Raw genomic sequence first — 57,466 nt, forward strand, 5'->3', positions numbered from 1 at the left:
CGATGTAACAGTCAACATCAATGCTGAATGTTACATCGCTTTCGCGAGCAAGCCCGCTCCCACAAGGTTTCTCGGGTGTATCTGGAACCCGGTGTTACAGGTCGCCGTAACCCAGCGAACGCAAGGCGCGTTCATCGTCGGACCAGCCGCCTTTCACTTTCACCCAGAGGTTGAGCATGATCTTGGAGTCGAACAGCAACTCCATGTCCTTGCGTGCCTCGGTGCCGATGCGCTTGATCCGCTCACCCTTGTCGCCAATGATGATTTTCTTCTGGCCGTCGCGTTCAACGAGGATCAAGGCATGGATGTGCAGGGTTTTGCCCTGTTGCTTGAACTCTTCGATTTCGACGGTGATCTGGTACGGCAGCTCGGCGCCCATCTGGCGCATGATTTTCTCGCGTACCAGTTCAGCGGCGAGGAAGCGGCTGCTGCGGTCGGTGATCTGGTCTTCCGGGAAGAAGTGATCGTTTTCCGGCAGGTAACCGGCAATCACACGCTCCAGCGTTTCGAGGTTATGACCGTGCTGCGCCGAGATCGGCATGATCTGCGCGTTCGGCAACTGTTCCTGCAACCAGGTCAAGTGCGGCATCAGTTCGGCTTTGTCTTCGATGCGGTCAGTCTTGTTCAGCGCCACGATCAGCGGACCGGTCACGTATTGAACGCGCTCGAGGACCATCTGGTCTTCGTCGGTCCACTTGGTGCGGTCAACCACGAAGATCACTACGTCGACGTCTTTCAACGCTGCCGAAGCGGTCTTGTTCATGTAGCGGTTCAGGGCTTTCTCGCCCCCTTTGTGCATGCCGGGGGTGTCGACGTAGATCGCCTGCACGGCGCCCTCGGTCTTGATGCCGAGCATGTTGTGGCGAGTGGTCTGAGGCTTGCGCGAGGTGATCGCCAGCTTCTGACCGAGGATGTGGTTCAGCAGCGTGGACTTGCCCACGTTGGGACGGCCGACGATGGCGACATAGCCACAGCGAGTTGCAGTTGAATCAGTCATGGCCATTCTCCACGCCCAGAGCAATCAGTGCTGCAGCGGCCGCTACCTGTTCGGCAATACGACGGCTCACACCCTGACCTCGGCTTTTTTCATTCAGTAAGGTGATTTCACATTCGACGAAGAACGTCCGGCAATGCGGCTCACCCTGGATATCCACCACTTCGTAACGCGGCAGTTCGCAACCACGGGACTGCAAGAACTCTTGCAGACGGGTTTTAGGATCTTTGTTGGTGTCGACCAGCGTCAGGCCTTCGAACTCCCCGGCCAGCCAGGCCAGCACGCGTTCGCGTGCCATGTCCATGCCGGCATCCAGGTAGATCGCACCAATCAGCGCTTCAAGGGCGTCGGCCAGAATCGACTCGCGACGGAACCCGCCGCTTTTCAACTCACCGGAACCCAGGCGCAGGTATTCGCCCAGATCGAAACCGCGAGCCAGTACGGCCAGGGTCTCGCCTTTCACCAGGCGTGCGCGCAAGCGCGACAATTGACCTTCGCGGGCCAGCGGGAAGCGATCGAACAACGCCTCGCCAGCGACGAAGTTAAGGATGGCATCACCGAGGAACTCCAGGCGTTCGTTGTTACGCCCGGCAAAGCTGCGGTGAGTCAGGGCCAGGACCATCAGTTCCTGATCCTTGAAGGTGTAGCCGAGCTGACGCTCTAGACGGCTTAAGGAGACGCTCACGGTGTACCCACGCTGAGTTCGTGGCTGGATTCCACCGCCATCGCCGTGGTGCGGCGCAGGCTTGGGACAATTAACGCTGTGTTCAAAAATTACGTCCTGAATATCATTGTTTTCATGCGTCTGGCGCCGATTGTGCCGACTCCAGAAATGCATTCGGCGCTGTGTTCAACAGCGCCGTGTGTGATTACTTGATCAGGCCAACCCGCGAGAAATTCGGCAGGTGACTGAGTTTGGGTTCCGGCCAGCTCATCCAGACTGCAAAGGCCTTGCCGACGATATTCTTGTCGGGAACCATGCCCAGCAGATCCTTGGGAATGCTCGGATCATCCCAGTAGCGACTGTCGTTCGAGTTGTCGCGGTTGTCGCCCATCATGAAGTAGTGCCCGGCAGGCACGGTCCATGTATGGTCCGGCGATGCACGATAGCGGCTCATTTCCTTGCGGATCAGGTGCTCGGCGACGCCGAGTTTTTCCTTGTAGAGCTCAGCGCTGCCCAACGTGCCCGGCTCGGAGCCGACCAGTTGTTCGGCAATCGACTCACCGTTGACGAACAGACGCTTGTCGGCGGTGTAACGAATCTGGTCACCCGGCAGGCCCACCACACGTTTAATGTAGTTGACGTTCGGATCGCTCGGGTAGCGGAACACCATCACATCGCCGCGCTGTGGATCACCGACTTCGATGACTTTCTTGTCGATCACCGGCAAGCGGATCCCGTAAGAAAACTTGTTCACCAGAATGAAGTCGCCAACATCCAGTGTAGGTTTCATCGAGCCCGAAGGAATCTGGAACGGTTCCACCAGGAACGAACGCAGCACCAGCACGATGAACAACACCGGGAAGAACGACTTGCCGTATTCGACCAGCAGCGGCTCTTTGTTCAGTTTCTCGAGCACCACCATGTCAGCCTGGCTGACGCTACCCTGGTAAGAGTTAATGGCAGCCCGGCGCCGTGGCGCCAGGAACAGCAGATCGAGCAACGCCAACAGGCCGCAGACGAACACGGCGATGACCAGCAACAGCGGGAAATTTAGTGACATAGGACCTAACTATCCAACCTGAGCACTGCAAGGAAGGCTTCTTGTGGAATTTCCACGTTACCGACTTGCTTCATGCGTTTTTTACCGGCCTTTTGCTTTTCCAGCAGCTTTTTCTTACGGCTAACGTCACCGCCGTAGCATTTGGCCAATACGTTCTTTCTGAGTGCCTTGACGGAAGTCCGCGCAATGATCTGCCCGCCAATGGCGGCCTGGATCGCGACGTCGAACATCTGACGTGGAATCAGTTCTTTCATCTTCTCGGTCAGCTGGCGACCTTTGTAGTGCGCGTTATCCTTGTGCACGATCAACGCCAGGGCGTCGACCTTGTCACCGTTGATCAGCACATCCAGTTTCACCAGATTAGCCGATTGATAACGATCGAAATGGTAATCCAGCGAAGCATAGCCACGGCTGGTGGATTTCAGACGGTCGAAGAAGTCCAGGACCACTTCGTTCATCGGCAAATCGTAGGTCACTTGAACCTGGGTACCGAGGAACAGCATGTCGTGTTGCACGCCACGCTTCTCGATACACAGGGTAATGACGTTACCGAGGTGCTCTTGCGGCACAAGAATATTGGCCCGCACGATCGGCTCGCGCATGTCTTCGATCGAGGACAGGTCTGGCAGCTTCGACGGGTTGTCGACGTAAATCGTTTCACCGGTTTTCAGCAGCAGCTCGAAAATCACCGTCGGCGCCGTGGTGATCAGGTCCAGGTCGTACTCGCGCTCCAGGCGCTCCTGGATGATTTCCATGTGCAGCATGCCGAGGAACCCGCAACGGAAGCCGAAGCCCAGGGCGTCGGAGCTTTCCGGGGTGTATTGCAGGGACGAGTCGTTGAGCGTGAGCTTTTGCAGGGCTTCACGGAAATCTTCGAAGTCGTCGGAGCTGACCGGGAACAGGCCGGCGTATACCTGCGGCTGAATGCGTTTGAAGCCTGGCAGCACGTCGACGTCCGGCGTGGAGCTCAAGGTCAGGGTGTCACCGACCGGTGCACCGTGAATGTCCTTGATGCCGGCGATGATGAAGCCCACTTCGCCGGCCTTCAGGTCAACGGTAGCGGTGTGTTTCGGGTTGAAGACACCGACGCTGTCCACGAGGTGGATCTTGCCGGTGGACTTGACCAGGATCTTGTCGCCCTTCTTCACACGACCGTGGCGCACGCGAACCAGGGAAACAACGCCCAGGTAGTTGTCGAACCAGGAGTCGATGATCAGCGCTTGCAGCGGATCTTCATAGTTGCCGGTCGGCGCAGGAATGGTCTTGACCAGACGCTCCAGCACTTCGTCGACGCCCAGACCGGTCTTGGCACTGCACTCGACCGCGTCGGTGGCATCGATGCCGATGATTTTTTCGATTTCTTCTTTCACGCGGTCCGGATCGGCCTGAGGCAGGTCGATCTTGTTCAGGACCGGCATCACTTCCAGGCCCTGCTCAATCGCGGTGTAGCAGTTGGCTACCGACTGCGCTTCAACGCCCTGACCGGCATCGACCACCAGCAACGCGCCTTCACAGGCCGCCAGCGACCGGCTGACTTCATAGGTGAAGTCGACGTGGCCCGGGGTGTCAATGAAGTTCAGCTGGTACTTGATGCCATCGCGAGCGGTGTAATACAGGGTGACGCTGTGGGCCTTGATGGTGATCCCGCGTTCACGCTCCAGGTCCATGGAGTCCAGAACCTGGGCTTCCATTTCGCGCTCGGCAAGGCCGCCACACATCTGGATGAAGCGATCGGCCAGAGTCGACTTGCCATGGTCAATGTGGGCGATGATGGAGAAATTGCGGATATGACTCAAATCACTCACGGATCAACACTCAAAAAGGCTGCAGGCATAGCCCGCCGAAAAATAGCCGGGAATTGTACCTGATCCACGGCGCAAGCGTCACGTTCGCAGGTCAGACGGCGCCTACAAAAACGCCCCGGTCTTGCGACAGGGGCGTTTTGAGTGACCTGCAACGTCAGGAGAAACCCTGAATCAACCGGCCCGGCGCAACAACCAGACCCCGGCCAAGGCACAAACACCCGCCGGAATAAGCACCGCAAACAGTGGCGAGAAGCCGAAGACCAGGCTCGAAGGACCGAGCAAATCCTGAACGATACGGAAGGTGAAGCCCACCAGCACGCCAGTGAACACCCGCTGACCGAGGGTCACCGAGCGCAACGGACCGAAGATGAAGGAAATCGCCATCAGCACCAGCGCGGCGGTGACCAGCGGTTGCAACACCTTGACCCAAAATGCCAGCCAGTAACGACCATTGCTCAAACCCTGCTCAGCCAGGTAGTGGATGTACCCCCACAGACCACTGATCGACAGCGAATCGGGCGACATCACCACGGTATCCAGCAGTTGCGGGCTCAGCGCCACGTTCCAGCGCTCGACCGGAGCGGTCACCACTTCGGTGTTCTTGTCATGGAATAACGTGGTCGTGACATCGCTGAGCTGCCAGTGATCCTTGTCGAATTCGGCGCGCTTGGCGAAGCTCGAGGACAGCATGTGGCGCTGATCGTCGAAGCGATAACGGGTCACGCCATACAGCAAACCGTTTGGCTGCACGGAGTTGACGTGAATGAACTCGTCCCCCTGACGGTGCCACAGGCCATGCTTGGCGCTTTGCGCGTCGCCGCTGCCCTGGGCCAGGGAGCGATTGGCCTGAGCGGTGACTTCGGTGGCCGGCGCAACGTATTCGCCGATCAGCACACCCACCACCATCAGGATCAGCATTGGCTTCATGACCGCCCAGACGATGCGCCCGATCGACACGCCCGCAGCACGCATGATGGTCAGCTCGCTGTGACTGGCGAGACTGCCGAGGCCGATCAGGCAACCGATCAGTGCAGCCATCGGCAACATGTCGTAAAGACGACGCGGCGCGGTCAGCAGGACATAACTCAACACGTCGACCAAGGTGTAGGTATCGCTGACCTCACTCATTTCATCGATGAACGCGAACAGCGTCGCCAGACCGAGAATGATCCCCAGTACCGCCAGAATTGCCACGAACACGCTGCTACCAATGTAGCGATCGAGCTTATCCACGAGCCACCTCCAGCGCGCTGCGACGACTCGCCAGCCTCAACTGCAAGGTTTCCCAATAGAGCAAGCCCAGGCCGATGGCCAGGAAGATTGCATGCACCCACCACAACCCCAGAGCTGGCGGGATTTTGCCCTTTTCAAGGGCGCCGCGAGCGGCAATCAGGATGGACAGGTAAGCCATATATAGAAGAATCGCCGGCAGCAGCTTGAGGAAACGGCCCTGACGCGGATTGACCCGCGACAACGGCACCGCCATCAAGGTCACGATGAAGACCAGCAACGGCAAGGACAAACGCCATTGCAGCTCGGTATGCAAACGGATGTCATCGCTGCTGATCAGGGAACTGGTGGGCATCGCGTCACGGTCAGTCACTTCGTCGCTGACATCCGGCTTGGGCAGCAAGACGCCGTACTCCTCGTACTTGATCGCCCGATAGTCGGCCTGACCCGGATTGCCGTCATAGCGATAGCCATTGTCGAGAATCAGGTAACGGTTACCGTCGGGCCGAATTTCCTGACGGCCCTTCTCGGCCACCAGCACGGAAATCCCGCGATCCTTGTTATCGGAATTGACGTTTTTCTGCGAAATGAATACGCCGCCGAGGTTGATGCGATCATCCGACAGCGTTTCGGTGTAGGTCACCCGCGTCCCGTCACGCAGCGCCTGGAAGCGACCCGGCTCGAGGGTGTCGAACTCGGTCAGGGCATCCTGCTTGTTCAACAGCAACTGGAACTGATTGGCGCCTTGCGGTGCCAGGCTCAGGCTCAGCCATGCCACTACCAGTGCGACCAGGGTGGCTGGGAAAAGGGTCATGGCAAACAAACGCTGCTGGCTCATGCCGGTGGCCGACAGCACCGTCATTTCGCTTTCAAGGTACAGGCGACCGTAGGCCAGCAGGATTCCGAGAAACAGGCCCAAAGGCAAAATCAGCTGCAGGAAACCCGGCAGGCGAAAGCCCATGATCAGGAATAGCGAGCCCGGGTCCAGGAGGCCAGAGGCCGCCTGGGCGAGGTACTTGATGAAGCGACCGCTCATGATGATGACCAGCAGCACAGCGCTGACGGCGCTCAAGGTCAACAGGACTTCGCGGGATAGGTAACGGAAGACGATCAAACCAGACACTCCAGGGTTGTCAGGCTAAGGCGGCCAAACAAGCAAACGTATCAGACGGCCCGCAGGGCAGAGCTGCCGAAAAAGTTGGCGCATTATCCTGTGATTGGGTGCGCCTGTCACTGCGCATGCTCAAGCAGGCGGGTAAAGCGCTGAAGATCGTACAACCGAGGGTTGTCAGGCTCGGGGCACGAGGTTCAAACTGCGGCCTTTGTCGCGGGCCGTGACCTGCGTCTTTCAATTTATAAGCAAGCTCGAATGCATGCCGTCGAGCTCTTGCGTGTTGACCATTAATTCAGGGACCCGGACATGGAACTGGTTGTAAAAAGCGTTAGCCCAGAAACGTTGAAAACCGCCACTCTGGTGGTCGCCGTCGGCGAAGGCCGCAAGCTCGGCGCCGTTGCCAAACAACTCGACGAACTGAGCGGTGGCGCCATCAGCGCTGTGCTCAAGCGCGGCGACCTGGCTGGCAAAGTCGGTCAGAGTCTGTTGCTGCACAGCCTGCCGAACCTCAAGGCCGAACGCGTGCTGCTGGTGGGCGTGGGCAAAGACGAAGAGCTGGGCGACCGCCCGTTCCGCAAGATCATTGCCGGCATCCTCAACACCCTTAAAGGCCTGGGCGGCAGCGATGCGGTGCTGGCCTTGGACGAAGTCGTGGTCAAAGGCCGTGACAGCTACGGCAAAACTCGCCTGCTGGCCGAAACCCTGGTGGACGGCGAATACACGTTCGATCAGTTCAAGAGCCAGAAAGCCGAACCTCGCATCCTGAAGAAAGTCACCCTGGTGACCATCAAGGCTGCACAGGCTGAAGTCGAGCGCGCCGTGGCCCACGCCACTGCCATCGCCAACGGCATGGCGTTCACCCGCGACCTGGGTAACCTGCCGCCGAACATCTGCCACCCGACCTTCCTCGGTGAGCAAGCGAAGAACCTGGGCAAAGAATTCAAGAGCCTGAAAGTCGAAGTCCTTGATGAGAAGAAGATCAAGGACCTGGGCATGGGCTCGTTCTACGCCGTGGGCCAGGGCAGCGCCCAGCCACCGCGCCTGATCGTCATGCAATACAACGGCGGCAAGAAATCCGAGAAGCCGTATGCGCTGGTCGGCAAAGGCATCACCTTTGACACTGGCGGCATCAGCCTGAAACCGGGCGCCGGCATGGATGAAATGAAGTACGACATGGGCGGCGCTGCCAGCGTATTCGGTACGCTGCGTGCCGTGCTCGAGCTGAAACTGCCGATCAACCTGGTGTGCATCCTGGCCTGCGCCGAGAACATGCCGAGCGGCAATGCTTCGCGTCCTGGCGACATCGTCACCACCATGAGCGGCCAGACCGTGGAAATCCTCAACACCGACGCCGAAGGCCGTCTGGTGCTGTGCGACGCCCTGACCTACTCCGAGCGCTTCAAGCCGCAAGCAGTGATCGACATCGCGACCCTGACCGGCGCTTGCGTCGTTGCCCTGGGTTCCCACACGTCGGGCCTGTTGGGCAACAACGACGAACTGATCGGCCAACTCCTGAGCGCTGGCCAATCGGCTGACGATCGCGCCTGGCAACTGCCGCTGTTCGATGAGTACCAGGAACAGCTGGACAGCCCGTTCGCCGACATCGCCAACATTGGCGGCCCGAAAGCCGGCACCATCACCGCGGCCTGCTTCCTGTCGCGCTTCACCAAGAACCTCAACTGGGCGCACCTGGACATCGCCGGCACGGCCTGGACCAGCGGCGGCAAGGACAAGGGCGCCACTGGCCGTCCGGTTCCATTGCTGACCCAATACCTGCTGGACCGCGCCAAAGCCTGAAACCGATGACCTTGGGCCGCGTTGCTTTCGGGTGACGCCGCCCTTGGCTCAGGAACCGCAATGACCAAAGTCGACTTCTATATCCTGCCCAGCGCCGATCCTTCGGCGCGGCTGGACTTTGCCTGCAAGCTCACCGAAAAAGCCTGGCGCATGGGTCACCGCATCTATCTGCATTGCAGCGATGCTGTCCAGCGCGACGATCTCGATGCGCGTTTGTGGGCCTTCAAGGGCGAAAGCTTTGTGCCCCACGGCCCCGCCGAAAATGAGCCGGACGGTTTGATTGTGTTGGGCCTTGGCGATGACTGCGGTCCGCATCAGGACCTGCTGGTCAATCTCGCCCTGAAAGTCCCGGCATTCGCCAACAAATTCGCCCGAGTGGCGGAAGTGGTGGTGGAAGATCCGACGATACGTACGGCTGCGCGGGAGAGTTTCCGTTTCTACCGCGAACAGGGCTATCCTTTGCAAGATCACCGTTTACAGCGACTCTGAGCATTCCGATGGACACTCCAAAACCGCTGCAAAAGTCCGCGCACCTGCTGGACGACCTCGAGTCGATCCGTCAATTGCTCGGCGACGACAACCTGCAACCGCCCTTGCTCACCGACACGGTCGAGGAAGGTGACCAGGAACAGATTCCGATGCTGTTCGATACCGTCGGCGCCAGCCCGCCGATTCTCGAACCGACGCCACCCGCCCCAGCAGCCCCTGCCGCCCAACCGGCACCCGCCGCCAGCAAGAGCGCCGACGAGCTGCTGCACCTGGAAGACGAACTGCGCGCCGCCGCGCAATTGATCATGCAAGACGTGATCGACGACTTCGCCCCGCACATCGAAACCGAAATCAAACGCCGCCTCAGCGCGCGGATGGAACGCCTCCTTAGCCAATACGAATAACCCCCATCCCCTCTGTGGCGAGGGGATTTATCCCCGTTCGGCTGCGAAGCAGTCGTAAATCCTGTGAACGCGTTTTGCCCATTGAAACGCTGGGGTCGCTTCGCGACCCAACGGGGATAAATCCCCTCGCCACAACCTGCACCCGCTCGCCCTACGCCCCATGCCCCGCTATACTTGCCGGCTTTTCCTGAATAAATGCCAATAGGGTCCCGCCGCGCATGGATAAGACCTACCAGCCGCACGCCATTGAAACTTCCTGGTACAACACCTGGGAGTCAGAGAATTACTTCGCCCCGCAAGGCGCGGGCGAGTCCTACACCATCATGATCCCGCCGCCGAACGTCACCGGCAGCCTGCACATGGGTCACGGCTTCAACAACGCGATCATGGACGCCCTGATCCGTTTCCGCCGCATGCAGGGTCGTAACACCCTGTGGCAGCCGGGTACCGACCACGCCGGTATCGCCACGCAAATGCTGGTGGAGCGCCAACTCGAAGCCCAGGGCCAGAATCGTCACGATCTGGGCCGTGAGAAATTCCTCGAGAAAGTCTGGGAATGGAAGGATCAGTCCGGCGGCAACATCAGCCGTCAGATCCGCCGTCTCGGCTCGTCCGTGGACTGGGGCCGCGAGCGTTTCACCATGGACGACGGCCTCTCGGAAGCCGTGAAAGAAGCCTTTGTGCGCCTGCACGAAGACGGCCTGATCTACCGCGGCAAGCGCCTGGTCAACTGGGACACCAAGTTGCACACGGCGATTTCCGACCTCGAAGTGGAAAACCACGACGAGAAAGGTTTCTTGTGGAACCTGAAGTACCCGCTGGCCGACGGCGTGAAGACCGCTGAAGGCAACGATTTCCTGATCGTCGCGACCACTCGCCCGGAAACCATGCTCGGCGACGCCGCCGTAGCCGTTAACCCGAACGATGAACGCTACCAAGCCCTGATCGGCAAGTTTGTCGAGCTGCCGCTGGTCGGCCGCCGCATTCCGATCATCGCCGATGATTACTGCGATCCTGAATTCGGCACCGGCTGCGTGAAAATCACCCCGGCCCACGATTTCAACGATTACGAAGTCGGCAAGCGCCACAACCTGCCGCTGCTGAACATTTTCGACAAGAACGCCGCTGTATTGCCGGCCTGTCAGGTGTTCAACCTCGACGGCACCCTGAACGAAAGCATCGACGGCAAGATCCCGGCCGAGTACGCCGGCCTGGATCGCTTCGAAGCGCGCAAGCAGATCGTTATAGCATTCGATGCCGCCGGCCTGTTGGTCAGCGTCAATGATCACGCGCTGAAAGTGCCGAAAGGCGACCGTTCCGGCACCATCATCGAGCCGTGGCTGACCGACCAATGGTATGTGTCGACCAAGCCATTGGCCGAGCCGGCCATCGCTGCGGTTGAAGACGGCCGCATTCAGTTCGTGCCGAAACAATACGAAAACATGTACTTCTCGTGGATGCGCGATATCCAGGACTGGTGCATCAGCCGTCAGCTGTGGTGGGGCCACCGGATTCCGGCCTGGTACGACGAGTCGGGCAAGGTCTACGTCGGTCGCGACGAAGCCGAAGTACGTGCCAAGCACAACCTCGGCCCGGACGTTGCACTGCAACAGGACAACGACGTACTCGACACCTGGTTCAGTTCGGGCCTGTGGACTTTCTCCACGCTCGGCTGGCCTGAGCAGACCGAATTCCTGAAGAAATTCCACTCCACCGACGTGCTGGTCACCGGTTTCGACATCATTTTCTTCTGGGTTGCCCGGATGATCATGCTCACCATGCACTTGGTGAAAAACGAAGACGGCACGCCGCAGGTTCCGTTCAAGACCGTTTATGTTCATGGCCTTGTGCGTGATGGCCAAGGCCAGAAGATGTCCAAGTCCAAGGGCAATGTCCTGGACCCGCTGGACATCATCGACGGCATCGAGCTCGAAGACCTGGTGCAGAAACGCACCTCGGGCATGATGCAGCCGAAACTGGCGAAGAAGATCGAGAAGCAGACCCGCGACGAGTTCGCCGACGGTATCGCCAGCTACGGCACCGACGCCCTGCGCTTCACCTTCTGCTCGCTGGCATCGACCGGCCGCGACATCAAGTTCGACATGGGCCGCGTCGAAGGCTATCGCAACTTCTGCAACAAGATCTGGAACGCTGCGCGCTACGTGCTGGACAAGGGCGAAGACTGCGGCCAGAACGGCGAAGCTTACGAGCTGTCGCTGGCGGATCGCTGGATCATTTCGCAGCTGCAACGCACCGAAGCCGAAGTGACCCGTCAACTCGATCAGTTCCGCTTCGACCTGGCCGCACAAGCCTTGTACGAGTTCATCTGGAACCAGTATTGCGACTGGTACCTGGAACTGTCCAAGCCTGTGCTGTGGGACGAAAACGCGCCGGTCGAACGTCAGCGCGGCACCCGCCGCACGCTGGTTCGGGTACTGGAAGTCGCGCTACGCCTGGCGCATCCGTTCATGCCGTTCATCACCGAAGAAATCTGGCAGCGCATCGCGCCGCTGGCCGGTATCGAAGGCAAGACGATCATGCTGCAACCTTGGCCAGTGGCCAATGAAGCGCGCATTGATCAGGGCGCCGAAGATGACATCGAGTGGCTGAAGACGTTGATGCTCGGCACGCGCAACATTCGCGCCGAGATGAACATCGGTCCAGGCAAGCCGTTGAACCTGTTCCTGAAAAACGTCAGCGCCGAAGATCAGCGTCGTCTCACCGAGAACGAAGCCCTGCTGAAGAAGCTGGCTCGCCTCGAATCGATCACCGTATTGGCTGCTGGCGAAGAAGCACCGCTGTCCGCCACCGCACTGGTCGGCGAGATGGAAGTGCTGGTGCCGATGGCCGGCCTGATCGACAAAGACGCCGAACTGGCGCGTCTGGACAAGGAAATCCTGCGTCTGCAGGGCGAAGTTCAGCGGGTGGGCGGCAAGCTGTCTAACGCCGGCTTCGTCGACAAGGCCCCGGCCGAAGTCATCGAGAAGGAACGCGCCAAACTGGCTGAAGCTGAACAGGCTTTGGGCAAGCTGGCCGAGCAGCATGCGCGGATTGCCAGCCTGTAACGGCAAATCGCAATGAAAACGGGAGGCCCAGGAGGCCTCCCTTTTTATGCCTTTTTACTCAGGGCAAGTGCCACCGCCGGGTAACTCGACAGTGATTTTCACCAATGACGTCGGCGAAGTAACAGTATTCCCCCCACGCGTTACCGAATAATAAACACCCAACGACCCCGAACGAATAGGTTTGATCGCGGTGTCGTACGGCCCGATGATGAAATCAACAGGCTGCCCCACATCCCCAGGGCCTATCACTCGCTCGAATTGAGTCGCTGTTCCTGGAATAGGCACTTCACTATCGAAACGGGTGTAGCCCTTGGAAAACAACGTCAGCACATCGCCTGGCTCAACACCCTTTATCGACGGAACCTTTGCAATAATCCCTTGCACAGGGCTGGGCTTGCTTGAGCAGTTAATAAACCCGAAATTACTGGCGCTTGGAAATGTTGCGGCAAGCAAATCATCCATTACGATCACTCCAAAAATAAGTGGCTGCATTCGGCAGAGCTCACCATTGAGTAAATCGAAAAAAACATCTCTCGCCCACTGTCATAAATAACAGTTCCTCAAGATCTTTTCGGCATAAAAGTGCTCCCTGGTGCACCAACCGCACTACTTTGGCCGGGCGCAGTTTAGATGTGGGACAATACCCGCCACTTTTAGCCATACCCGAATCGACCACGCCCATGAACGCCCCCCGCACACCAAGACCTGCGCGCAAAAAGCCTGATTCCGCCACCCCGGCCAAAGCCGTGGAGCCGCGCGAAAAGGCCAGCCTGCATCCGCGCAACCGCCATCAGGGTCGTTACGACTTCCCGGCGCTGATCAAAACCACGCCGGAACTGGCGAAGTTCGTGATCATCAACCCGTACGGCAAGGAAAGCATCGACTTCGCCAGCCCGGACGCAGTGCGGGTGTTCAACCGTGCGTTGCTCAAGTCGTTCTACGGCGTCGCCCATTGGGACATCCCGGCGGACTACCTCTGCCCACCGGTTCCGGGCCGTGCCGATTACGTGCACTTCCTGGCCGACCTGCTGGCCAGCGTCAACGACGGTGAGATCCCGCGCGGCGCGCCGGTCAAGGTGCTCGATATCGGCATGGGCGCCAACTGCGTCTATCCGTTGATCGGCTACAGCGACTATCGCTGGCACTTCCTCGGCTCGGAAATCGACCCGACGGCCGTGGCCGCCGCCAAAGCCATCGTCCAGTCCAACGGGCTGAACAAGGCCATCCAGTTGCGTCAGCAAAGCAATCCCAAGCACATTCTGCTGGGCCTGCTCGAACCCGGCGAACGCTTTGACCTGACCATGTGCAATCCGCCGTTCCACGCCTCGATGGACGAAGCGACCAAGGGCAGCGAGCGTAAATGGCGCGCACTGGGCCGCGCCGATCCAAAACGCAAACTGCCTGTGCTGAACTTTGGCGGTCAATCGGCGGAATTGTGGTGTGAAGGTGGCGAAGCACGTTTTGTGACGCAACTGATCGCCGAGAGCGCGCACTTCCAACACAAAGTGCTGTGGTTCAGCACCTTGGTCTCGAAAGCCTCCAACCTGCCGGCGATCCAGACGGCCCTGAAAAAGGCCGGCGTATTGGAAAGCCAGGTCGTGGAAATGTCTCAGGGCCAGAAGCAAAGCCGCTTCGTCGCCTGGACCTTCCAGACCAAATCCGAGCAGCAGGTCTGGCGCGAACGCTGGGTAAAGAAAAGCTGAGTAACTGACCCGACGCAGATCAAATAATGTGGGAGCGGCGGTGCGACGATTCGACTTGCTCGCGAAGGCGGTGTGTCAGTCGATTTTAATATTGACTGACACACCGCCTTCGCGAGCAAGCCCGCTCCCACAATTGGTTTAGCGGTGTATGCGGGAGCACCGCTAAATCGCGGACACAAAAAAGCCGTGCCCGGATCACTCCGGAGCACGGCTTTTTTTTACTGCGTCTTACTTGTTAACAGCGTCGGTCAGGCCTTTGGCCACAACCAGCTTGATAACTTTCTTGGCAGCGATTTCGATGGCAGCGCCAGTCGAAGGGTTACGGCCGGTACGGGCAGGACGCTCAGTCACTTTCAGTTTGCCGATACCTGGCAGAGTGATTTCGCCGCCGTTTTCCAGCTGATCGGCAACGATTTGGCCCAGTTGGTCCAGAGCGTTACGCGCGGTGGTTTTTGGCGCGTCGATAGCTTCAGCGATGTCGGCGATCAGTTGGTCTTTAGTAAGAGCCATGTAGTGTTCCTTCCCTATCAAATTCATATGGATTGCAGAGTGCAGTGTCAGCCATCGAGCCCGATCTTCTGGATCTGGCACCCTCGGCCATAACCGCGACGAGTCGGGGTTATAGATACCGAAATCAGGGTTTGGTTCGACCTGACAAATGCTGAATGCACGCTTAACGCAGTGACTTCGCGTAAGACCGGGCAAAACTAGCACAGAGACGGGGAAATATCCGCCTCTAGCTACCCATTTGGTCAGCTTTATTGCTCTAAAACGGTAAAAAACAGCATAAGCGCCATCGGACACCTGCGAATTGCCCTTCGTGCCGCGCCAAAACCAGTGGTTGCGGTACACTTGGCACTTTTTGGGGGAGCACGCCCTCCTCCCTTCAATCAGCCGAGAAGCCCATGCCGATCCGTCATTGCATCGTCCACCTGATCGACAAAAAACCCGACGGCACACCTGCAGTTCTCCATGCTCGCGATTCCGAACTGGCCGAGTCGAGCGCCATCGAGTACATGCTTGCCGACCTCAATGAGAGCTACAACGCCAAACAAGGCAAGGCCTGGGGTTTCTTCCATGCCGAGTCCGGGGCGCATCCATTCAGCGGCTGGCTGAAGGAATACCTTGATGGCGGCAAGGATTTCACGGCGTTCAGCCGGGTGGCGGTGGAACATCTGCAAAAGCTGATGGAGGAATCGAACCTCTCTGTGGGCGGCCACGTGCTGTTTGCGCATTATCAGCAAGGCATGACCGACTACCTGGCGATCGCCCTGCTACACCACAGTGAAGGCGTTGCAGTGACCGATCAGCTGGACGTGACCCCGTCCCGGCACCTGGATCTGGGCCAACTGCACCTGGCGGCACGGATCAACGTGTCCGAGTGGCAGAACAACAAGCAGTCCAAGCAGTACATTTCGTTCATCAAAGGCAAGAACGGCAAAAAGGTTTCGGAGTATTTCCGCGACTTCATCGGCTGCCAGGAAGGCGTCGACGGCCCCGGCGAAACCCGCACCCTGCTCAAGGCCTTCAGTGACTTTGTCGAAAGCGAAGACCTGCCGGAAGAGTCCGCCCGCGAGAAGACCAAGACCCTGGTGGATTACGCCAGCAGCCAGGCAAAACTGGGTGAACCCATGGGCCTGGAAGAACTCTCGGAGTTGATCGACGAAGAGCGCCCGAAAGCCTTTTACGATCACATCCGCAATAAGGACTACGGCCTGTCGCCGGAGATCCCGGCCGATAAACGTACCCTCAACCAGTTCCGCCGCTTCACCGGTCGCGCCGAAGGCCTGTCCATCAGCTTCGAAGCGCACCTGCTGGGCTCGAAGATCGAATACGACGAAGAAGCCGGCACGCTGATCATCAAAGGTCTGCCGACCCAGCTCACCGATCAGCTCAAGCGACGTAACTGATGCTCGGCGGCGTACTGAAGAAATGCCTGCTGATCCTGCTGGTGGTCGTGGTCTACCAGAACTGGGGCAAGATCGAGCGGGTATTCCATCCGGCGCAGGTGGTGTCCGAGCAGACTCAGGCCAAGGCCAACGTCGTGCTCTATGCCACCCAATGGTGCGGTTACTGCAAACTGACCCGGCGCTTTCTCGATCAGAAGGGAATTCCCTACAAGGAATTCGATATCGAAAAGGATGCCGAGGCGCGCAAGGTCTACGAAGCGCTGGGTGGCCGCGGGATTCCGATCATCGATGTGAACGGGACGTTGATTCGCGGGTATGACCCGGACACCATTCTCGCCGCCCTGAAATAACCTATTGGCTCACCCAATCCCTGTGGTGAGGGGATTTGTGTGTGCATGAGTGAGGCCATCAGCGTTTTTCGATGCGAAACCCGAATCGCGGAAAGTGCACATGCACCACACCGCCCCGCTCGTCTTCACGACGCAGAATCAATTCTTCACGGCCCGCAAACAGCAACTCACCCGCCACCGGGTCAACGCCGTAATCGATGGCGGCAATGACCACCTGCTGGCCCGCCTCAAAACCATTCGGCTCGTCGAATTGCTCCTCCGGCAATGCGGCCGGTGTGGCATTGCGCGCAACCTCCAAGGCCTCTTCGGCGGTCATCTCGCTGAACGCGCCATGACCGAAACCCAACACGCGCCCCAGCCATGCCGAAACCGCTGGATAAGCATCGACCAACGGTGACGTGACGGGCGTGGCCTTGAGGAACCACAACGGATGGACCAAGGCAAAGTCGGCAATCGACGGTTCGCCAAACAGGAAGTCGCCCTGTTCGCGCTGAAGCTGTTGCTCCAGACGCGCCATGATGGTCGGCCACTGATGCCGGGCCTGTTCAGCCGACAACCGTGTGGCACTGCCACCGCTGAACAACTCCGTGCGATCGGCAATGAATGCCTTGATCGCTTCCGGCGGCATATTGGCGAAGCGTACGGCGATCGATTCTGGTTGAAACACCAGGCTGACCGCGTGCTGGAACACCACCGAATCCGCCCATGCAGCGAAGGTCGCGGCGATCATTTCCTGACCTTCCGGGAAGAACGCCGGCAAGGCTTTTTCCTGTTCCAGACGACGGGCGATCAGCGACGTGTCGCAGAAGATATCAGCGCCAATCTGCAACACCGGCGTCTTGCGGTAGCCACCGGTCAGCGCGGTCAAGTCGGGTTTGGGCATCACCGGCGAAATCTTCACCGAGCGCCAGGACAGCCCTTTGAAGCCCAGCAGCAAGCGGGCCTTTTCAGAAAAAGGGGACGTCGGGTAATGATGGAGAATTAACTCGGACATGCTCGGCTCCGCCGCACGGTTTGGGAATCCGCAGCTTAGCGCGCATTTCCTGTGCAGCCCACCGATCTGCCTGATGGGCACTTATCAGTCAGATTGATAAGCCCGCAGCAGCACTCGCCACCAAGCATTCCTTGGCGCTTTTCTTGAGTTTTTTGATCAGCCGTTCCTGACGCAGCGCTTCGCTTTTATCGCGGCAGGCTTCGGTGTAAACCAATGCCACGGCAGGACTGGAAAGAAAAAAGCGCGCGCCCTTGCCACGCTGGTGGGTGGCGAAGCGGCGCACGGGATCATCGCTGATCCCGCAGTAGAGCGAACCATTGGCCGCGCGAACGAGGTAGACGAACCAGGGTTTGCTGACAGGCAGCGGCGGTTCGGCGGCAATGACGGAAGATTCGCTGGCGCTGTTCACGTGACGATCAAGGCTTGAAAGGAAACAAGCCGCGATCTTATCAGCGACTGGCCTGGAATGCCTTCAGCCCCTTCAAGGCTTGAGCGCGTACGGCGTTTCTCACCGCCGGCGTCCAGCCCAACAACAGCCCTTTGAAACCCAGCGCTTGTCGGGACCAGGTCCACATATCGAAGCTGTCGTGATGCTCGCAAATCTTGCCGTCGCGAAAAACGAAGCGCGCCTGAATGTCGTTGACCACGGTGTTGCCGGTCTGACTGAACAGGTACGTCGCCACCCAATGGGCGCCGCCCGTGCGCTCATCGCTGCGCACGTTATCGAACGTCAGGGAAAAATCCTTGGCCCGAGTGGTGAGCATCCGCCACATGTCGCCTGCATCGCGGCCGCGAAGTTCGCCGAACGCCGGATCACTGAACACCACGTCGTCGGTATAGCAGGCGCTCATGGCCTCGGCATCCAGCCGCTGGAAGGCTTGGTAGAACTGGGTGATCAATGCGTTGTGGGCATCACTCATGGGCAGGCTCCCTGATGTGCAAAGTGGCTTCAAAAGATTGCCTGCACGATAGTCAACAAAGACGCGAAACACTATCGGCATTCGGGAGCCGAATACCGACAGTGTGCGGCGGTCAGACCTTTTCGCTTTCGACCTGGACGTACAGCGAACGTCCAGCGCCCAGGCCGGCGATGATCGCCCCAAGGCCAATGATGCCGAATATCCAGCCCAAGGCGTTCCAGCCACCGGTCCAGTCATGCACGATGCCGACCGCGAACGGTCCCATGGACGCCAGGGTGTAGCCGAAGCCCTGGGCCATGCTCGACAGGTTCGCCGCGACATGGGCGTCCCGCGAACGCAGCACGATCAGGGTCAACGCCAGACTGAACGTACCGCCCTGCCCCAGACCCAGCAGGATCGCCCAGCCCCACAAGCCGTCGATCGGTGCGTAAAGACAACCGAACAAGCCGCCAAGGGTCAGCAGCATGACGATGACGATCGCCAGACGCTGATCCTTGCCACGCGTCGCCAGCCAAGGCGCCGCCAGTGAACTCGCCAACTGAACGATGACCGAGCCTGACAGCACCAGACCCGCCTGGGTCGGCGTCAGGCCGCGACCGATCAGGATCGACGGCAACCAGCCGAACACGATGTAAGCCAGAGAGGATTGCAGGCCCATGTAGAACGTCACTTGCCAGGCCAGAGGATCACGCAACAGACCGCGAACCCGATACGCAACGTTGTGCGCGCCGTGTTTCTGCCCGACTTGTGGCAACCAGAAAATCGCCGCGACCAATGCCGGAACCACCCAGAAGCCCAGGCCCAAGGCCCAGCTCTTGTCGAAATGCTCGCTCAACGGCACGGTCGCGCCCGCGGCCATCGCCGCCCCCAGGCACAGGGCCATGGTGTAGACGCCGGTCATGGTGCCCGCGTGTTTCGCGAAGTCGCGTTTAACGATGCCGGGCAGCAATACACCGATTACACCAATGCTCGCGCCGGCCAGCACGCTGCCGGCAAACAGGCCGATCTCGCCGAGCGAACTGCGCAGGATGATCCCGCCGGCCAACATCAAGAGAATGCCCAGCACCACTCGCTCAGCGCCGAAACGTCGGGCCAGCACGGGCGCCAGCGGTGCAAACAAGCCGAGGCACAGCACCGGCAACGTCGTCAGCAAACCGGCCTGGGCTGCCGACAACCCGAGGGTTTTCGACACCTCGCTGAGCATCGGCGCCATGCTCGACAGCGCCGGGCGCAGGTTCAGCGCCACCAGTATCAGGCCCAGCAACAGCAGCCACGGCCGCCGCAGGATCGGGTGACTTTGCTGGACCTGTTCGTCATCCGCCTCGGCGTCGATCAGCAGCTCTTCGAGCTCCGCCGCGCGCTTGGCTTGGGGGATGCGGCTGTTGTCGACCTGCAGGATGGACATGGGGTTCTCGGTTTCAAGGTTCATTGATCAACTGCCTCGACAGGGCTTTGGCCCGTTCCGGGTCGCGTTGCTCGACGGCATCAAGCAGTTCGATATGAAGGTCGAACACCTCTTGGCGTCGGGGGGAAATGTTCAGGGTCTCGCGCAACTGCGCACCGATGACGCTGGAAAAATAGCGATACAGCTCGCTGAGGGTCGGGTTGTGCGCGGCGTCCACCAAACGCCGGTGGAACACCAGATCGCAGGCGATATACGTGTCGAGATCGCCGTGATAGTGACTGCCGCTGACGCCCAACGCCTCGCGCAATGCCACCAGGTCTTCGTCGGTACGACGCAACGCAGCCAGGCCGATGGCCTCGACTTCCAGAATGTGCCGAGTCTCCCGGGCCTGTTCATGGGAGCAGCGGGACAACGCCTTCATGGTGTCGAGCGGATCGACCACCGCCCGCAGATAGCTGCCGTCGCCCTGACGGATTTCGATCAACCCGGAAAACGCCAGTACGCGCATGGCTTCACGCACGGTATTGCGGCTGATGCCCAACTCGGCGGACAGCTCCGGTTCGGTGGGTAAACGCTGGCCGACCGTCCAGACGCCTTCTGTGATGCGCAGGCGTAACTGATCCAGGGCCTGATCGACCAGGGACCGCTTTATGAGTGGAGAAATTTCTGACATTGGATTCGCCCTTTCATCCAATCATAGGATGAATTTTCTGACATGTTAGTCAGCTTCGCGTAGGACGGCAACCGCCTACGGTCAGGGAGAAGGAAATGGAGCGGGATTTTCGATTAGTCAAAATTACCCTTTAAGGGTAATTTCAAGGACAGGGTTTTGGTTTCTTATGGAAAAGAGCACACCCCATTACGACTTGGCGGTGATCAAGGCTGAGGTAGTCAGGCTGGGAGGAAAGGCATTCACCCGACGGGCTGTGGAATCGGGCAGCTGCATGGGTTTCAACGTCCGGCAAATGCTCGAGGTGATCGGTGCACTGGAACGCCGAATGCTTTTCAAATCCATGACCACCTATGTCGACCACCGGGTTTGGCAGGACGTTTATCACACTACATTTCACGGATTGGAGATTTACATAAAAGTGTCTTACCGCCCCGGCGGTGGACATCCAGTAGTCTCCTTCAAGGAGAAAGACCTATGAGAACGCAGCAATGCGTCAACTGTGGCACACACGATGGGATGGGGCACTTCGAAGGCCGCACTCTCTCAGTCAATTACAAACAGATGTCGCGACTTGTTGACGAGCTTGCGGGTTGGGAATGCAGAGTTTGCGGTGAAATCGAATTCGATCATGACACCGACAGCGCCGAGCGTTATGCAGATGCCAGCGATCAATTGCTTCAGGACTGCCTGCAACTGATCGGCTCGGAGATCAAGCGTATCCGCCGCAAACTCCACCTCACGCAAAAAAACGCAGTGAAGTTGCTGTCCGGCGGTGGGAACAATGCCTTTTCGCGGTATGAGCGTGGAGAGCTGCCTGCGCCCAAACCGTTACTCACACTGATGCAGCTGTTGGACCGTCACCCCTATTTACTGGCCGAAATTGAAGTATTGAACGAAGGCGCCGCCCTCAAACAACTATTGGCCGCCCGTCATCCGGAACAGGAAGCGACACTAACCTCCTGACCTCACACCCCAGACAAAATAAACCCGGATCAAGTCCGGGTTCATTTCAACGCCTGCGCAGGATCAATGCAGGATCTGGCTCAAGAACAGCTTGGTACGTTCATTCTGCGGATTATCGAAGAAGTCGTTCGGAGCGGCTTGCTCGACGATTTCGCCCTTGTCCATAAAAATCACGCGGTTGGCCACGGTGCGGGCGAAACCCATTTCGTGGGTCACGCAGAGCATGGTCATGCCGTCTTCGGCCAGGCCGATCATGGTGTCCAGAACCTCTTTCACCATCTCCGGGTCGAGTGCCGAGGTCGGTTCGTCGAACAGCATGATTTTCGGCTTCATGCACAAGGCACGGGCAATCGCCACACGCTGTTGCTGACCGCCGGACAGTTGCCCCGGGAATTTATGTGCCTGCTCCGGAATGCGGACGCGCTCCAGGTAATGCATGGCGATTTCTTCGGCCTTGCGCTTGGGCATCTTGCGTACCCACATCGGTGCCAGGGTGCAGTTCTGCAGGATGGTCAGGTGCGGGAACAGGTTGAAGTGCTGGAACACCATGCCGACTTCACGGCGTACCGATTCGATCTGCTTGAGGTCGTTGGTCAGCTCCACACCATCGACCACGATGCGGCCCTGTTGGTGTTCTTCCAGTCGGTTGAGGCAACGAATGGTGGTGGATTTGCCCGAACCCGACGGGCCGCACAGGACGATACGCTCGCCCTGTTTAACGTTCAGGTTGATGTCTTTCAACACGTGGAACTGGCCGTACCACTTGTTCACGCCCTGCATCTGAATAATGCCTTCAGGGCTCACAGGCTTTTTGATTGCTTCGCTCATTACAGAACTCCTAACGCTTGTGGCCAGTGTCGAGCTTGCGTTCCAGATGCATGGAATAGCGCGACATACCAAAACAGAAAATCCAGAACACCAGGGCCGCGAACACATAGCCTTCGGTGGCCATGCCCAACCATTTAGGGTCGGCGGCGGCTTGTTTGACGCTGTTGAGCAAGTCGAACAGGCCGATGATGATCACCAGGCTCGTGTCCTTGAACAGCGCAATGAAGGTGTTGACGATGCCGGGGATCACCAGCTTCAGGGCTTGCGGCAGAATCACCAGGCCCATGCTGCGCCAGTAACCGAGGCCCATCGCTGCAGCCGCTTCGTACTGACCTTTGGGAATCGCTTGCAGACCACCGCGCACCACTTCGGCCACGTAGGCCGACTGGAACAGGATCACGCCGATCAGTGCCCGCAGCAGCTTGTCGAAGCTCATGCCTTCGGGCAGGAACAACGGCAGCATCACCGACGACATGAACAGCACCGTAATCAACGGCACGCCACGCCAGAATTCGATGAAAGTCACGCAGACCACGCGAATCGCCGGCATGTTCGAACGACGCCCCAGCGCCAGGACGATCCCCAGCGGCAAAGCGCCGGCGATACCGACGGTGGCGATCACCAGGGTCAGCATCAAGCCGCCCCATTGGCTGGTCGCCACGCTGGTCAGACCGAAGAGCCCGCCATGCAACAGGAAGTAGGCAATGATCGGGTACAGCACCAGGAAGCTCAGCCCATACACCGCTTTATGGTGAAAGCGCGAGATAAACAACGGTGCCACGCCGATGACCGCCAACCACACGGTCAGGTCCACACGCCAGCGCAGGTCTGTCGGATAGTAGCCGTACATGAACTGGCCGAAGCGCTGTTGGATGAACACCCAGCAGGCGCCGTCCTTCGTACAATCGGCGCGCGTGGTGCCGACCCAGTTGGCATCGAGGATCGCCCAGCTCAGGATTGGCGGAACAATCAGGTAGATGAGGTAGAACGCAAACAGGGTCAGCAGGGTATTGAGCCAGCTGGAGAACATGTTGGCGCGCATCCACGCCACGACACCGATGCTGCGGTTCGGGGGCGGCATGTCAGGTTTGAAAGTATGAGTCGTCATGCGCTTTTCCTTACCGCTCGATCAGCGCAATGCGCTTGTTGTACCAGTTCATCAGCAGGGAAATGCTGATACTGATCGCCAGGTACACGCTCATGGTGATAGCAATCACCTCGATCGCCTGCCCGGTCTGGTTCAGCACCGTACCGGCAAACAACGAAACCATTTCCGGATAACCGATACCGGCCGCCAGCGAGGAGTTCTTCGCCAGGTTCAGGTATTGGCTGGTCAGCGGTGGAATGATCACACGCAGGGCTTGCGGGATGATCACCTTGCGCAGGGTCGGACCGTTGCGCAACCCCAGCGAGTGCGCCGCTTCCGTCTGGCCGTGGCTGACCGACTTGATGCCCGAGCGCACGATCTCGGCGATAAACGCCGCGGTGTACACCGTCAGGGCCAGGGTCAGCGCCAGCAGTTCCGGGATCAGCACCCAGCCACCGACGAAGTTGAAGCCTTGCAGCTTCGGCATTTCCCAGTGCAGCGGCGCGCCGAATATCAATGCGCACAGTGCAGGGATCACCAGGAACAGCGCCAGGCCCACCCAGAATTTGTGGAACGGTACGCCGGTCTCTTCGAAGCGTTTGGTCGCCCAGCGGCTCATCAGCACGATGGCGACAATGGCCACGACGATGCTGACCACAAACGGCCAGAAACCATCCGCCGTCAACGCGGCCGGCATGTTCAGGCCACGGCTGCTGACAAAGAAGGTGTCGCCGAAGTTATGACTGTTGCGTGGCCCCGGCATGGTCAGGAACACCGCGAAGTACCAGAACAGGATTTGCAGCAGCGGCGGAATGTTACGGAAAACCTCAACATACACCGTCGCCAGCTTGGCAATGATCCAGTTCTTCGACAGCCGTGACACACCAACGATGAACCCGAGGATCGTCGCCAGGATCACGCCGATGAAGGTCACCAGCAGCGTGTTGAGCAGGCCGATGACAAACACTCGGGCATAGCTGTCCGATTCGGTGTAGTCGATCAGGTGTTGAGCGATGCCGAAACCGGCACTGCGCTCCAGAAAGCTGAAGCCGGAGGTAATGCCCCGGTGTTGAAGGTTGGTCTGCGTGTTGTCGAACAGATACCAGCCCATCGAGACCACCGCCACAATGGTGATGATCTGAAACAGCCACGCACGCACTTTTGGATCGCTGAGGCTGAGCCTCTGCTTTGGTGCGCCGATTGAATTTTGCATGAAGTGCCCCGCAAATAATGGAACAGAACATCACCCGGTGGTTGGCCCACCGGGTGATAGAACCATCAGCGCACTGGTGGTGCGTATTGAATGCCGCCATTGGTCCACAGGGCGTTCAAGCCACGGTCGATTTCCAACGGAGTGCTCTTGCCGAGGTTTTTCTCGAAGACTTCACCGTAGTTGCCAACCTGACCGACGATCTTGACGACCCAGTCCTTCGGCAGCTTCAGGTCTTTGCCGTATTCGCCATCAGCACCCAGCAAACGGGCAACGTCCGGGTTTTTGGTGGACTTGGCTTGTTCAGCCACGTTTTTGGAAGTCACGCCCGCCTCTTCGGCGTTGAGCATGGCGTAGCCAACCCAACGAACGATGGCCAGCCACTCGTCGTCGCCGTTACGCACGACTGGACCCAGAGGTTCTTTGGAAATGGTTTCCGGCAGAACCACGTAGTCTTTCGGCGAAGCCAGCTTGCTGCGCTGTGCGTACAGCTGGGATTTATCGGAGGTCAACACGTCGCAACGACCGGATTCCAGCGACTTGGCGCTTTCATCGGAGGTGTCGAAAGTGATCGGGGTGTACTTCAGATTGTTGGCACGGAAGTAGTCGGACACGTTCAGCTCGGTGGTGGTACCGGCTTGAATGCAGATGGTTGCACCGTCCAGTTCCTTGGCACTTTTCACGCCCAGCTTGCTGTTGGCCAGGAAGCCCACGCCGTCGTAGTAAGTGATGAAGCCAGGAAACTTCAGCCCCATGCCCGCGTCACGGGAACTGGTCATGGTGGAGTTGCGCGACAGCATGTCGATTTCGCCGGATTGCAGAGCGGTGAAACGCTCCTTGGCATTCAACTGGCTGAATTTGACTTTGTTTGCATCGCCGAACACTGCAGCAGCCACGGCGCGGCAGTAGTCAGCATCGATACCAACGATCTTGCCAGTCGAATCCGGTACCGAGAAGCCCGGCAGACCGTCACTTACACCGCACTGTACGAAACCTTTCTTCTGCACTGCATCCAGGGTTGCACCCGCCTGAGCGAACCCACTGACACCGAGTACTGCGGCTGCAGTCACGATAGCCAGGGTGGATTTCAACATCTTCATTCAAACCTCCAGTTTTGCTCTTGTTGTGTCGGAGCTGAGTCCAGTCGCACCCTTATGAGGCGTTGTTGACCCGTGTTGGCTTTTTTTGGGGTCAACCGACGTAAGACCTGCGCTATGAGTCTAGTAGGAGAAAATCCACATCATGGACAACTCACTTCTCACCAATCGGCCGAACGGGCTGTAGCCCTTTCACGTTCGCGAAGCCCGTAGCGGCCACTGGCGAACATCCATCACCGGATTCTTTGCTATCCCACCGCCAGCAGTACACTGATAGTGTTACCGCAAGGCGCGAGATGGGTTGCACCGTTTCCCCATAGCAAAGCCCGTACCAGACCGCTCGCTGAAGCGATTGCGCGACAGGTCAATAGCAAAACTTGTAGCCTTGCGACATCTTCTTAACTGATCAACCAGGCGCGCACTCAGATCTCGCACCCAATGAGAGCGCCTGCACAATATTGGAGCAACCATGACCGAGCCCTTGATTCTTCAACCCGTCAAGCCCGCAGACGCCTGCGTTATCTGGCTGCACGGCCTGGGCGCTGACCGCTACGACTTCCTGCCGGTGGCCGAAGCGCTGCAGGAAACCCTGCTGACCACCCGCTTCGTTCTCCCTCAGGCACCGACCTGCGCCGTGACCATCAACGGTGGTTACGAGATGCCGAGCTGGTACGACATATTGGCCATGAGCCCCGCGCGCGCGATCAACCGCGACCAGCTGGAAGAGTCGGCACAAAGGATCATTAATCTGATCGAAGTGGAGCGAGCCATCGGAATAGACGCCTCGCGGATATTTCTAGCCGGTTTTTCCCAAGGCGGCGCGGTGGCATTACACGCCGCATTTCTGAAATGGCAGGGGCCATTGGGTGGCGTACTTGCCCTCTCGACCTACGCACCGACCTTCAGCGATGAACTGGTGCTTTCCGCCAGCCAGCAGCGTATTCCCGTGCTGTCTTTACACGGCCAGTACGATGACGTCGTTCAAAACTCCATGGGCCGCACCGCCTACGAGTATTTAAAGCAGCATGGTGTCACCGTGACATGGCAGGAATACCCAATGGGCCACGAAGTGTTACCCGAGGAGATACACGACATTGGTGTCTGGCTCGCCGAGCGCCTGCGTTAACTGTTTATGTGAAAAGCAGCCCATTGATCCATCCCACTACGCCGCGCCTGATTCTTGCATTACACTGGCCGGCGTATATTCCTTAACCAATTGATGAGATGACCGTGCTCAAAGCACTCAAGAAAATGTTCGGTAAAAGCGAGACTGAGCAGCTCGCGCCAGTCTCCAGCGCTCCGTCTCACCATCCCAGCCACCGCACCGACGGTAATCAGTCTGGCCGGACCGCAACCGTAGCGGTACCGAAGCACGAGCCGATCACCACGCCGGCCGTCCAACCCGTTGAGGCTCAGGCCTCTGAAGAACCGGGCAGCGAAGCTGCGAAACCTGCCCGACCGCGTCGCGAACCGAAGCCAAAAGCACCGGTTATTCCCTGGAAACTCGAAGACTTCGCCGTCGAACCCCAGGAAGGCAAAACCCGTTTCCACGATTTCAAACTCGCCCCCGAACTGATGCACGCCATCCAGGACCTGGGCTTCCCGTATTGCACGCCGATCCAGGCACAAGTCCTCGGCTTCACCCTGGCCGGCAAAGATGCCATCGGTCGCGCCCAGACCGGCACCGGCAAAACCGCAGCGTTCCTGATTTCGATCATCACCCAGTTGCTGGAAACCCCGCCGCCGAAAGAGCGTTACATGGGTGAGCCGCGGGCGCTGATCATTGCACCGACCCGTGAACTGGTGGTGCAGATCGCCAAGGACGCAGCCGACCTGACCAAATACACCGGCCTCAACGTCATGACGTTCGTTGGCGGCATGGACTTCGACAAGCAGCTCAAGCACCTCGAGGCCCGTCACTGCGACATCCTCGTGGCCACACCGGGCCGCTTGCTGGACTTCAACCAGCGCGGCGACGTGCACCTGGACATGGTCGAAGTCATGGTCCTGGACGAAGCCGACCGGATGCTCGACATGGGTTTCATCCCACAAGTGCGTCAGATCATTCGCCAGACTCCGCCGAAGAACGAGCGTCAAACGCTGCTGTTCTCCGCGACCTTCACCGAAGACGTGATGAACCTGGCCAAGCAATGGACCACCGAGCCGTCGATCGTCGAGATCGAGTCGCAGAACGTGGCCAGCGAAAACGTCGAGCAGCACATCTACGCCGTCGCCGGTGCCGACAAATACAAACTGCTCTACAACCTGGTCAACGACAACGGTTGGGAGCGGGTGATGGTGTTCGCCAACCGCAAGGATGAAGTGCGGCGCATCGAAGAACGCCTGGTGCGTGACGGCGTCAACGCCGCGCAACTGTCCGGCGACGTGCCGCAGCACAAGCGCATCAAGACTCTGGAAGGTTTCCGCGAAGGCAAGATCCGCGTCCTGGTCGCCACCGATGTGGCCGGTCGCGGCATTCACATCGACGGTATCAGCCACGTGATCAACTTCACCCTGCCGGAAGTCCCGGACGACTACGTGCATCGCATCGGTCGTACCGGTCGTGCCGGCGCCGATGGTGTGTCCATCAGTTTTGCCGGTGAAGACGATTCCTACCAGCTACCGTCCATCGAGGCGCTGCTGGGTCGCAAGATCAGCTGCGAAACACCACCGACGCATCTGCTGCGGGCGGTTGAGCGCAAGCGCCCGTAACGCGGGTCGCATTAAAAGAGGCGCAGCCGGAAACGGACTGCGCTTTTTTTTCGTCCGGTTTTCAACAGGAGCTTGCTCGAGATAACTAAAAGTCCATAATGGACAAATTAGTTTACTTCCAGCTCCCGGAGCCGACCATGTCCAGTACGCCTTACGTGATCACCCAACCTCAGGCCCGCGAGCTGCTGGCGCAGGTCGACGTGCCGCAGATCCTGCGCAAACTGTTCCGCGATCTGGCCGCCGGGCAAGCTGTGCAACCGGCGCAGCAACTGGTGGAGTTTCCGCAGGGCGCTGGCGACTTCATCAACTACCTGGGTGTGCTGGCCGAAGACGGCGTTTACGGGGTCAAGACCTCGCCGTACATCGTGCGTGAACAAGGCCCGCTGGTGACCGCCTGGACGCTGCTGATGTCGATGCAGACCGGCCAGCCGCTGTTGCTCTGCGATGCCGGTGAACTGACCACGGCACGCACCGCCGCCACCACCGCCGTGGCGGTCGACGCCCTCGCCCCGCTGAAGGCGCAGCGCCTGGCGATCATCGGCAGCGGCAAGGTCGCCCAGGCGCACTTGCACTACGTCAAAGGCCTGCGCGACTGGCAGAGCATCAGCCTTTACTCGCCGAGCCTGAGCGACAAGAATCCCGAGGCGTTGGCGCAGCTCAAAAGCCTCGATCCACGCCTGACCATCGTCGACAGTCGTGAAGCAGCGGTTCAAGACGCCGACGTGATCATGCTCTGCACCTCGTCCGCAGGCCCGGTGATCGACCCGTCAAGCTTGAGCAAACCGGCGCTGATCACCTCCATCAGCACCAACGCACCACGTGCCCACGAAGTGCCGCCGCAGAGCCTCAATGACATGCAAGTGTTCTGCGACTATCGTCTGACCACCCCGGGCTCGGCCGGCGAGATGCTGATTGCCGGTGAACAACATGGCTGGGACAAAAACGCGATCATCGGCGACTTGCCCGATCTGCTCAGCGAAAAAGTCCAGCGCCCTGGCTACGACCGTCATGTGTTCTTCCGCTCCATTGGCCTGGGCCTGGAAGACATTGCACTGGCCAACGCCATCTATCGCCTACAGCACTAACCCCCGATCCTGTAGGAGCAAGGCTTGCCCGCGATGCAGACGCCGCGGTCATTCAGGTACACCGCGGTGATGCAATCGCGAGCAAGCCTTGCTCCTACAATATTTCCCCACAGGAGACGTTCATGAGCCAGGCAGATTTCATCATCATCGGCGGCGGGATTGCCGGTGCTTCCACCGGTTTCTGGTTGTCGCAGCACGCCCGAGTGATTGTGCTCGAACGCGAATCCCATCCGGCTTACCACTCCACCGGACGGTCAGCTGCACTGTTCACCGCCGCCTATGGCACACCGCAGGTTCGGGCGCTGACCCAGGCCAGCCGTGATTTCTTCGACGCCCCTCCAGTCGGTTTCTGCGAACACCCGCTGCTGACCCCGCGTGGCGAGATGACCGTGGACTTCACCGGTGACCCGGCCGAACTGAACAATCAATACCTGAGCGCCAAAGCCACGGTGCCGGAGATGCAACTGCTCAGCGCCGAAGAGGCCTGCGTGCGCCTGCCGATCCTGCGCCGGGAAAAAGTCCATGGTGCGATTTACGACCCGACCGCCAGCGACATCGACACCGATGCCTTGCACCAGGGCTACCTGCGCGGTATCCGACGCAACAAAGGTGAAGTTCATACCGATAGCGAAGTCAGGAGCCTGACCCGCGACGCCGAAGGTGTGTGGCACGTGCAAACCAACGGTCAGACCTTCAGCGCCCCGATCATCATCAACGCGGCAGGCGCCTGGGCCGACAAAATCGGTGAGCTGGCCGGTGCCAAACCACTGGGTCTGCAACCCAAGCGCCGTGCGGCGTTCATCTTCGCCGGCCCCGAGGGCGTGGACATCCACCATTGGCCAATGCTGGTCAGCCTCGACGAATCCTTCTACATGAAGCCTGACGCCGGAATGTTCCTCGGCTCGCCCGCCAACGCCGACCCGGTGGAGCCGCACGACGTGCAGCCCGAAGAGTTGGACATTGCGATGGGCATTTACCAGATCGAAGAAGCCACCACCCTGACCATCCGCCGTCCGACCCGCACCTGGGCCGGCTTGCGCAGTTTCGTGAGCGACGGTGATTTGCTGTCCGGTTTCGATCCACAGGTGCCGGGGTTATTCTGGGTAGCGGCACAAGGTGGTTATGGCATCCAGACCTCGCCGGCCATGGGCCAGGCTAGCGCTGCACTGGTACGCGGTGAAGCCTTGCCCGAGCAACTGACTCGCTTCGGGCTGAACACCCAGATGCTCTCCCCTGCTCGACTGGGCTGACGTTCGGACGCAGGTGACGTGCTGACACGATTGCGGCAAACTTCCAGCGCCCTTTTTTGACGGGGCGCTGATGCTGTCTGGAGCTCCACTTTATGAACGCCAAAGAACAAGAACCCGCCGGTGATGACTCTGCATTGAAGAGCTCGCCGCTGGACAACTTCCGCGCGATCGCCGATGCCATCGCCACATTGTTCTTTCCCCACGCCGAGGTGGTGCTGCACGACCTGCGCACCCAGAAGGTCGATTACATCGCCAACAACCTGTCCAAACGGGAAATCGGTGATGACTCGTCGCTGGAGGACATGCTCAGCGAAGAGATCAGCGAACGAAACATCGGGCCGTACGAAAAACTCAATTGGGACGGCCAGAAGATTCGCAGCCTGAGCACCGTGCTGCGCGACAGCGAAGGTCGTCCGCTGGCGGTGCTGTGCATCAATCTGAATATTTCGCTGTTCGAAAATGCCAAAGCCGCGCTGGATCTGTTCCTGTCACCGAGCAAGTTGATTCCGCAACCGGACTCGCTGTTTCGCGATGACTGGCAGGAGCGGATCAACACGTTCCTGCACGCCTGGCTGCGCGAGCGTCAGCTGAGCCTGAACCTGCTGACCCGTGACCATAAGCGCGAACTGGTGCTGGCACTGCACGCCGAAGGCGCCTTCAAAGGTAAAAGCGCCTCCAACTATGTGGCGAACGTGCTGAACATGGGGCGGGCAACGGTGTACAAACATTTGAAAGAACTGAAGGGCTGAAAGACCGACATCCCTCCGTACGGCTTGCCCGCGATGGCGCTTTCACGATCGACACCCATCTGTAGGAGCATGGCTTGCCCGCGATGGCGTCCTTGAGATCGCCATCGCCGGCAAGCCGTGCTCCTACGGGATAATCGGTTACTCCAGCACTGAAGCCGGCCCGAAGAACTCGTAACGGCTTTGCTTCTCTGGCACACCCAGCGCTTTCAGGTGGCGCTTGACCGCCGCCATGAAGCCTTTAGGACCCAAGAAGTACGCGTCCAGATCGCGCTGCTGCGGCAACCACTCACCCAATTGCTCCTGGCTCAACAACCCAACCTTGTCCGCCGCCGGGCTCACGCCATCATCTTCGTCGTAGCAATAAAAGCGTTTGAGTTGCGGGTGACGCTCGGCCAAGCCATCAATCCAGTCACGGAACGCGTGAACGCTACCGTTGCGTGCGCAGTGGATAAAGTGCACCGGCCGCTCGGTCGCCAGCGCTGCTTCCAGCATTGCCAGGGTCGGAGTGATGCCAACGCCGCCGCTGATCAGCACCAACGGTTTGTCGCTGTCGGTCAACGTGAATTCGCCCGCTGGCGGGAACAGCTGGATGCTGGAGCCTACCTGCAAATGATCGTGCAGGTGGTTGGAGGCGCGGCCACCGGTTTCACGTTTGACGCTGATCCGGTACTGACCCTTGTTGGTCAAGGCCGACAGCGAGTAGTTACGACGAATCTCTTCGCCATCGAGGATCAGTTTCATGCCGATGTACTGGCCTGGCTCTGCCGCCAGAATCGGGCCTTTGTCGGCTGGCTCAAAGTAGAACGAGGTGATTTCCTCGCTTTCGTCGACCTTGGCCGCCACGATGAATTCCCGCGCCCCGCGCCAGCCGCCCGGTGCTTGTTCTTTCTGGTCGTAGATGCTGGTTTCGGCGCCGATCAGGATGTCGGCCAATTGACCGTAAGCAGCCCCCCAGGCAGCCATCACTTCAGGTGTGGCGATCTCTTCACCCAGCACTTCAGAGATGGCTCGCAGCAGGCAGGAGCCGACAATCGGGTAATGTTCCGGAAGGATTTGCAGGGCCACGTGTTTGTTGATGATCTTGGCCACCAGGTCGCCCAACTGATCGAGCTGGTCGATGTGCCGCGCATACATCAAGACACCGTTCGCCAGGGCACGCGGCTGATCACCGCTGGCCTGGTGGGCCTGGTTGAACAGCGGACGAACTTCCGGGTACTCGGACAGCATCATGCGGTAGAAGTGAGTGATCAATGCTTCGCCACCGCTTTCCAGCAAGGGCACAGTGGATTTGACGATTGCACGGTCTTGAACGCTAAGCATAAGGCGACTCCTGATCTACTTGGATTGCTAACTGATTGCCTTATACCTATCAGTTTCCATGCCAGAAAATAAAACCATATAAATCAATTAGTTAAATTCTTTATAGTCATTTCGACACACACTGACTTATAGTCATACCGACTACATGGAGTCACTATGACTGCAAAAGCCTTGCTCACCACCCTGCTGCCACTGGTCGCCGACCTGTCCCGCGAACTCCCCGAAGGCGAGCGTTATCGGCGCTTGCTCGAAGCCATGCGCGCCTTGCTCCCGTGCGATGCAGCCGCCCTGCTGCGCCTTGATGGCGAATGGTTGGTGCCACTGGCCGTCGACGGGTTGAGCACCGACACCCTCGGTCGACGCTTCAAAATCAGCGAACACCCGCGTTTCGAAGCGCTGCTCAGCAGCCACGGCCCGACCCGTTTTGCCGCCGACAGCGACCTGCCCGACCCTTATGACGGCTTGGTCGATGGCCTCGGTGAGCATCTGGAAGTCCACGACTGCATGGGTTGCCCGCTGTTTATCGACGAGCGCCCGTGGGGTTTGCTGACCCTCGACGCACTCGATCCGGAGCGCTTCGAACCGATCGAACTGGACGCCCTGGAAGCCTTCGCCAGCCTCGCCGCCGCCACCGTCAACGCCGCCGAGCGCATCGAACGCCTGGCCAATCGTGTCGAAGACGAACATCAACGGGCCGAGGTTTACCGACAAGCCAGCGGCCAGCAGAACCGCGACATGATTGGCCAGAGCAAGGCGCACAAACGGCTGGTAGAAGAAATCAATCTGGTGGGCGGCAGCGATCTGACCGTGCTGATCACCGGCGAAACCGGGGTCGGCAAGGAACTGGTCGCCCAAGCCATCCACGCCGCATCGCCCCGGGCCGATAAGCCGATCATCAGCCTCAACTGCGCCGCGCTGCCGGACACGCTGGTGGAAAGCGAACTATTCGGCCACGTCCGCGGCGCCTTCACCGGCGCGATGAACGATCGGCGCGGCAAGTTTGAACTGGCCAATGGCGGCACGCTGTTTCTCGATGAAGTCGGTGAGCTGTCCCTGACCGTCCAGGCCAAATTGCTGCGCGTCCTGCAAAGCGGTCAGCTGCAGCGATTGGGCTCGGATAAAGAGCATCTGGTCGACGTACGACTGATCGCTGCGACCAACCGCGACCTGGCCGAGGAAGTGCGCAGCGGCCGCTACCGTGCCGACTTCTATCACCGCCTGAGCGTTTATCCGTTGCTGGTACCGGCACTGCGTGATCGCGGGCGGGATGTGCTGCTGCTCAGCGGCTACTTCCTGGAGCAAAACCGCTCTCGCATGGGCCTCAACAGCCTGCGTCTGACCAGCGATGCGCAGGCGGCATTGCTGGCGTATACATGGCCGGGCAATGTGCGGGAGCTGGAGCACTTGATTGGCCGCAGTGCCTTGAAGGCGCTGGGTAACTGCAAGGAGCGGCCGAAGATTCTGAGTTTGAGCGCGGCGGATCTGGATTTGCCCAATGGCAGCGTTGAGCTTGCAACCGAGCCAGTCCCTGCCAGCCCTGCGGCTTTGGTCTTGGGAGACTTGCGGGCGGCGACCGAGGATTATCAGCGTCGACTGATTAACGCCTGTCTGGAACGGCACCATAACAATTGGGCGAGTGCAGCGCGTGAGCTAGGCTTGGATCGGGCGAATCTTGGAAGAATGGCGAAGCGGTTGGGGATAAAGGATTAAATGTGGCGGTTTCTGAATACACCCCTCACCCCAGCCCTCTGGGGAGAGGGTTGGGGTGAGGGGTGGATCCGACCACCAACCCATAACTACCCTAAAGCCCACCCCGTTCAGGTCGATAACCCGGCATCGATAGCTGCTGGCGATCCTCGCGATTGCCCATCACCTTTTTCCACAGAAGGTTTTTATGTCTTCAAACAAAGCCCGCGCAGACTCACTTTCGCTTCTGCTGTTTACCTTGCGCAGTGGCAAGCTGATGGCGATCAACCTGCTGAAAGTCAGTGAAATCATTCCCTGCCCGCCGCTGACCAAGCTGCCGGAGTCGCACCCCCACGTCAAAGGCATCGCCACCCTGCGCGGTGCCTCGTTGTCGGTGATCGACCTCAGCCGTGCCATCGGTGAACGGCCGCTGGAAGACCCGAACGGTGGCTGCCTGATCGTCACCGATGTCAGCCGCTCCAAGCAGGGTTTGCACGTTCAGGCCGTGAGCAAGATCGTCCACTGCCTGACCACCGACATCCGTCCGCCGCCGTTTGGCTCTGGCGGCGTGCGCTCATACATCACTGGCGTGACCTCGGTCGACGGTACGTTGGTACAGGTGCTGGACATCGAAAAAGTGATCCATGGCATCGCCCCGGCGCAGATTGAAACGGCCCCGACCGAACTGAGCATGGAAGACGCCGAAGTACTCGGCAACGCTCGGATCCTGGTGGTCGATGACAGCCAGGTGGCGTTGCAGCAATCGGTCCACACCCTGCGCAACCTCGGCCTGCAATGCCACACCGCCCGCAGTGCCAAGGAAGCCATCGACTGCCTGCTGGACCTGCAAGGTACGGCCCAGCAGATCAACCTGATCGTCTCGGACATCGAAATGTCGGAGATGGACGGCTACGCCTTTACCCGAACCCTGCGCGAAACCCCGGACTTCTCGCACCTCTATGTGCTGCTGCACACCTCTTTGGACAGCGCGATGAACAGCGAAAAGGCCCGTCTTGCCGGCGCGAACGCAGTGCTGACCAAGTTCTCCTCGCCAGAGCTGACCAAGTGCCTGATCGAAGCGGCCAAGGCTGTCGCTGAACAAGGTCATTGAGGCTTGAGCAAAGACTTCTGCTTTCTGATGCGGCGCAACCTTGCTGAAGGTGTGCCTGCGATCGCTTGGCCTCAGGGAATCGTCCTCAGCGAATACCGCCCCGATCTGGCTGAAGCCGTTCATCGTTTGATGGAATCGGGCTATCAGGAAGGTGGCGGTCGCGTGCCGGCCCTGGACGTTTGGCAACAGCGTTTTGAAACCGATCCTGAATATGATCCGAGCCTGTGCTTCATCGCTCTGGATGCCGAAGGTATTGTGGGTGTTTGCCAGTGCTGGACCAGCGCATATATCAAGAACCTGGTGGTGCATCCACGGGCTCAGGGCCGGGGTTTGGGTCGTGCATTGTTACTGCATGCTTTCAAAGTGTTTCAGCAACGGCGCGAAGGTTTTGTGGATTTGAAGGTATTGGAAGACAACCTTAGAGCGCAGCGTTTGTATGAAAACGCCGGAATGCGTGTAATCCGCCGGGAACCGGTTCCGGCCTGACACACCGCCTTCGCGAGCAGGCTCGCTCCCACAATGGATCTTTGTCGTACACAAAATCTGTGTCCTATGCAGAGCCAATGTGGGAGCGAGCCTGCTCGCGAAGGGGCCGACACATTCAACCTGAACCCATCAGGCATACTCCAACCTTGGCCAAAACACCCCCAAGGATGCCCGACCCCATGAAAGCAGCAAGCCTGACCCTCCTCTGCCTCACCGCTCTTGCCTCCCAGGTTCACGCTTCCAGCCCGGACGCCTGGGCCGCCTACGACAAAGCCGTGCTCGCCAGTTGCACCAAGGCCAGCGGCTTGAAAAATGCCAAACCTGTGGGCAACGCCGCGCAGTTCGATGACCGGGTTGGCTACACCGCACTGCTGTTGCAAGGCCAATACCCGCAAAAACACATGAAAGGCCAGCAAGGCACCGAACTGTGTCTCTACAACAAAAAAAGCAAAACCGCTTACGTCACCGAATGGGACTCCATCCGCCCAACCGCCAAGGCGCAGTGACTGGCGCATAACTTGCTTCGATAGCGGCCTTTGCGGCGGCATTCTGTCGCCGTTTCATGTCCTTTAATGCGACTGGCCGTTCAATGAATACGACGTTTTCCTGCGTAGGCTGTGGCAAATGCTGCAACGACCACCACGTACCCCTGACCCTGCCCGAAGCCCGGATGTGGGCGGCCGATGGCGGTCAGGTGATCGTGCTGGTGGAAGGTTTCCTGGGCAATGGCCTGGGTCTGCCAGTGCAGCAACGCGAACACGCCGAACGCCGTTCGGTGAAGGTTCGAAGCGGCGTATCCGAGGCGCACATAGCCATCACCTTTGCCGCCTACAACGTTGGCCCTTGCCGGAATCTTGACGAAGATAACCTCTGCCGCATTTATGAACGCCGGCCGCTGGTGTGCCGCATCTACCCGATGGAAATCAATCCGCATATTCCCCTGAACCCTGCGGTGAAAGAATGTCCGCCCGAGTCGTGGGAAAAGGGGCCGGATCTGATTGTGGGGGGTGAATTGGTCGATCAGGAACTGGCCGGATTGATCCAGCGCTCCCGTCAGGCGGATCGCGATGACATTCAGTCCAAGGAGGCGATTTGCGCGCTGTTGGGGATTCGGACTACAGCGTTGAAAGGTGATGGGTTTACCGCTTATCTGCCGGATATGACGGCGTTTGCGAGGGTCATCGATCAGGTTGCGGTGCAGCCAGTGCCCGGGTCAGGCGCTGACTGGTTGTTTCATGTGTCGGGTGAGGACATTGCCGGGCAAGTGCAGGCGGCGGGTGCGCAAGTGGCGACGGATACGCCCGTGAACTATGCGTTTATTTCGTTGCGGGCGGCCTGAGGCGCCAGCCTTCAGAATCACTGCGCACTCCGTTGCGCAGTGATTCGTCGCCAAGAGGGTTAGCTGGCCGTCACTGCCAGACATTCCACTTCTACCCGCGCGTTCTCGACCAACTTGCCGGCGAACGTCGTACGTGCGGGCAAACGATCCGCCGCAAAGAAACTGCGATACACAGCATTCATGGCGGAAAAATCCCTTATGTCGGCAAGGATGACCGTGCATTTGGCCACTTGAGCCAGGGACGAACCGCTACGTTGCAGCGCGGTACGCAAGTTCTCCATGACCTGGGTCGTCTGCGGACCGATGCCGCCCTTCACCAGTTCACCATCAGCCCCCAGGCCGAGTACTCCGGAAAGGTAAATGGTCTCGCCGACCTGCACCGCATCGGAGAATGCCAGACCTTCCTCATTCGGAAAGTAGCGTGGTGAGTCTGGTGCTGCGGGTGGCAAATAACGCTGGGTAATCGCTTGGTACTGGCCATTTTGCTTAAGACGCTCAAGCGCCGCATTCAGGTTATCGCGCAGCGGGGTGTCGGTTTTTCGCACGGCCATGGCCACGCCACTGCCCAGCATGGGGTCCTTGAGCGCTGGACCGACAAAATCGAAACCTTGCCCCTGAGGCTGACTTAAAAGCGCCTGGTTGATTTCAATCGAGTCTTGCAGGGTCGCGTCGAGCTCACCCGCCAGCAGGCTGGCGACCAATTGGTCGTTGAAATTGAAACTGCGCACCGTCACCCCGGCGGCCGCCCAGCGAGCCTTGGCGAAAGCCTCGCGACTTGTGCCTGCAAGGACGCCGACACGCTTGCCCTTGAGTGATTGCGCATCCGGCTGCAGATTCGAGCCCACGCGAGCCACCAGACGGTTACTCAAGGGATACAGGTCTTCGGTGAAGTCAACCCGCTCGCGACGCGCAGGGGTGGCGGTCATCGGCATGATCACGTCGAAACGGTTGGCTTCAAGGGCATGAATGTTGGTCGCGTAATCCTGATCAACCCAGACACAGCGGGATTTGAGTTCGGCACACAGCGCGTTGCCCAACTCGACGTTCAATCCCACCAGCTCCCCCTTGTCGTTACGACTCTCGAACGGTGGAACCAGCGCTTCGACACCGAAACGGATCTGTGGATCGGGCGCAGACGACATGCAGCCAGTGGTCAGGGCCACCAGCGACAGTAGAGAGAGGGTTTTAACCAGAGACATTTTGGCGGCCTTCATCGAAAATTCACGGGCATGAATCTTCGACGAGTGGCCACCGACTTACCCAGAGGGCAAATCGCTCATCTTTGTAGGAACTATCTCAATGACAGAAAGAACAATTACCGCTCAACAAAACGCCTGACAGTCAGCGTTTACCCATGGAGCGACGAGTACCAGGAGGCGCTGCGCCCGGGGTCTTGGTATGGCCGTTCTTGGCGCCATTCTTGTACCAGGGCTGGCTGGCGTTCTTTGCGGCAGCCAGGTCGCCCGGTTTGAACGGGAACTTGAACGCCGGGATCTCGGCTTTGGTTTCGCTGTCTGCGCTGGAGTCGACGCTGTCTGGCAGGTCTGCCTGGTCGTCGCTCAAAGCGTCGGCAACCGGCGGTTGTGTCGGGGAAGTCATGAAAGCTCCGGGTGATGCATAGAGTCGGGCCCGGTCAGCGAGCCGCGAAAGGCGGCAGTATACCTGTCTCGGGAGTCGCAAGCTTCAAGCAGCAAGCGAGTCCGTCGGGTTTGTGCTGACTGACACACCGGCCGGCGCACATCTGGGGGAGTCAGCTGTCAGGCATACCAAGCCCAAACTGACAGCGCCGTCAGTTAGCAGTCACCTCGCTGACCGGCGAACAGGTTTATAAAGGAAGATACAAACCTGAAAAAAACCGACCCACAGCCCCGGCGCCCCACTCGCATGCGAATTCAGAAAAAACCCGCCTTGCTCGCAGCCCTTCTGATCGTTCTGGCAGCGCTGGGCCTGTGGTACGCCATCAAGCCCGCTACCACCAAACTGACCGCGCCCACGGCGATCCCCGTTCGGGTAGTGAGCGTCACCGAAAAAGACGTCCCCCGCTACGTCAGCGGCATCGGCTCGGTGCTGTCCCTGCATAGCGTTGTGGTGCGCCCGCAAATTGACGGCATCCTCACCAAATTATTGGTCAAGGAAGGCCAACTGGTGAACAAAGGCGACCTGCTCGCCACCATCGACGACCGCGCGATCCGCGCCAGCCTCGATCAAGCCCGGGCGCAACTCGGCGAAAGCCAGGCGCAGCTGCAAGTCGCACTGGTCAACCTCAAACGCTACAAACTACTGAGCGTGGATGACGGCGTATCCAAACAGACCTATGACCAGCAACAGGCGTTAGTCAACCAACTCAAAGCCACCGCCCAAGGTAACCAGGCCTCGATCGACGCCGCGCAAGTGCAGCTTTCCTACACACAGATTCGCTCCCCGGTGACCGGTCGCGTCGGTATTCGCACAGTGGATGAAGGCAACTTCCTGCGCATGACCGACGCTCAAGGCCTGTTCACGGTGACCCAGATCGACCCGATCGCCGTGGAGTTCTCCCTGCCACAGCAAATGCTGCCGACCCTGCAGGGACTGATCAACGATCCACAGCACACGCCGGTCAAGGCTTATATCGGCGCCGACACCGACGGGGAAACCGGCAACCTGCTCGGCGAAGGTCATTTGACCCTGATCGACAACCAGATCAACGCCAACACCGGGACCATCCGCGCCAAGGCCGAATTCGCCAACCCCGCACAGAAACTCTGGCCGGGCCTGCTGGTAACGGTAAAGATTCAGACAGCACTGGATAAAAATGCGCTGGTGGTGCCGCCCACCGTCGTACAACGTGGCCTCGATCAACATTTCGTCTACCGGGTCAATGGCGACAAGGTCGAAGCCGTTCAGGTGCAGATGGTTTATCAAGGCAGCGGCCAGGACCTCATCAAAGGCGTGAAACCGGGCGATGTGCTGGTCAGCGACGGCCAGTCGCGGCTCAAGCCCGGCTCGACCGTGCAGGTAGTGACCGACCCACCGCAAGTGGTGCAATCGGAGCCGAAACCATGAAGGGCCATGGCTCGGTTTCCGCGTGGTGCATCGATCATCCGGTGGCGACGGTCCTGCTGACCTTTGCCTTGGTGCTGCTCGGTGTCATCGCCTTTCCGCAACTGTCGATTGCGCCACTGCCGGAAGCAGAATTCCCGACCATTCAGGTGGCCGCGCAACTGCCTGGCGCCAACCCCGAAACCATGGCCTCGTCGGTGGCCACGCCGCTTGAAGTGCAATTCAGCGCCATCCCCGGCGTGACCCAAATGACCTCGAGTAGCGCCCTGGGCTCGACCATCCTGACCCTGCAATTCACCCTCGACAAAAGCATCGACACCGCCGCCCAGGAAGTCCAGGCCGCGATCAACACCGCCGCCGGCAAACTACCCAAAGACATGCCGAACCTGCCGAACTGGAGGAAGGTCAATCCGGCCGATAGCCCGGTGCTGATCCTCAGCATCAACTCGCCGCAAATGCCCGGCACCGAGGTCAGTGACCTGGTGGAAACCCTGCTCGCCCGTCAGATCAGCCAGATCGACGGCGTAGGCAATATCAACATCACCGGTCAGCAACGTCCGGCGATCCGCGTGCAGGCGTCGGCGGACAAACTCGCCGCCATTGGCCTGACCCTGGCAGACATTCGCCTCGCGATCCAGCGGACCAGCCTCAACCTGGCCAAGGGTGCGTTGTACGGCGAGTCGAGCATTTCGACCTTGTCCACCAACGACCAATTGTTCCACCCCCAGGAATACGGTCAGCTGATTGTTTCCTACAAGGACGGCGCACCGGTTCATCTCAAGGATGTAGCCAAAGTCGTCAACGGTTCGGAAGACGCCTACATCCAGGCCTGGGCTGACGGTCAGCCGGGGGTGAACCTGGTGATTTTCCGGCAACCGGGAGCCAACATCGTCGAGACCGTGGACCGTATTCAAGCGGCCCTGCCGACGCTAGAGGCCATGCTGCCGGCATCGGTGCAGGTCAAAGTGTTGATCGACCGCACCCAGACCATCCGTGCTTCGTTGCATGAAGTGGAGGTCACCCTGCTGATCGCAATCCTGCTGGTGGTGGCGGTGATGGCGCTGTTCCTGCGGCAGTTATCGGCGACCCTGATCGTGGCGTCGGTGCTCGGTGTGTCGCTGATCGCCAGTTTCGCCCTGATGTACATCATGGGTTTCAGCCTGAACAACCTGACGCTGGTGGCGATCGTGGTGTCCGTCGGGTTTGTGGTGGACGATGCGATTGTGGTGGTGGAAAACATTCACCGTCACTTGGAAGCCGGCGACGGCATGCGCGAGGCGGCGATCAAAGGTGCCGGCGAGATTGGTTTCACCGTGGTCTCCATCAGCTTTTCGCTGGTGGCGGCGTTCATTCCGCTGCTCTTCATGGGCGGCGTGGTCGGGCGGCTGTTCAAGGAATTCGCCCTGACTGCCACTTCGACGATCATGATTTCGGTGGTGGTCTCGTTGACGCTGGCGCCAACGCTCGCCGCGCTGTTCATGCGCGCGCCGGTGCATAACGCCCACAGCAAACCTACGTTTGGCGAACGCTTGCTGGCAGGCTATGAAAAACTTCTACGCCGCGCCCTCGCCCACCAGAAGCTGATGATCGGCGTGTTCGGCCTGTCTCTGGGCCTGGCGATAGCCGGTTACATTTTTATCCCCAAGGGCTTCTTCCCGGTGCAGGACACCGGTTTCGTCCTCGGCACCACCGAAGCGGCCGCCGATATTTCCTACGGCGACATGGTGAAAAAACACCTGGCGATGGCCGAAATCGTCGCGGCGGATCCGGCAGTCGCGGCGTTTTCCCACTCGGTTGGCGTCTCTGGCAGTAACCAGACCATCGCCAACGGTCGCTTCTGGATCTCTCTGAAAAAACGCGGCGACCGCGACGTCTCCGCCAGTCAGTTCATTGACCGGATACGTCCGCAACTGATGAAAGTCCCGGGCATCGTGCTGTACCTGCGCGCCGGGCAAGACATCAACCTCAGCTCCGGTCCGAGTCGCGCGCAGTACCAATACGTGCTCAAGAGTAACGACGGGCCACTCCTGAGCACCTGGACCCAGCGCCTGACGGAAAAACTGCGCGCCAACCCGGCGTTCCGTGACATTTCCAACGACCTGCAACTGGGCGGCAGCATCACCCACATCAGCATTGACCGTAGCGCCGCCGCACGTTTCGGCCTGACCGCCAGCGATGTCGACGAAGCGTTGTACGACGCCTTCGGCCAGCGGCAGATCAATGAGTTCCAGACCCAGACCAACCAGTACAACGTGATTCTGGAACTGGACACCAAGCAGCGCGGCAAGGCCGAAAGCCTCAACTATTTCTACCTGCGCTCGCCGCTCAGCGGGGAAATGGTGCCGCTGTCGGCCCTGGCCAAATTCGACGCGCCAACGGTCGGCCCGCTGTCCATCGCCCATGACGGCATGTTCCCGGCGGCCAACCTGTCGTTCAATCTGGCGCCCGGTGTGGCGCTGGGCGATGCGGTGATCATGCTCAATCAGGCCAAGACCGACATCGGCATGCCGGTGGCCATCAGCGGTAATTTCCAGGGCGCGGCCCAGGCGTTCCAGAGTTCGCTGGCCAGTCAACCATGGCTGATCCTGGCGGCGCTGGTGGCGGTGTACATCATTCTCGGCGTGCTTTACGAGAGCTTCGTCCATCCGCTGACCATCATCTCGACGCTGCCGTCGGCGGGGCTCGGCGCGGTGATCATGTTGTGGATTTGCGGGCAGGACTTTTCGATCATGGCGCTGATCGGGCTGGTGTTGCTGATCGGGATCGTGAAGAAGAACGGCATCCTGATGATCGACTTCGCCCTCGAAGCGCAACGCAAGGGCGGGCTGTCGCCGGAAGAAGCGATCTACCAGGCCTGTATCACACGATTCCGGCCGATCATCATGACCACCCTCGCCGCCCTGCTCGGCGCGCTGCCATTGATGCTCGGTTATGGCACCGGCGCCGAACTGCGCCAGCCCTTGGGGATCGCGGTCGTCGGCGGCTTGCTGGTGAGCCAGGCGCTGACGTTGTTCACCACGCCGGTCATATACTTGTGGCTTGAGCGGCTATTCCATCGGCCTAAGCCAACGCCACATCCGGCTCTGGCGACCACAGACTGAGGCGGGGTCATGCGCGTTCTGATTATCGAAGACGAAGAAAAAACCGCGGATTATCTGCACCGCGGCCTGACGGAACAGGGTTACACCGTGGACCTGGCGCGCGACGGCGTTGACGGCCTGCACCTGGCGCTGGAAAGCGACTATGCGGTGATCGTCCTCGACGTCATGCTGCCGGGCCTCGACGGCTTCGGCGTACTGCGCGCGTTGCGTGCGCGCAAGCAAACCCCGGTGATCATGTTGACCGCCCGCGAGCGTGTGGAAGATCGCATCAAAGGCCTGCGCGACGGTGCCGACGATTACCTTGGCAAACCATTTTCCTTTCTGGAACTGGTGGCGCGCCTTCAGGCGCTGACCCGCCGCAGCGGTGGTCATGAACCGGTGCAGGTGAGCATCGCCGACCTGTGGATAGATTTGATCAGCCGCAAAGCCACCCGTGCCGGCACGCGTCTGGACCTGACCGCCAAGGAGTTCTCGCTATTGAGCGTGCTGGCCCGCCGTCAGGGTGAAATCCTGTCGAAAACCGCCATTGCCGAAATGGTCTGGGACATCAATTTCGACAGCGACGCCAACGTTGTCGAAGTCGCGATCAAACGCCTGCGCGCCAAACTCGACGGGCCGTTCGAAGAGAAACTGCTGCACACAATTCGTGGCATGGGTTATGTGCTGGAGAGCCGTGGTGTCCAGTAACTCAATCGCGCTACGCCTGAGCGGGATGTTCACGCTGGTGGCACTTTTGGTGTTTCTGTTGATCGGCTGGGCGCTGTATCAACAGGTCGATAAAGGCCTGGGTTTGTTGCCCGAGGCTGAACTGGACGCGCGCTACAGCGTGCTTGAATCCACGGTCGGGCGTTATGGCACGCCCGAGCATTGGGTGAAGATCAACAACAAGCTCAAGCTGCTCGGCGAAGAAGACAAACGCATCAGCTTCTGGATCATCAGCGGTGATCCGCACTACGAATACGGCAACCTGACGCCGCAGATTCGCGCCTTTGCCGAAGGCCCGCTGGGCATGCGCGACTTGAATCTTGCGGATCAGCCTTATCCGCTGAAAGTGCTGGTCAGTCAGTTCCCGGCCAAGGATCAACGCCCGCCGTTGCGCTTCATGATCGGCATCGACACCGAGACGTTTTTGCAAACTCAGCACCATTTGCTGGTTGCCCTGATCAGCCTGGCGATCATCGGCGTGTTGCTGGCGTCGGCCCTCGGTTATTGGGTGGCGCGGATCGGCCTCAAGCCGCTGATCAAGTTGTCCCAGGAAGCCCAGCGGCTGGCACCGCCGTTGTTGTCCGGTCGCCTGCAATTGTCGCCGCTACCGCCGGAACTGAATCAGTTCGTCAATTCGTTCAACTCGACACTGGAGCGGGTCGAACAGGCTTACTCGCGCCTTGAGTCGTTCAACGCGGACGTGGCCCACGAACTGCGCTCGCCCCTGACCAACCTGATCGGCCAGACCCAGGTTGCGCTGACTCGCGGGCGATCCGCCGAACACTATTTTGAAGTGCTGCAATCGAACCTTGAAGAGCTTGAGCGACTGCGCTCGATCATCAACGACATGCTGTTCCTCGCCAGTGCAGACCAAGGCAGCAAAGCCACCAAACTGACCTCCACCTCGCTGGCCGATGAAGTGGCCACGACCCTGGAGTATCTGGATTTCATCCTTGAAGACGCGCAGGTTCAGGTGCAGGTCAGTGGCGATGCCCAAGTGCGGATCGAGATCGCTCATCTGCGCCGGGCGTTGATCAACCTGCTGAGCAACGCGGTGCAGCACACCGAGCCTGGGCAAGTGATTGAGGTGCGGATCGAGGTTGAGGAGCATCAGGTCAGCATCGGGGTTGCGAACCCTGGATCGCCGATTGCCAGCGAGCATTTGTCGCGGCTGTTTGAGCGTTTTTATCGGGTCGATGCATCGCGCAGCAACAGTGGCAACAACCATGGCTTGGGGTTGGCGATCGTCAAGGCGATTGCACTGATGCACGGCGGGGACGTGTTTGTGCGCAGTGATCACGGCATGAATACCTTCGGCATCCACCTCCCCGTCTGATCCAACCCGGCCCTCAGAAGCCACCTCACCAGAGGACATGTTCAATTCGGCCACCTACTGTTGCTTTAAGCGCAACAGTCCTTTCATGAATCCGCTCTTTTTCCCCTCTCCAATCCCCCTTATCTTGGCCCCACCAAACAGCACTTGCCAAGCAAGAAGGTTTTAAAGATGTCCAACACTATGGGTATTGCCAGCGCTTTCGTTTTGTCCTCTTTGTTTCTGTCTCCGTTCGCCATCGCTGAAGAGTCGCAGACGTTCGTCGCGCAAAACTCCGCCCGCGCTGCTGCATTCGAACAGTATCAGAGCGAAATGACAGCCAAGGCCCAGGAAGCTGCGCAAACCCCTCAAGCGTCGAGCACTCAGACCCTGCCAGTGGTTGAGAAAGACAGCTGATTGCCCCGTATCACTCTGTTTCCCTCGACACTTTTCATCGGCTCTTCCCTTTGAAAAGTTGTCTTCAAAGCCGCTGCTATCAGCGGCTTTTTTTCGTTGTGGTTTTAAACAGCTTTAGTTCGTCTTCCCTAACAAGAAACATCCTGAGTCTCAAAACAATGAGGCTCTAAGTTGACCCAAGGAGCTTTACCGCTAGTGCGTTTCCCTCTCAGATTCAGCCCGTTATTCATTGCAATCGCTGCAACGGTGACGCCTGCCGCTCACGCCGCAGACGACTCAAACGCCGAAGGTTTCGTTGAAGGATCGAGCCTCATCCTCAACGCCCGTAACTACTACATGAACCGCAACCGCCTGCAGCACACGGACGACAACATTGAATGGGGCCAGGGTTTCCTTGGCCTCTTCGAATCGGGCTACACCCAAGGCGCCGTCGGTTTCGGCGTTGACGCCCACGCCATGCTCGGGCTCAAGCTCGACGGCGGTGGCGGCACTGATAATTCGAGCATCCTGCCGGTCAGCGATGGCAACGGCAAAGCGCCAGGTTCGTTCTCAACGGCGGGTGGCACACTGAAAATGCGTGCCTTCGACACCGAACTGAAGGCCGGTGACTTGTTTCTCGCCAACCCGGTGATCGCCGGCGGCGAAACCCGCATGCTGCCCCAGACCTTTCGCGGCGTCAGCCTGACCAACCACAGTTTTGACGGCTGGATGATCGAAGGTGGCCAGGCGAGTTTCACCAAGCCTTACAACCAGAGTGGACACACCCGAATCGGCACGTCCTACGGCAGCCTGGCCGACGGTGACGAAAGTAAGCACCTGAATTGGGCCGGCGTGGCCTGGAGCGGCCTGCCGGGGTTAACCAGCAGCCTCTATGCTTCCGAACTCAAGGACATCTGGAACCAGTATTACTACGACCTGGATTACACCTACGCGTTGAACGATCTGGTCAGCCTCAACCCGGGCCTGCATGCCTATCACACGCAAGACACCGGCGATGCGCTGCTGGGCCACATCGACAACAACACCTACAGCCTGCATTTCACCGTGGGCGTGGGCAATCACAGCGTTACCGCGGCCTATCAGCGGGTCAACGGCAACACGCCGTTCGACTACATCAGCCAGGGCGACAGCGTCTACCTCGACAATTCCCAGCAGTATTCGGACTTCAACGGCCCGAACGAACGCTCATGGAAACTCAAGTACGCCTACGACTTTGTCGGGCTCGGCCTCGCCGGCCTGACCTCGGCGGTCTCTTACTCCCAAGGGGAACTGGACCTGACCAAGGTCGACCCGGACAGCCCCGGTTATGCCTCGTGGTACAGCGCTGATGGCAAAAACGCCAGGCACTGGGAACGAGACATCGATCTCAAGTATGTGGTTCAGGGCGGCAAGGCCAAAAACCTGGCGCTGCGTCTGCAATGGGCGACCAACCGTGGAGGCAACGGCTACGGCGTACTGGATCAGGACACCGATGAATACCGGGTGATCGTCGACTACCCGCTCAATGTCTTCTAAGCTTCTATAAGTAAAAGGCCAGCATGTTTTGCTGGCCTTTTTTTTATCCGGGATTTATACAGGCGCTCCGAACGCAAAGGGTATCTGGGATTCTGCCTGAGTCTTGCAAAACACTTTCATAACGCCTCATTAGCAGAAGTCAGAACCATGAGTGTGAGCACTGCAATTTCTCACCATCCGATCCGGTCGACGCGATCGGAGCAGCTTCTGCTTCTCGGCAGTTTGCTGCTGGTGATTGCGATATCAAGCATCGTGACGTTCCTGCTCATTCGCGAACGCGCCAATGCTGAACACTCCGCCACTCGCGCAGCCACCAACATCGTGCAACTGATCGACGCCGACGTGCTGCGCAATGTCGAACTCTATGACCTGTCCTTGCTCGGCTTGATCGCCGCCTCCCAGCGTGAAGACCTCAAGAACGTTTCCCCTGCCATCCACCATCTGGCCCTGTTTGACCGCGCCACTGCCGCGCCGTACAAGGGCGACATTTTGTTGCTGGACAACAAGGGCGACGTGATCGCCGACTCGGCCTCGGTAGAGCCCAGAAAGGGCAATTTTGCTGACCGCGAATACTTTCAGTCGCACGTGAACAATCGCGACCCGAGCATGTTCATCAGCCGTCCCTTCCGTTCCAGACTGCCTGAACATGAATGGCGAATCAGCTTCAGTCGCCGGGTCAGCGGCTCACAGGGTGAATTTCTTGGCGTGGCCGAAGCCGCCATGCGCTTGAGTTATTTCGATCAACTGTTCAACAGCTTGAGCATCGGTCGTGACAGCTCGGTCAACCTGATCAGCTCGGACGGGATTCTTCTGGCCCAGGAACCCCGCTTGGCCGAAGAGCTGATTGGCAAGGACTTCAGCAACCGTCCCAACTTTCAGCGCATCGTCAAGGAAGGCAACGGCAGCTTCACCAGTGTTTCAAGCCACTATAAGGACAAACGCCTGTACACGTTCTCCAAGGTGGGCAACTTGCCGTTGATCGTCATCGTTGCACTGTCCAGTGATGAAGTGTTTGCGTCGTGGAAGCGCACGGCGGTGGTGGTCAGCGTTGCGACTATTGCGCTGTGCATCGGCTTGCTCTGGCTGACTTGGCTGCTCAGCCGGGAACTGCGCCTGCGCCACAACGCCGAACAGGAGCTGGCGCAACTGGCGGCCACCGATGCCTTGACCGGCCTGGCCAACCGCCGAACGCTGGATCAGGTCCTGCGTCATGAGTGGTTCCGCGCTCAACGTTCCGGCCAGCCATTGTCGCTGCTGATGATTGATGCCGACCATTTCAAGGCGTTCAACGATCGTCATGGGCATCAGGCTGGCGACGATGCGTTGCGCTCGGTGGCCAAGGTGATCTCCGACAATGTGAGGCGACCAGCCGATCTGGTCGCCCGTTATGGCGGTGAGGAGTTTTCGGTGATTCTCGCGGAAACCGACAGCCAGGGTGCGCAACAGATTGCCGAACACATCCGCGCGACAGTGGAACAATTGCCGCTGGTGGCAGGTGCCGAGTCGCCAATTACTGTCAGTATCGGTATCAGCACCTGGACCACCTCCGCCGAGATCAGCCTGGAACAGCTATTGTTTGCAGCGGACAAGGCGCTGTATCAGGCCAAGGAAAGTGGGCGTAATCGGGTGGTTTGTGCGGATTAGAAGGCATAAAAAAAGGCCACCCGAAGGTAGCCTTTAAAAACTAGAGAGGTTTTTTACTTACACGGCCGCAACTGGACGCATGTAAGAGATCGGTGCAGTGCTGGCGTCTTCGAAAGTCACGACTTCCCAAGCATCTGTCTGCTCAATCAACTTGCGCAGCAGCTGGTTGTTCAATGCATGTCCGGACTTGAAGCCCTTGAACTCACCTATCAGGCTATTGCCCAGCAGGTAGAGGTCACCAATTGCATCGAGGATCTTGTGCTTAACGAATTCGTCTTCATAGCGAAGGCCGTCTTCGTTCAGTACACCATCCGCGTCGACCACAATAGCGTTTTCAACGCTGCCGCCGAGTGCGAGGTTGTGCTTGCGCAGGTACTCGATATCACTCATGAAACCAAAGGTACGGGCGCGGCTGACTTCTTTTACGAACGAAGTGCTGGAAAAATCCACGCTTGCACTTTGTGTGCGGTTACGGAAAACCGGGTGATCGAAATCGATCTCGAAACTCACCTTGAAGCCTTCGAAAGGGACGAAAGTGGCGCGCTTGTCGCCGTCTTCCACTGTCACTTCCCGCAGGATCCGGATGAACTTCTTCGGTGCGTCCTGTTCTTCCAGGCCGGCCGATTGAATCAGGAATACGAAAGGTCCAGCGCTACCATCCATGATCGGAACTTCAGACGCGGAGAGCTCGACGTAGGCGTTATCGATGCCCAGGCCAGCCATGGCCGAGAGCAAGTGCTCCACCGTATCCACTTTGGTGTCACCACTGACCAATGTGGTCGACATCGTGGTTTCACCAACGTTTTCCGCGCGGGCAGGAATCTGCACCACAGGGTCGAGATCGGCACGAACAAACACAATGCCGGTGTCGATAGGTGCGGGCTTGAGGGTCAGGTATACCTTTTCCCCGGAGTGCAGGCCTACACCTGTAGCACGGATAATATTTTTCAGTGTGCGTTGTTTAATCATGGCTTGGGCCGCTTCAGCGCAAATTGCGAACTGGTATCAACAAAGGCTGGCGATGATAGCAGACCAGACCTTTGCTGAACACCAATCACCTTCATAGCCCTGATACATTCCATTAATCGGCCTGACGACGCAGGAAAGCCGGGATGTCCAGGTAGTCCAGATCATCTTGCGGGTTCATCTTCGCGGCAGTCGCAGCACCGGCCTGAGCCTGGTTGCGCATGACGGTCGGACGGTCCAGGTCACGATAGTTCACAGCAGGCGCTTCCTGACGCGAAGGCGCTTGTTGCTGCGGTTGCGAAGTCACGGAGGTGTGCATGGTGTTGTCGATAACCTTCACAGGCTTCTCGATTTTCGCGCCCAAACCAGTGGCTACTACTGTTACGTGCAGCTCGTCGCGCATGTCCGGATCGATAACGGTACCAACCTTGACCATCGCGTGCTCGGAAGCGAAAGCTTCGATGATGCTACCCACGTCGGAGTACTCACCCAGGGACAGGTCAGGACCGGCGGTGATGTTCACCAGGATGCCGCGTGCACCTTGCAGGTTCACGTCTTCCAGCAACGGGTTGCGAATGGCCGCTTCGGTGGCCTCGCGTGCACGGTTCGGACCGCTGGCGCAGCCAGTGCCCATCATCGCCATGCCCATTTCGCTCATCACGGTACGCACGTCGGCAAAGTCGACGTTGATCATGCCCGGACGCTTGATGATGTCGGAGATACCGCGAACGGCACCGGCCAGTACATCGTCGGCCTTGGCGAACGCGGACAGCAGGCTTGCGTCCTTGCCAAGGATGGTCAGCAGCTTCTCGTTGGGAATGGTGATCAACGAGTCGACGCTTTCAGACAGCAGACGGATGCCTTCATCGGCGATCTGCATGCGCTTGCGACCTTCAAACGGGAACGGACGAGTCACCACCGCAACGGTGAGAATCCCCATTTCCTTGGCCACTTCAGCAATGATCGGCGCAGCACCGGTACCGGTACCACCGCCCATGCCAGTGGTGATGAACACCATATTGGTGCCCTGCAGGACTTCGGCAATGCGCTCACGATCTTCGAGAGCAGCCTGACGACCTACTTCAGGGTTGGCGCCAGCGCCGAGACCTTTGGTCACGCCGGTGCCCAGTTGCAGGATGGTCCGCGCGCCGATGCTTTTCAGCGCTTGGGCATCAGTGTTGGCGCAGATGAATTCAACGCCTTCAATGTTGCTCTTGACCATGTGGTTGACGGCGTTGCCGCCGCCTCCGCCAACACCGATAACTTTAATAACCGGGCTTGCGGGGATGTTGTCTACGAGTTCGAACATTTTCCCTCTCCTTTCATTTCTCTAGTTTTTTCGCCTACTGCTTTTTGCTGCGGTCTTGCGGTGCTGCGTAAATCTTTAGAAGTTGCCTTGTACCCAGCTCTTGATGCGATCGAGCAAGGCGGCTTTCGGTTCTTCATTGCTGTAGCTGTCGCGGCTGCTGATGCCCGAGAACGAAATCCCGTCGGACTGCTTCTGCAGGCCGTACATCAACAGGCCAACGCCGGTGGAATAAATCGGGTTGCGGACCACATCGTCCAGGCCCTTGACGCCATGCGGCACGCCCAGGCGGACCGGCATGTGGAAGATTTCTTCGGCCAGTTCGACCGCACCTTCCATCTTCGACGTACCACCGGTCAGCACGATGCCGGCCGGGATCAGGTCTTCGTAGCCACTGCGACGCAGTTCGGCCTGGATCAGCGTGAACAGCTCGTCGTAACGCGGCTCGACCACTTCGGCCAGGGCCTGACGGGACAGCTCGCGCGGTGGACGGTCGCCAACGCTCGGAACCTTGATGGTTTCACCGGCACCGGCCAGTTTGGCCAGGGCGCAGGCGTAGCGAATCTTGATTTCTTCGGCGTACTGGGTCGGGGTGCGCAACGCCATGGCGATGTCGTTGGTTACCTGGTCGCCCGCAATCGGGATGACCGCGGTGTGACGGATCGCACCTTCGGTGAAAATCGCGATGTCAGTGGTGCCGCCACCGATGTCCACCAGGCACACGCCCAGCTCTTTCTCGTCGTCGGTCAGGACCGAGTAGGCCGAAGCCAGTTGCTCGAGAATGATGTCGTCGATTTCCAGGCCGCAGCGACGCACGCATTTTTCAATGTTCTGTGCGGCATTGACGGCACAGGTGACCACGTGAACCTTGGCTTCCAGACGTACGCCCGACATGCCCAGAGGCTCACGAACACCTTCCTGGTTATCGATCACGTAATCCTGCGGCAGGGTGTGCAGCACGCGCTGGTCAGCCGGGATCGCTACAGCCTGGGCGGCGTCGAGCACGCGCTCGAGGTCGGCGGCGCTGACTTCGCGATCACGAATCGCCACGATGCCGTGGGAGTTCAGGCTGCGGATATGATTGCCCGCCACGCCGACGAACGCCGAGTGAATGCGGCAACCAGCCATCAGCTGCGCCTCTTCGATCGCGCGCTGGATCGATTGCACGGTGGACTCGATGTTCACCACCACGCCTTTCTTCAGGCCACGGGACGGATGGGTACCGATCCCGACGATTTCCAGCGTGCCGTCGTCCGAGACCTCGCCGACCAGCGCCACCACTTTGGAGGTGCCGATATCGAGACCGACGATCATTTTGCCGCTTTGCACGTTTGCCATGGTCCTGCCTCTTCTTAATTCTTCGCGACAGCGGGTTGGGCTGTCGTGGGCGCTACAGGTTCCCGCCAGCCAACAGCGAGGCCGTTGGCGTAGCGCAGATCGATGCGCGCAATGTTCGTAATCTGTTCTTTAAGCGTCTTGTCATAGATGGCAATGAAGCGGCGCATCTTTTCCAGCAGGTTGCCGCGTCCCAGCAACAGTTCGATTCCCGGACCCGCGCTGCCGGCGCCGGTGGTCAGGAACCAGCTACCTCGATCACGCAATTCCAGGCGTGCAATCGAGAAGCCCAACGGCCTGAGCATCTGGCTCAGCACCTGGTATTGCTGCATCACTTGCTGTTGGGCCCGTTGTGGGCCGAACAGCTGTGGCAAGTGTTCGTAGTTCGCCAGCTCACGCGGGGTGAACGCCTGGCCCTGGTTGTTCAACAGCGATTCATCGCCCCAACGGGCCACCGGCAGTTGTTCTTCCAGGCGGATCACCACTTGATCCGGCCACACCCGGCGTACTTCGGCGTGGGCAATCCATGGCATCGTTTCAAGCTCGGTACGCATGCTCTCCAGGTCGATGGTGAAGAAGCTCGACGCCACGTACGGGGCGATCCGCTGCTGCACCGCTTGCTGGCTGATGTAACTCAAGTCGCCCTGCACGTTGATCTTGGTGATCGGCCGGTCGGCGTACGGCAGCAATCGCTGTGCGCCTTCGTAAGTACCGAAACCCAGTGCGACCAACAGCACCGGCCAGAACAGGCTTTTCAGAAAACCAAAATTGGCTTTTGGCAGGCGCGCAGACATCGGCTCTTTGGCCACCATTCGGCTGGCACCCCGCGGTACCGGCTTGCGGCCGGGTGGTGCGGAGGGCTGATGTCTCAGCTGTGCGCCTTGCATGGTCCTAACCTCGCGGCTCGTTGTTGCCGGCAATGCTGGCGGCCAGAATCGCCAGAACCAGTTGCTGGAAATCCAGACCGGCAGCACGGGCCGCCATCGGCACCAGACTGTGATCGGTCATGCCCGGTGCGGTATTGACTTCCAGGAACCAGAACTGCCCGTCGGCGTCCTGCATCACGTCAGCCCGGCCCCAACCGGCGATACCCAGCGCCTCACAGGCTTTTGCCGTGAGGTCCATCAGTTCTTTTTCTTTGTTGCTGTCCAGGCCACACGGAATCCGGTACTGGGTATCGGAAGCCACGTACTTGGCGTCGTAGTCGTAGAAGCTGTGCGTCGTGCCCAGGGCAATCGGTGGCAACACCTGGTCACGCAGGGTGGCGATGGTGAACTCCGGACCTTGAATCCATTGCTCGACCAACACTTGCGAATCGTAGGTACTGGCCGCTTTCCACGCGTCGATCAACTCCGACGCGGAGGTCACTTTGGCCATCCCGATACTTGAACCTTCATGGGCCGGTTTGACGATCAAAGGGAAGCCCAGTTCCGTCGCCGCCGAAATACAATCGGCCTCGCTGCTCAGTACCGCATGGCGTGGCGTCGGAATACCCAGGCTGTGCCAGACCTGTTTGGTCCGCAGCTTGTCCATGGCCAGCGCGGAAGCAAGAATGCCGCTGCCGGTGTACGGAATACCCAGGCATTCCAGCAGGCCCTGCATGCTGCCGTCTTCACCGCCACGACCGTGGAGGATGATGAAGGCGCGATCGATTTTTTCGTTCAGCAGACGCTGCAAAAGATCATCGCCTACGTCGAGACCAAACGCGTCCACACCGGCGCTTAGCAGCGCGTCGAGAACCGCGTTACCCGACTTCAGGGAAACCTCACGCTCGGCACTCTTGCCGCCGAAGAGCACGGCGACGCGGCCGAAATCTTTCGGCGCAATCGTGGAGACGAGGTTGGCGTAAGCAGCAGTCATTTCAACTTCCCCACAGTCGGCGCAGCAACGGCGCCTGCGAACAACGGACTTTTCAACAGTTTCGGTGCAAGACCACCGATGTCACCGGCGCCCTGACACAGCAGGATGTCGCCAGCACGCAGCAGCGGCTTGACCACCGGCGCGAGGTCAACACCGCGCTCGATATAGATCGGGTCGAGCTGACCGCGCTGACGGATGCTGTTGCACAACTTGCGGCTGTCAGCGCCCGGGATCGGTTCTTCACCGGCCGGGTAGACTTCCATCAGCAGCAGGACGTTGGCGTCGGCCAATACATTGACGAAATCGTCGTACAGGTCACGGGTGCGGCTGTAACGGTGCGGCTGGTAGACCATCACCAGACGGCGCTCCGGCCAGCCACCGCGCACGGCTTTGATGACCGCGGCGACTTCGGTCGGGTGGTGACCGTAGTCGTCGACCAGCATCACGCTGCCACCGTCTACCGGCAGTTCGCCGTAGACCTGGAAGCGTCGGCCGACACCCTGGAACCCGGACAGGCCCTGGACGATGGCTTCATCGCTGACGCCTTCATCGGTGGCGATGCAGATGGTTGCCAGTGCGTTCAACACGTTGTGGTTGCCCGGCATGTTCACCGAGACATCCAGCGGATCGCGATCAGGACGCAGCACGGTGAAGAAGGTCTGCATGCCCTGCTGACGCACATTGATCGCGCGCACGTCGCAGTCGTCGCCGAAGCCATAAGTGACCGTCGGACGTTTCACCAGCGGCAGGATTTCACGCACCACCGGATCGTCCAGGCACACCACCGCCAGACCGTAGAACGGCAGGTTGTGGAGGAACTCGACGAAGGTTTTCTTCAGTTTGTTGAAGTCACCGTCGTAGGTCGCCATGTGGTCGGCGTCGATGTTGGTGACCACGGCCACCAGCGGCTGCAAGTGCAGGAAGCTGGCGTCGCTTTCGTCAGCTTCAGCGATCAGGTAACGGCTGGTGCCAAGCTGGGCATTGGTGCCCGCGGCATTCAGACGGCCACCGATCACGAATGTCGGGTCCAGGCCACCGGCGGCAAACACCGAAGCGATCAGGCTGGTGGTGGTGGTTTTGCCATGGGTACCGGCAACGGCGATGCCGTGACGGTAGCGCATCAGCTCAGCCAGCATTTCAGCGCGAGGCACCACCGGAATGCGGCGCTCCAGGGCCGTGGCGACTTCCGGGTTGGACGTGTTCACGGCACTGGAGGTGACCAGCACATCGGCGTTCGCAGCGTTCTCGGCGCGGTGGCCGATAAAGATCTGGGCACCGAAGGACTCGAGACGCTCGGTCACCGGCGAAGCTTTCAGGTCGGAACCGGACACTTCATAGCCCAGGTTCAACAACACTTCGGCAATGCCGCACATGCCCACGCCGCCGATCCCGACGAAGTGGATGCGACGGATGCGGCGCATTTCCGGTTGCGGCATGGCTTTCTGATTCTCAACCATGGGCCACCTCCAGGCAGGTATCGACCACGTTACGGGTTGCATCGGGTTTGGCCAGGCGGCGTGCCGCGGTGGCCATGGCGGTGAGTCGTTGTGGTTGCATCAGGACCTCTGTCAGGCGTGCGGCAAGATCCGCTGCGCCAGTCGTTCTTTGCGGCATCAGGAAGGCAGCGCCTTCACGGGCCAAATAATCGGCGTTGCGGGTCTGGTGATCGTCGATCGCATGGGGCAAAGGCACCAGCATCGAGGGCAGACCGGCGGCGGCCAGTTCACTGATGGTCAACGCGCCTGCGCGGCACACCACCAGGTCGGCCCAGCCATAGGCTTGGGCCATGTCTTTGATGAAAGGCTGCACTTGCGCCTCGACGCCAGCCGCGCGATAGCGCTCTGCAGTCACTTCATCGTGGTTTTTGCCGGCCTGATGAAACACTTCCGGGCGCAGGTCGGGGGCGACTTGCGACAGGGCTTCAGGCAGCAACTTGTTCAACGGTTCTGCGCCCAGGCTTCCACCCAGGATCAGCAAACGCGCCTTGCGACCGGCCAGAGCCTGTCGCGGTGTTTCGAGGAACAGCTCGGTGCGCACCGGGTTACCGGTGGTCCGACGGCTGCCCGACAGGGTAAAGGTGTCGGGGAACGCTTCACAGACTCGGGCGGCCAACGGCACCAGCAACCGATTGGCGGTACCGGCCACGGCGTTCTGCTCGTGAACGATCACCGGCACACCGGCCAGTTTGGCGGCAACGCCACCAGGACCGGTCACAAAACCACCAAAGCCGACGACACACACCGGCCGCAGCTGACGAATGATCGCCCGCGCCTGCCAGATCGACTTGAGCAACATGAACGGCGCCTTGAGCAGGGACAATTTGCCCTTGCCACGCAATCCGCTGGCATTGATCCGATGCAGTTCGATGCCGGCCACCGGAACCAGATCGTTCTCGATGCCGCGCGGTGTCCCGAGCCAATGCACGGTGTAACCACGGGCCTGGAATTCCCGAGCACACGCCAGCGCCGGGAACACGTGGCCACCGGTGCCGCCCGCCATGATCAATACGTTAGCGCCCATGGGTCGGCTCCTCGGCGAAGTCGCTCTCATGGAATTCCATCTCTTCGCTGCCCAAGTGGGTTCGACTTTCCCATTCAATGCGCAGCAACAAGCCGAGACAGGCACAGCAGATCACCAACGAGCTACCGCCGTAACTGAGGAACGGCAGGGTCAGACCTTTGGTTGGCAGCAGACCGACGTTCACCCCGATGTTGATCAGGAACTGACCAATCCACAGGAACGACAAGCCGTACGCGATGTAGG

At 59.3% G+C, this 57,466-nt stretch carries 54 protein-coding genes (1 of these 54 cut by a window edge); 26 read left to right on the plus strand and 28 right to left on the minus strand.

What is annotated here, in order from left to right; translation table 11 throughout:
• Positions 1-94 precede the first annotated feature (94 nt).
• The 6 genes from era to lptF all read right to left on the minus strand — a co-directional run bounded on the left by era (position 95) and on the right by lptF (position 6,867).
• A complete protein-coding gene (era, locus tag KGB03_RS28925; protein ID WP_008151577.1) occupies positions 95-997 on the minus strand; it encodes a GTPase Era in 903 nt (300 codons plus the stop codon).
• Positions 990-1,679, minus strand: coding sequence for a ribonuclease III (gene rnc / locus KGB03_RS28930; protein WP_033053426.1), 690 nt, complete (start codon positions 1,677-1,679; stop codon positions 990-992). The genes era and rnc overlap by 8 nt, the downstream gene beginning before the upstream one ends.
• Before the next feature lie 184 nt (positions 1,680-1,863).
• A complete protein-coding gene (gene lepB / locus KGB03_RS28935) occupies positions 1,864-2,718 on the minus strand; it encodes a signal peptidase I (RefSeq protein ID WP_111451359.1) in 855 nt (284 codons plus the stop codon).
• A gap of 5 nt (positions 2,719-2,723) precedes the next feature.
• Positions 2,724-4,523, minus strand: a complete 1,800-nt coding sequence (gene lepA / locus KGB03_RS28940) for a translation elongation factor 4 (protein ID WP_008151572.1) — start codon at positions 4,521-4,523, stop codon at positions 2,724-2,726.
• A gap of 171 nt (positions 4,524-4,694) precedes the next feature.
• A complete protein-coding gene (gene lptG / locus KGB03_RS28945; protein WP_218537954.1) occupies positions 4,695-5,756 on the minus strand; it encodes an LPS export ABC transporter permease LptG in 1,062 nt (353 codons plus the stop codon).
• Complete coding sequence (gene lptF, locus KGB03_RS28950) at positions 5,749-6,867, minus strand: LPS export ABC transporter permease LptF (protein ID WP_223530644.1); 1,119 nt, start codon at positions 6,865-6,867, stop codon at positions 5,749-5,751. Before lptF ends, lptG begins: the two co-directional genes overlap by 8 nt.
• A 306-nt stretch (positions 6,868-7,173) precedes the next feature.
• On the opposite strand from lptF, the gene KGB03_RS28955 reads away from it, so the two are divergent.
• The 4 genes from KGB03_RS28955 (at position 7,174) to KGB03_RS28970 (ending at position 12,622) form a co-directional block, all read left to right on the plus strand.
• Positions 7,174-8,664, plus strand: a complete 1,491-nt coding sequence (locus KGB03_RS28955) for a leucyl aminopeptidase (RefSeq protein WP_111451355.1) — start codon at positions 7,174-7,176, stop codon at positions 8,662-8,664.
• Positions 8,665-8,724: 60 nt separating this feature from the next.
• Complete coding sequence (locus KGB03_RS28960) at positions 8,725-9,153, plus strand: DNA polymerase III subunit chi (protein ID WP_218537955.1); 429 nt, start codon at positions 8,725-8,727, stop codon at positions 9,151-9,153.
• Between the two features lie 8 nt (positions 9,154-9,161).
• Positions 9,162-9,557, plus strand: a complete 396-nt coding sequence (locus KGB03_RS28965; protein WP_111451353.1) for a DNA polymerase III subunit chi — start codon at positions 9,162-9,164, stop codon at positions 9,555-9,557.
• Between the two features lie 218 nt (positions 9,558-9,775).
• Positions 9,776-12,622 carry a valine--tRNA ligase gene (locus KGB03_RS28970; RefSeq protein ID WP_223530646.1) on the plus strand — a complete coding sequence of 949 codons (2,847 nt, stop codon included), beginning with the start codon at positions 9,776-9,778 and terminating at the stop codon, positions 12,620-12,622.
• A gap of 54 nt (positions 12,623-12,676) precedes the next feature.
• Here KGB03_RS28970 and KGB03_RS28975 read toward each other — a convergent pair whose 3' ends face one another.
• Entirely contained in the window at positions 12,677-13,084 is a 408-nt protein-coding gene (locus KGB03_RS28975; protein ID WP_223530648.1) for a hypothetical protein, read from the minus strand.
• A gap of 218 nt (positions 13,085-13,302) precedes the next feature.
• On the opposite strand from KGB03_RS28975, the gene rlmF reads away from it, so the two are divergent.
• Positions 13,303-14,325, plus strand: coding sequence for a 23S rRNA (adenine(1618)-N(6))-methyltransferase RlmF (gene rlmF, locus KGB03_RS28980; RefSeq protein ID WP_033056419.1), 1,023 nt, complete (start codon positions 13,303-13,305; stop codon positions 14,323-14,325).
• Positions 14,326-14,553: 228 nt separating this feature from the next.
• Here the strand turns inward: rlmF and KGB03_RS28985 are convergent, their stop codons facing one another.
• Positions 14,554-14,835 (minus strand): HU family DNA-binding protein, encoded by a 282-nt coding sequence (locus tag KGB03_RS28985; RefSeq protein WP_007905514.1) that lies wholly within the window; start codon positions 14,833-14,835, stop codon positions 14,554-14,556.
• A gap of 395 nt (positions 14,836-15,230) precedes the next feature.
• On the opposite strand from KGB03_RS28985, the gene yejK reads away from it, so the two are divergent.
• Both yejK and KGB03_RS28995 read left to right on the plus strand, forming a co-directional pair.
• Positions 15,231-16,235 carry a nucleoid-associated protein YejK gene (gene yejK, locus KGB03_RS28990; RefSeq protein WP_008147593.1) on the plus strand — a complete coding sequence of 335 codons (1,005 nt, stop codon included), beginning with the start codon at positions 15,231-15,233 and terminating at the stop codon, positions 16,233-16,235.
• Positions 16,235-16,585, plus strand: a complete 351-nt coding sequence (locus tag KGB03_RS28995) for a glutaredoxin family protein (protein WP_218537958.1) — start codon at positions 16,235-16,237, stop codon at positions 16,583-16,585. The genes yejK and KGB03_RS28995 overlap by 1 nt, the downstream gene beginning before the upstream one ends.
• Positions 16,586-16,643: 58 nt before the next feature.
• Here KGB03_RS28995 and KGB03_RS29000 read toward each other — a convergent pair whose 3' ends face one another.
• The 5 genes from KGB03_RS29000 to KGB03_RS29020 all read right to left on the minus strand — a co-directional run bounded on the left by KGB03_RS29000 (position 16,644) and on the right by KGB03_RS29020 (position 20,577).
• Positions 16,644-17,579: a glutathione S-transferase family protein gene (locus KGB03_RS29000; protein ID WP_223530650.1), complete on the minus strand. Its 936-nt coding sequence runs from the start codon at positions 17,577-17,579 to the stop codon at positions 16,644-16,646.
• 88 nt (positions 17,580-17,667) lie between these two features.
• Positions 17,668-17,988: a GIY-YIG nuclease family protein gene (locus KGB03_RS29005; RefSeq protein ID WP_111451347.1), complete on the minus strand. Its 321-nt coding sequence runs from the start codon at positions 17,986-17,988 to the stop codon at positions 17,668-17,670.
• 40 nt (positions 17,989-18,028) lie between these two features.
• Positions 18,029-18,499: a nuclear transport factor 2 family protein gene (locus KGB03_RS29010; RefSeq protein WP_192406262.1), complete on the minus strand. Its 471-nt coding sequence runs from the start codon at positions 18,497-18,499 to the stop codon at positions 18,029-18,031.
• 112 nt (positions 18,500-18,611) lie between these two features.
• A complete protein-coding gene (locus tag KGB03_RS29015; RefSeq protein ID WP_218537961.1) occupies positions 18,612-19,928 on the minus strand; it encodes a CynX/NimT family MFS transporter in 1,317 nt (438 codons plus the stop codon).
• Positions 19,918-20,577, minus strand: coding sequence for a FadR/GntR family transcriptional regulator (locus KGB03_RS29020; protein ID WP_008147581.1), 660 nt, complete (start codon positions 20,575-20,577; stop codon positions 19,918-19,920). Before KGB03_RS29020 ends, KGB03_RS29015 begins: the two co-directional genes overlap by 11 nt.
• Before the next feature lie 166 nt (positions 20,578-20,743).
• Here KGB03_RS29020 and KGB03_RS29025 point away from each other — a divergent pair, with 166 nt between their 5' ends.
• Positions 20,744-21,055 carry a type II toxin-antitoxin system MqsR family toxin gene (locus KGB03_RS29025; protein ID WP_223530652.1) on the plus strand — a complete coding sequence of 104 codons (312 nt, stop codon included), beginning with the start codon at positions 20,744-20,746 and terminating at the stop codon, positions 21,053-21,055.
• Positions 21,052-21,540, plus strand: coding sequence for a type II toxin-antitoxin system MqsA family antitoxin (locus KGB03_RS29030; RefSeq protein ID WP_111451343.1), 489 nt, complete (start codon positions 21,052-21,054; stop codon positions 21,538-21,540). Before KGB03_RS29025 ends, KGB03_RS29030 begins: the two co-directional genes overlap by 4 nt.
• A gap of 63 nt (positions 21,541-21,603) precedes the next feature.
• On the opposite strand, the gene KGB03_RS29035 is transcribed toward KGB03_RS29030, so the two are convergent.
• The 4 genes from KGB03_RS29035 to KGB03_RS29050 form a co-directional block, all read right to left on the minus strand.
• Positions 21,604-22,368 (minus strand): amino acid ABC transporter ATP-binding protein, encoded by a 765-nt coding sequence (locus KGB03_RS29035; RefSeq protein ID WP_008147575.1) that lies wholly within the window; start codon positions 22,366-22,368, stop codon positions 21,604-21,606.
• Between the two features lie 10 nt (positions 22,369-22,378).
• On the minus strand, positions 22,379-23,476 hold the full coding sequence (locus KGB03_RS29040; RefSeq protein WP_192406259.1) for an amino acid ABC transporter permease: 1,098 nt from the start codon (positions 23,474-23,476) through the stop codon (positions 22,379-22,381).
• Positions 23,477-23,486: 10 nt separating this feature from the next.
• The gene (locus tag KGB03_RS29045) at positions 23,487-24,668 is read right to left on the minus strand and encodes an amino acid ABC transporter permease (RefSeq protein ID WP_008147571.1); all 1,182 of its coding nucleotides are present in this window, start codon (positions 24,666-24,668) and stop codon (positions 23,487-23,489) included.
• 65 nt (positions 24,669-24,733) lie between these two features.
• Positions 24,734-25,765, minus strand: coding sequence for an amino acid ABC transporter substrate-binding protein (locus tag KGB03_RS29050; protein ID WP_111451341.1), 1,032 nt, complete (start codon positions 25,763-25,765; stop codon positions 24,734-24,736).
• A 466-nt stretch (positions 25,766-26,231) separates the two neighbouring features.
• Here KGB03_RS29050 and KGB03_RS29055 point away from each other — a divergent pair, with 466 nt between their 5' ends.
• From KGB03_RS29055 to KGB03_RS29075, 5 genes are all read left to right on the plus strand, one after another.
• A complete protein-coding gene (locus KGB03_RS29055; RefSeq protein WP_192406257.1) occupies positions 26,232-26,888 on the plus strand; it encodes an alpha/beta hydrolase in 657 nt (218 codons plus the stop codon).
• A 98-nt stretch (positions 26,889-26,986) separates the two neighbouring features.
• Positions 26,987-28,474 (plus strand): ATP-dependent RNA helicase RhlB, encoded by a 1,488-nt coding sequence (rhlB, locus tag KGB03_RS29060; protein WP_111451339.1) that lies wholly within the window; start codon positions 26,987-26,989, stop codon positions 28,472-28,474.
• A 137-nt stretch (positions 28,475-28,611) separates the two neighbouring features.
• Entirely contained in the window at positions 28,612-29,559 is a 948-nt protein-coding gene (locus KGB03_RS29065; RefSeq protein ID WP_223530655.1) for an ornithine cyclodeaminase family protein, read from the plus strand.
• A 122-nt stretch (positions 29,560-29,681) separates the two neighbouring features.
• Entirely contained in the window at positions 29,682-30,809 is a 1,128-nt protein-coding gene (locus tag KGB03_RS29070; protein WP_223530657.1) for an NAD(P)/FAD-dependent oxidoreductase, read from the plus strand.
• 92 nt (positions 30,810-30,901) lie between these two features.
• The gene (locus tag KGB03_RS29075) at positions 30,902-31,558 is read left to right on the plus strand and encodes a transcriptional regulator (RefSeq protein WP_223530659.1); all 657 of its coding nucleotides are present in this window, start codon (positions 30,902-30,904) and stop codon (positions 31,556-31,558) included.
• A gap of 138 nt (positions 31,559-31,696) precedes the next feature.
• On the opposite strand, the gene hmpA is transcribed toward KGB03_RS29075, so the two are convergent.
• A complete protein-coding gene (gene hmpA / locus KGB03_RS29080) occupies positions 31,697-32,878 on the minus strand; it encodes an NO-inducible flavohemoprotein (RefSeq protein WP_223530661.1) in 1,182 nt (393 codons plus the stop codon).
• Between the two features lie 156 nt (positions 32,879-33,034).
• Between hmpA and norR the strand changes: the two genes are divergently transcribed.
• The 5 genes from norR (at position 33,035) to KGB03_RS29105 (ending at position 37,500) form a co-directional block, all read left to right on the plus strand.
• Positions 33,035-34,588, plus strand: coding sequence for a nitric oxide reductase transcriptional regulator NorR (norR, locus tag KGB03_RS29085; protein ID WP_223530663.1), 1,554 nt, complete (start codon positions 33,035-33,037; stop codon positions 34,586-34,588).
• Positions 34,589-34,772: 184 nt separating this feature from the next.
• Positions 34,773-35,675 carry a chemotaxis protein CheV gene (locus tag KGB03_RS29090; protein ID WP_008147551.1) on the plus strand — a complete coding sequence of 301 codons (903 nt, stop codon included), beginning with the start codon at positions 34,773-34,775 and terminating at the stop codon, positions 35,673-35,675.
• A gap of 27 nt (positions 35,676-35,702) precedes the next feature.
• Positions 35,703-36,161, plus strand: a complete 459-nt coding sequence (locus KGB03_RS29095; RefSeq protein WP_218538021.1) for a GNAT family N-acetyltransferase — start codon at positions 35,703-35,705, stop codon at positions 36,159-36,161.
• 179 nt (positions 36,162-36,340) lie between these two features.
• Complete coding sequence (locus KGB03_RS29100; RefSeq protein ID WP_111451331.1) at positions 36,341-36,667, plus strand: hypothetical protein; 327 nt, start codon at positions 36,341-36,343, stop codon at positions 36,665-36,667.
• Positions 36,668-36,750: 83 nt separating this feature from the next.
• The gene (locus KGB03_RS29105) at positions 36,751-37,500 is read left to right on the plus strand and encodes a YkgJ family cysteine cluster protein (RefSeq protein WP_223530665.1); all 750 of its coding nucleotides are present in this window, start codon (positions 36,751-36,753) and stop codon (positions 37,498-37,500) included.
• 59 nt (positions 37,501-37,559) lie between these two features.
• On the opposite strand, the gene KGB03_RS29110 is transcribed toward KGB03_RS29105, so the two are convergent.
• Complete coding sequence (locus KGB03_RS29110) at positions 37,560-38,699, minus strand: transporter substrate-binding domain-containing protein (RefSeq protein ID WP_218537967.1); 1,140 nt, start codon at positions 38,697-38,699, stop codon at positions 37,560-37,562.
• A 142-nt stretch (positions 38,700-38,841) separates the two neighbouring features.
• Positions 38,842-39,099: a hypothetical protein gene (locus tag KGB03_RS29115; protein WP_008147542.1), complete on the minus strand. Its 258-nt coding sequence runs from the start codon at positions 39,097-39,099 to the stop codon at positions 38,842-38,844.
• A gap of 285 nt (positions 39,100-39,384) precedes the next feature.
• On the opposite strand from KGB03_RS29115, the gene KGB03_RS29120 reads away from it, so the two are divergent.
• From KGB03_RS29120 to KGB03_RS29150, 7 genes are all read left to right on the plus strand, one after another.
• On the plus strand, positions 39,385-40,545 hold the full coding sequence (locus tag KGB03_RS29120) for an efflux RND transporter periplasmic adaptor subunit (protein WP_111451329.1): 1,161 nt from the start codon (positions 39,385-39,387) through the stop codon (positions 40,543-40,545).
• The gene (locus KGB03_RS29125) at positions 40,542-43,643 is read left to right on the plus strand and encodes a multidrug efflux RND transporter permease subunit (protein WP_223530667.1); all 3,102 of its coding nucleotides are present in this window, start codon (positions 40,542-40,544) and stop codon (positions 43,641-43,643) included. Before KGB03_RS29120 ends, KGB03_RS29125 begins: the two co-directional genes overlap by 4 nt.
• 9 nt (positions 43,644-43,652) lie before the next feature.
• Positions 43,653-44,330: a heavy metal response regulator transcription factor gene (locus KGB03_RS29130; protein WP_111451327.1), complete on the plus strand. Its 678-nt coding sequence runs from the start codon at positions 43,653-43,655 to the stop codon at positions 44,328-44,330.
• A complete protein-coding gene (locus KGB03_RS29135) occupies positions 44,320-45,684 on the plus strand; it encodes a heavy metal sensor histidine kinase (protein WP_111451326.1) in 1,365 nt (454 codons plus the stop codon). Before KGB03_RS29130 ends, KGB03_RS29135 begins: the two co-directional genes overlap by 11 nt.
• Before the next feature lie 168 nt (positions 45,685-45,852).
• Positions 45,853-46,077, plus strand: coding sequence for a hypothetical protein (locus tag KGB03_RS29140; protein WP_218537969.1), 225 nt, complete (start codon positions 45,853-45,855; stop codon positions 46,075-46,077).
• Positions 46,078-46,272: 195 nt separating this feature from the next.
• Positions 46,273-47,592 carry an OprD family porin gene (locus KGB03_RS29145; protein ID WP_223530669.1) on the plus strand — a complete coding sequence of 440 codons (1,320 nt, stop codon included), beginning with the start codon at positions 46,273-46,275 and terminating at the stop codon, positions 47,590-47,592.
• A 147-nt stretch (positions 47,593-47,739) separates the two neighbouring features.
• The gene (locus tag KGB03_RS29150) at positions 47,740-49,236 is read left to right on the plus strand and encodes a sensor domain-containing diguanylate cyclase (protein WP_223530671.1); all 1,497 of its coding nucleotides are present in this window, start codon (positions 47,740-47,742) and stop codon (positions 49,234-49,236) included.
• A 57-nt stretch (positions 49,237-49,293) separates the two neighbouring features.
• On the opposite strand, the gene lpxC is transcribed toward KGB03_RS29150, so the two are convergent.
• The 8 genes from lpxC to ftsW form a co-directional block, all read right to left on the minus strand.
• Complete coding sequence (gene lpxC / locus KGB03_RS29155) at positions 49,294-50,205, minus strand: UDP-3-O-acyl-N-acetylglucosamine deacetylase (RefSeq protein ID WP_008147525.1); 912 nt, start codon at positions 50,203-50,205, stop codon at positions 49,294-49,296.
• A gap of 112 nt (positions 50,206-50,317) precedes the next feature.
• Positions 50,318-51,511: a cell division protein FtsZ gene (gene ftsZ / locus KGB03_RS29160; RefSeq protein WP_133840314.1), complete on the minus strand. Its 1,194-nt coding sequence runs from the start codon at positions 51,509-51,511 to the stop codon at positions 50,318-50,320.
• Positions 51,512-51,586: 75 nt separating this feature from the next.
• Positions 51,587-52,846, minus strand: coding sequence for a cell division protein FtsA (gene ftsA, locus KGB03_RS29165; RefSeq protein WP_046048247.1), 1,260 nt, complete (start codon positions 52,844-52,846; stop codon positions 51,587-51,589).
• A 14-nt stretch (positions 52,847-52,860) separates the two neighbouring features.
• Entirely contained in the window at positions 52,861-53,730 is an 870-nt protein-coding gene (locus KGB03_RS29170; RefSeq protein ID WP_056740930.1) for a cell division protein FtsQ/DivIB, read from the minus strand.
• A 4-nt stretch (positions 53,731-53,734) separates the two neighbouring features.
• Positions 53,735-54,703 (minus strand): D-alanine--D-alanine ligase, encoded by a 969-nt coding sequence (locus tag KGB03_RS29175; protein WP_218537972.1) that lies wholly within the window; start codon positions 54,701-54,703, stop codon positions 53,735-53,737.
• Entirely contained in the window at positions 54,700-56,160 is a 1,461-nt protein-coding gene (murC, locus tag KGB03_RS29180; protein ID WP_218537973.1) for a UDP-N-acetylmuramate--L-alanine ligase, read from the minus strand. The genes KGB03_RS29175 and murC overlap by 4 nt, the downstream gene beginning before the upstream one ends.
• Positions 56,153-57,223, minus strand: coding sequence for an undecaprenyldiphospho-muramoylpentapeptide beta-N-acetylglucosaminyltransferase (murG, locus tag KGB03_RS29185; RefSeq protein WP_111451318.1), 1,071 nt, complete (start codon positions 57,221-57,223; stop codon positions 56,153-56,155). The genes murC and murG overlap by 8 nt, the downstream gene beginning before the upstream one ends.
• A protein-coding gene (ftsW, locus tag KGB03_RS29190; protein WP_111451317.1) for a putative lipid II flippase FtsW crosses the window boundary here: on the minus strand, positions 57,213-57,466 show its end. 964 nt of this gene lie beyond the right edge of the window; only the last 254 of its 1,218 coding nucleotides appear in the window; the start codon falls outside the window, past its right edge; it ends in the stop codon at positions 57,213-57,215. Before ftsW ends, murG begins: the two co-directional genes overlap by 11 nt.

Source organism: Pseudomonas sp. BF-B-26 (assembly GCF_019956495.1).
Taxonomy (GTDB): domain Bacteria; phylum Pseudomonadota; class Gammaproteobacteria; order Pseudomonadales; family Pseudomonadaceae; genus Aquipseudomonas.

What these genes read in the sequence shown, in the direction of transcription:
- KGB03_RS29070 (WP_223530657.1), top strand. Translation starts at nt 29,682, where the DNA reads ATGAGCCAGGCAGATTTCATCATCATCGGCGGCGGGATTGCCGGTGCT.
- ftsA (WP_046048247.1), bottom strand. Translation starts at nt 52,846, where the DNA reads ATGGCAAACGTGCAAAGCGGCAAAATGATCGTCGGTCTCGATATCGGC.
- KGB03_RS29045 (WP_008147571.1), bottom strand. Translation starts at nt 24,668, where the DNA reads ATGCAAAATTCAATCGGCGCACCAAAGCAGAGGCTCAGCCTCAGCGAT.
- KGB03_RS29125 (WP_223530667.1), top strand. Translation starts at nt 40,542, where the DNA reads ATGAAGGGCCATGGCTCGGTTTCCGCGTGGTGCATCGATCATCCGGTG.
- KGB03_RS29020 (WP_008147581.1), bottom strand. Translation starts at nt 20,577, where the DNA reads ATGTCAGAAATTTCTCCACTCATAAAGCGGTCCCTGGTCGATCAGGCC.
- KGB03_RS29035 (WP_008147575.1), bottom strand. Translation starts at nt 22,368, where the DNA reads ATGAGCGAAGCAATCAAAAAGCCTGTGAGCCCTGAAGGCATTATTCAG.
- KGB03_RS29025 (WP_223530652.1), top strand. Translation starts at nt 20,744, where the DNA reads ATGGAAAAGAGCACACCCCATTACGACTTGGCGGTGATCAAGGCTGAG.
- KGB03_RS29095 (WP_218538021.1), top strand. Translation starts at nt 35,703, where the DNA reads ATGCGGCGCAACCTTGCTGAAGGTGTGCCTGCGATCGCTTGGCCTCAG.
- hmpA (WP_223530661.1), bottom strand. Translation starts at nt 32,878, where the DNA reads ATGCTTAGCGTTCAAGACCGTGCAATCGTCAAATCCACTGTGCCCTTG.
- KGB03_RS29150 (WP_223530671.1), top strand. Translation starts at nt 47,740, where the DNA reads ATGAGTGTGAGCACTGCAATTTCTCACCATCCGATCCGGTCGACGCGA.
- KGB03_RS28960 (WP_218537955.1), top strand. Translation starts at nt 8,725, where the DNA reads ATGACCAAAGTCGACTTCTATATCCTGCCCAGCGCCGATCCTTCGGCG.
- lpxC (WP_008147525.1), bottom strand. Translation starts at nt 50,205, where the DNA reads ATGATTAAACAACGCACACTGAAAAATATTATCCGTGCTACAGGTGTA.
- KGB03_RS29120 (WP_111451329.1), top strand. Translation starts at nt 39,385, where the DNA reads ATGCGAATTCAGAAAAAACCCGCCTTGCTCGCAGCCCTTCTGATCGTT.
- norR (WP_223530663.1), top strand. Translation starts at nt 33,035, where the DNA reads ATGACTGCAAAAGCCTTGCTCACCACCCTGCTGCCACTGGTCGCCGAC.
- yejK (WP_008147593.1), top strand. Translation starts at nt 15,231, where the DNA reads ATGCCGATCCGTCATTGCATCGTCCACCTGATCGACAAAAAACCCGAC.
- KGB03_RS29105 (WP_223530665.1), top strand. Translation starts at nt 36,751, where the DNA reads ATGAATACGACGTTTTCCTGCGTAGGCTGTGGCAAATGCTGCAACGAC.
- KGB03_RS29175 (WP_218537972.1), bottom strand. Translation starts at nt 54,703, where the DNA reads ATGACTGCTGCTTACGCCAACCTCGTCTCCACGATTGCGCCGAAAGAT.
- KGB03_RS29100 (WP_111451331.1), top strand. Translation starts at nt 36,341, where the DNA reads ATGAAAGCAGCAAGCCTGACCCTCCTCTGCCTCACCGCTCTTGCCTCC.
- KGB03_RS29065 (WP_223530655.1), top strand. Translation starts at nt 28,612, where the DNA reads ATGTCCAGTACGCCTTACGTGATCACCCAACCTCAGGCCCGCGAGCTG.
- KGB03_RS29170 (WP_056740930.1), bottom strand. Translation starts at nt 53,730, where the DNA reads ATGCAAGGCGCACAGCTGAGACATCAGCCCTCCGCACCACCCGGCCGC.
- KGB03_RS29090 (WP_008147551.1), top strand. Translation starts at nt 34,773, where the DNA reads ATGTCTTCAAACAAAGCCCGCGCAGACTCACTTTCGCTTCTGCTGTTT.
- KGB03_RS28970 (WP_223530646.1), top strand. Translation starts at nt 9,776, where the DNA reads ATGGATAAGACCTACCAGCCGCACGCCATTGAAACTTCCTGGTACAAC.
- KGB03_RS29050 (WP_111451341.1), bottom strand. Translation starts at nt 25,765, where the DNA reads ATGAAGATGTTGAAATCCACCCTGGCTATCGTGACTGCAGCCGCAGTA.
- era (WP_008151577.1), bottom strand. Translation starts at nt 997, where the DNA reads ATGACTGATTCAACTGCAACTCGCTGTGGCTATGTCGCCATCGTCGGC.
- KGB03_RS28955 (WP_111451355.1), top strand. Translation starts at nt 7,174, where the DNA reads ATGGAACTGGTTGTAAAAAGCGTTAGCCCAGAAACGTTGAAAACCGCC.
- KGB03_RS29110 (WP_218537967.1), bottom strand. Translation starts at nt 38,699, where the DNA reads ATGTCTCTGGTTAAAACCCTCTCTCTACTGTCGCTGGTGGCCCTGACC.
- KGB03_RS29115 (WP_008147542.1), bottom strand. Translation starts at nt 39,099, where the DNA reads ATGACTTCCCCGACACAACCGCCGGTTGCCGACGCTTTGAGCGACGAC.
- KGB03_RS29010 (WP_192406262.1), bottom strand. Translation starts at nt 18,499, where the DNA reads ATGAGTGATGCCCACAACGCATTGATCACCCAGTTCTACCAAGCCTTC.
- KGB03_RS29130 (WP_111451327.1), top strand. Translation starts at nt 43,653, where the DNA reads ATGCGCGTTCTGATTATCGAAGACGAAGAAAAAACCGCGGATTATCTG.
- murG (WP_111451318.1), bottom strand. Translation starts at nt 57,223, where the DNA reads ATGGGCGCTAACGTATTGATCATGGCGGGCGGCACCGGTGGCCACGTG.
- KGB03_RS29140 (WP_218537969.1), top strand. Translation starts at nt 45,853, where the DNA reads ATGTCCAACACTATGGGTATTGCCAGCGCTTTCGTTTTGTCCTCTTTG.
- KGB03_RS28975 (WP_223530648.1), bottom strand. Translation starts at nt 13,084, where the DNA reads ATGGATGATTTGCTTGCCGCAACATTTCCAAGCGCCAGTAATTTCGGG.
- murC (WP_218537973.1), bottom strand. Translation starts at nt 56,160, where the DNA reads ATGGTTGAGAATCAGAAAGCCATGCCGCAACCGGAAATGCGCCGCATC.
- KGB03_RS28995 (WP_218537958.1), top strand. Translation starts at nt 16,235, where the DNA reads ATGCTCGGCGGCGTACTGAAGAAATGCCTGCTGATCCTGCTGGTGGTC.
- rhlB (WP_111451339.1), top strand. Translation starts at nt 26,987, where the DNA reads ATGACCGTGCTCAAAGCACTCAAGAAAATGTTCGGTAAAAGCGAGACT.
- KGB03_RS29040 (WP_192406259.1), bottom strand. Translation starts at nt 23,476, where the DNA reads ATGACGACTCATACTTTCAAACCTGACATGCCGCCCCCGAACCGCAGC.
- KGB03_RS29030 (WP_111451343.1), top strand. Translation starts at nt 21,052, where the DNA reads ATGAGAACGCAGCAATGCGTCAACTGTGGCACACACGATGGGATGGGG.
- rlmF (WP_033056419.1), top strand. Translation starts at nt 13,303, where the DNA reads ATGAACGCCCCCCGCACACCAAGACCTGCGCGCAAAAAGCCTGATTCC.
- KGB03_RS28985 (WP_007905514.1), bottom strand. Translation starts at nt 14,835, where the DNA reads ATGGCTCTTACTAAAGACCAACTGATCGCCGACATCGCTGAAGCTATC.
- ftsZ (WP_133840314.1), bottom strand. Translation starts at nt 51,511, where the DNA reads ATGTTCGAACTCGTAGACAACATCCCCGCAAGCCCGGTTATTAAAGTT.
- KGB03_RS29000 (WP_223530650.1), bottom strand. Translation starts at nt 17,579, where the DNA reads ATGTCCGAGTTAATTCTCCATCATTACCCGACGTCCCCTTTTTCTGAA.
- KGB03_RS29075 (WP_223530659.1), top strand. Translation starts at nt 30,902, where the DNA reads ATGAACGCCAAAGAACAAGAACCCGCCGGTGATGACTCTGCATTGAAG.
- KGB03_RS29055 (WP_192406257.1), top strand. Translation starts at nt 26,232, where the DNA reads ATGACCGAGCCCTTGATTCTTCAACCCGTCAAGCCCGCAGACGCCTGC.
- KGB03_RS29015 (WP_218537961.1), bottom strand. Translation starts at nt 19,928, where the DNA reads ATGAACCTTGAAACCGAGAACCCCATGTCCATCCTGCAGGTCGACAAC.
- lepB (WP_111451359.1), bottom strand. Translation starts at nt 2,718, where the DNA reads ATGTCACTAAATTTCCCGCTGTTGCTGGTCATCGCCGTGTTCGTCTGC.
- KGB03_RS28965 (WP_111451353.1), top strand. Translation starts at nt 9,162, where the DNA reads ATGGACACTCCAAAACCGCTGCAAAAGTCCGCGCACCTGCTGGACGAC.